At 63.1% G+C, this 57,671-nt stretch carries 45 protein-coding genes and 1 pseudogene (1 of these 46 running past the window's edge); 22 read left to right on the top strand and 24 right to left on the bottom strand.

What is annotated here, in order from left to right:
• The 4 genes from BCO18175_RS08025 to BCO18175_RS08010 form a co-directional block, all read right to left on the bottom strand.
• On the bottom strand, positions 1–659 hold the beginning of the coding sequence (locus BCO18175_RS08025; protein WP_174980160.1) for a histidine kinase. 1,180 nt of this gene lie to the left of the window's left edge; only the first 659 of its 1,839 coding nucleotides appear in the window; it begins with the start codon at positions 657–659; its stop codon lies beyond the left edge, outside the window.
• An 80-nt stretch (positions 660–739) separates the two neighbouring features.
• Positions 740–2,158 (bottom strand): HD domain-containing phosphohydrolase, encoded by a 1,419-nt coding sequence (locus tag BCO18175_RS08020; RefSeq protein ID WP_174980159.1) that lies wholly within the window; start codon positions 2,156–2,158, stop codon positions 740–742.
• Between the two features lie 137 nt (positions 2,159–2,295).
• Positions 2,296–2,745 (bottom strand): GNAT family N-acetyltransferase, encoded by a 450-nt coding sequence (locus tag BCO18175_RS08015; RefSeq protein WP_174980158.1) that lies wholly within the window; start codon positions 2,743–2,745, stop codon positions 2,296–2,298.
• A 97-nt stretch (positions 2,746–2,842) separates the two neighbouring features.
• Positions 2,843–3,280 (bottom strand): tetratricopeptide repeat protein, encoded by a 438-nt coding sequence (locus BCO18175_RS08010; protein WP_174980157.1) that lies wholly within the window; start codon positions 3,278–3,280, stop codon positions 2,843–2,845.
• A 305-nt stretch (positions 3,281–3,585) separates the two neighbouring features.
• Between BCO18175_RS08010 and BCO18175_RS08005 the strand changes: the two genes are divergently transcribed.
• Positions 3,586–4,209, top strand: coding sequence for an ABC transporter ATP-binding protein (locus BCO18175_RS08005; RefSeq protein WP_174980545.1), 624 nt, complete (start codon positions 3,586–3,588; stop codon positions 4,207–4,209).
• Between the two features lie 459 nt (positions 4,210–4,668).
• Here the strand turns inward: BCO18175_RS08005 and pntB are convergent, their stop codons facing one another.
• The 5 genes from pntB to BCO18175_RS07980 all read right to left on the bottom strand — a co-directional run bounded on the left by pntB (position 4,669) and on the right by BCO18175_RS07980 (position 9,672).
• Positions 4,669–6,081, bottom strand: coding sequence for a Re/Si-specific NAD(P)(+) transhydrogenase subunit beta (gene pntB / locus BCO18175_RS08000; protein ID WP_174980156.1), 1,413 nt, complete (start codon positions 6,079–6,081; stop codon positions 4,669–4,671).
• Between the two features lie 13 nt (positions 6,082–6,094).
• Entirely contained in the window at positions 6,095–7,687 is a 1,593-nt protein-coding gene (locus BCO18175_RS07995) for a Re/Si-specific NAD(P)(+) transhydrogenase subunit alpha (protein WP_174980155.1), read from the bottom strand.
• 520 nt (positions 7,688–8,207) lie between these two features.
• Positions 8,208–8,627, bottom strand: a complete 420-nt coding sequence (locus BCO18175_RS07990) for a phosphotransferase-like protein (RefSeq protein ID WP_174980154.1) — start codon at positions 8,625–8,627, stop codon at positions 8,208–8,210.
• 264 nt (positions 8,628–8,891) lie between these two features.
• Positions 8,892–9,170 carry a hypothetical protein gene (locus BCO18175_RS07985; RefSeq protein ID WP_174980153.1) on the bottom strand — a complete coding sequence of 93 codons (279 nt, stop codon included), beginning with the start codon at positions 9,168–9,170 and terminating at the stop codon, positions 8,892–8,894.
• A 142-nt stretch (positions 9,171–9,312) separates the two neighbouring features.
• Positions 9,313–9,672, bottom strand: a complete 360-nt coding sequence (locus BCO18175_RS07980) for a hypothetical protein (protein WP_174980152.1) — start codon at positions 9,670–9,672, stop codon at positions 9,313–9,315.
• Between the two features lie 631 nt (positions 9,673–10,303).
• On the opposite strand from BCO18175_RS07980, the gene BCO18175_RS07975 reads away from it, so the two are divergent.
• The 4 genes from BCO18175_RS07975 to BCO18175_RS07960 all read left to right on the top strand — a co-directional run bounded on the left by BCO18175_RS07975 (position 10,304) and on the right by BCO18175_RS07960 (position 27,050).
• Complete coding sequence (locus BCO18175_RS07975) at positions 10,304–10,651, top strand: hypothetical protein (RefSeq protein WP_174980151.1); 348 nt, start codon at positions 10,304–10,306, stop codon at positions 10,649–10,651.
• Between the two features lie 719 nt (positions 10,652–11,370).
• Positions 11,371–14,973, top strand: coding sequence for a hypothetical protein (locus tag BCO18175_RS07970; RefSeq protein ID WP_174980150.1), 3,603 nt, complete (start codon positions 11,371–11,373; stop codon positions 14,971–14,973).
• On the top strand, positions 14,970–16,406 hold the full coding sequence (locus BCO18175_RS07965; protein ID WP_174980149.1) for a hypothetical protein: 1,437 nt from the start codon (positions 14,970–14,972) through the stop codon (positions 16,404–16,406). Before BCO18175_RS07970 ends, BCO18175_RS07965 begins: the two co-directional genes overlap by 4 nt.
• Positions 16,407–16,466: 60 nt before the next feature.
• Positions 16,467–27,050 carry a LysM peptidoglycan-binding domain-containing protein gene (locus BCO18175_RS07960; RefSeq protein WP_174980148.1) on the top strand — a complete coding sequence of 3,528 codons (10,584 nt, stop codon included), beginning with the start codon at positions 16,467–16,469 and terminating at the stop codon, positions 27,048–27,050.
• Positions 27,051–27,233: 183 nt separating this feature from the next.
• On the opposite strand, the gene BCO18175_RS07955 is transcribed toward BCO18175_RS07960, so the two are convergent.
• Positions 27,234–28,139 carry a LysR substrate-binding domain-containing protein gene (locus BCO18175_RS07955; protein WP_174980147.1) on the bottom strand — a complete coding sequence of 302 codons (906 nt, stop codon included), beginning with the start codon at positions 28,137–28,139 and terminating at the stop codon, positions 27,234–27,236.
• A 166-nt stretch (positions 28,140–28,305) separates the two neighbouring features.
• On the opposite strand from BCO18175_RS07955, the gene BCO18175_RS07950 reads away from it, so the two are divergent.
• Genes BCO18175_RS07950 through BCO18175_RS07940 form a run of 3 tightly spaced genes read left to right on the top strand, consistent with a single transcriptional unit; the run spans position 28,306 to position 30,045 of the window.
• Entirely contained in the window at positions 28,306–28,848 is a 543-nt protein-coding gene (locus BCO18175_RS07950) for a sugar ABC transporter (protein WP_174980146.1), read from the top strand.
• Between the two features lie 6 nt (positions 28,849–28,854).
• The gene (locus BCO18175_RS07945; protein ID WP_174980145.1) at positions 28,855–29,181 is read left to right on the top strand and encodes a hypothetical protein; all 327 of its coding nucleotides are present in this window, start codon (positions 28,855–28,857) and stop codon (positions 29,179–29,181) included.
• A gap of 18 nt (positions 29,182–29,199) precedes the next feature.
• Positions 29,200–30,045 carry an MBL fold metallo-hydrolase gene (locus tag BCO18175_RS07940; protein WP_174980144.1) on the top strand — a complete coding sequence of 282 codons (846 nt, stop codon included), beginning with the start codon at positions 29,200–29,202 and terminating at the stop codon, positions 30,043–30,045.
• 241 nt (positions 30,046–30,286) lie between these two features.
• On the opposite strand, the gene BCO18175_RS07935 is transcribed toward BCO18175_RS07940, so the two are convergent.
• From BCO18175_RS07935 to BCO18175_RS07925, 3 genes are read right to left on the bottom strand one after another with little or no spacing between them, the layout of a single operon-like run.
• Entirely contained in the window at positions 30,287–31,750 is a 1,464-nt protein-coding gene (locus BCO18175_RS07935; RefSeq protein WP_254607990.1) for a DUF2252 domain-containing protein, read from the bottom strand.
• A gap of 56 nt (positions 31,751–31,806) precedes the next feature.
• Positions 31,807–33,501, bottom strand: a complete 1,695-nt coding sequence (locus BCO18175_RS07930) for a SulP family inorganic anion transporter (RefSeq protein WP_368040712.1) — start codon at positions 33,499–33,501, stop codon at positions 31,807–31,809.
• A 35-nt stretch (positions 33,502–33,536) separates the two neighbouring features.
• Positions 33,537–34,337, bottom strand: coding sequence for an NAD(P)-binding protein (locus tag BCO18175_RS07925; RefSeq protein WP_174980142.1), 801 nt, complete (start codon positions 34,335–34,337; stop codon positions 33,537–33,539).
• A 246-nt stretch (positions 34,338–34,583) separates the two neighbouring features.
• On the opposite strand from BCO18175_RS07925, the pseudogene BCO18175_RS40485 reads away from it, so the two are divergent.
• The 4 genes and pseudogenes from BCO18175_RS40485 to BCO18175_RS07905 form a co-directional block, all read left to right on the top strand.
• A pseudogene (locus BCO18175_RS40485) lies at positions 34,584–34,786 on the top strand (IS3 family transposase); the annotation flags it as partial.
• A gap of 218 nt (positions 34,787–35,004) precedes the next feature.
• The gene (locus BCO18175_RS07915) at positions 35,005–35,751 is read left to right on the top strand and encodes an SDR family oxidoreductase (RefSeq protein WP_174980140.1); all 747 of its coding nucleotides are present in this window, start codon (positions 35,005–35,007) and stop codon (positions 35,749–35,751) included.
• 153 nt (positions 35,752–35,904) lie between these two features.
• The gene (locus BCO18175_RS07910; RefSeq protein WP_174980139.1) at positions 35,905–36,759 is read left to right on the top strand and encodes a DJ-1/PfpI family protein; all 855 of its coding nucleotides are present in this window, start codon (positions 35,905–35,907) and stop codon (positions 36,757–36,759) included.
• A gap of 125 nt (positions 36,760–36,884) precedes the next feature.
• On the top strand, positions 36,885–37,367 hold the full coding sequence (locus tag BCO18175_RS07905) for a YybH family protein (protein WP_174980138.1): 483 nt from the start codon (positions 36,885–36,887) through the stop codon (positions 37,365–37,367).
• Between the two features lie 94 nt (positions 37,368–37,461).
• On the opposite strand, the gene BCO18175_RS07900 is transcribed toward BCO18175_RS07905, so the two are convergent.
• Both BCO18175_RS07900 and BCO18175_RS07895 read right to left on the bottom strand, forming a co-directional pair.
• Positions 37,462–38,409, bottom strand: a complete 948-nt coding sequence (locus tag BCO18175_RS07900) for a GlxA family transcriptional regulator (RefSeq protein WP_174980137.1) — start codon at positions 38,407–38,409, stop codon at positions 37,462–37,464.
• A 164-nt stretch (positions 38,410–38,573) separates the two neighbouring features.
• Entirely contained in the window at positions 38,574–39,557 is a 984-nt protein-coding gene (locus BCO18175_RS07895) for an AraC family transcriptional regulator (protein ID WP_174980136.1), read from the bottom strand.
• A 207-nt stretch (positions 39,558–39,764) separates the two neighbouring features.
• Between BCO18175_RS07895 and BCO18175_RS07890 the strand changes: the two genes are divergently transcribed.
• The gene (locus tag BCO18175_RS07890; RefSeq protein WP_174980135.1) at positions 39,765–40,601 is read left to right on the top strand and encodes an alpha/beta hydrolase; all 837 of its coding nucleotides are present in this window, start codon (positions 39,765–39,767) and stop codon (positions 40,599–40,601) included.
• A 158-nt stretch (positions 40,602–40,759) separates the two neighbouring features.
• On the opposite strand, the gene BCO18175_RS07885 is transcribed toward BCO18175_RS07890, so the two are convergent.
• The 3 genes from BCO18175_RS07885 to BCO18175_RS07875 all read right to left on the bottom strand — a co-directional run bounded on the left by BCO18175_RS07885 (position 40,760) and on the right by BCO18175_RS07875 (position 44,449).
• Positions 40,760–41,647 (bottom strand): hypothetical protein, encoded by an 888-nt coding sequence (locus BCO18175_RS07885; protein ID WP_174980134.1) that lies wholly within the window; start codon positions 41,645–41,647, stop codon positions 40,760–40,762.
• A 71-nt stretch (positions 41,648–41,718) separates the two neighbouring features.
• Positions 41,719–42,837 carry a porin gene (locus tag BCO18175_RS07880; protein ID WP_174980133.1) on the bottom strand — a complete coding sequence of 373 codons (1,119 nt, stop codon included), beginning with the start codon at positions 42,835–42,837 and terminating at the stop codon, positions 41,719–41,721.
• Positions 42,838–42,907: 70 nt separating this feature from the next.
• Positions 42,908–44,449 carry a PTS transporter subunit EIIC gene (locus BCO18175_RS07875; RefSeq protein ID WP_174980132.1) on the bottom strand — a complete coding sequence of 514 codons (1,542 nt, stop codon included), beginning with the start codon at positions 44,447–44,449 and terminating at the stop codon, positions 42,908–42,910.
• Between the two features lie 202 nt (positions 44,450–44,651).
• On the opposite strand from BCO18175_RS07875, the gene murQ reads away from it, so the two are divergent.
• Complete coding sequence (gene murQ, locus BCO18175_RS07870; RefSeq protein ID WP_254607989.1) at positions 44,652–45,671, top strand: N-acetylmuramic acid 6-phosphate etherase; 1,020 nt, start codon at positions 44,652–44,654, stop codon at positions 45,669–45,671.
• A gap of 89 nt (positions 45,672–45,760) precedes the next feature.
• Positions 45,761–46,528, top strand: coding sequence for a GntR family transcriptional regulator (locus tag BCO18175_RS07865; protein WP_254607988.1), 768 nt, complete (start codon positions 45,761–45,763; stop codon positions 46,526–46,528).
• Between the two features lie 49 nt (positions 46,529–46,577).
• On the opposite strand, the gene BCO18175_RS07860 is transcribed toward BCO18175_RS07865, so the two are convergent.
• The 3 genes from BCO18175_RS07860 to BCO18175_RS07850 form a co-directional block, all read right to left on the bottom strand.
• On the bottom strand, positions 46,578–47,126 hold the full coding sequence (locus tag BCO18175_RS07860) for a glutathione peroxidase (RefSeq protein WP_174980130.1): 549 nt from the start codon (positions 47,124–47,126) through the stop codon (positions 46,578–46,580).
• 315 nt (positions 47,127–47,441) lie between these two features.
• Positions 47,442–47,642 (bottom strand): hypothetical protein, encoded by a 201-nt coding sequence (locus tag BCO18175_RS07855; protein ID WP_174980129.1) that lies wholly within the window; start codon positions 47,640–47,642, stop codon positions 47,442–47,444.
• Positions 47,643–48,048: 406 nt separating this feature from the next.
• A complete protein-coding gene (locus tag BCO18175_RS07850) occupies positions 48,049–48,513 on the bottom strand; it encodes a GNAT family N-acetyltransferase (protein WP_174980128.1) in 465 nt (154 codons plus the stop codon).
• Between the two features lie 150 nt (positions 48,514–48,663).
• Here BCO18175_RS07850 and BCO18175_RS07845 point away from each other — a divergent pair, with 150 nt between their 5' ends.
• From BCO18175_RS07845 to BCO18175_RS07830, 4 genes are all read left to right on the top strand, one after another.
• A complete protein-coding gene (locus tag BCO18175_RS07845) occupies positions 48,664–49,326 on the top strand; it encodes a GntR family transcriptional regulator (RefSeq protein WP_174980127.1) in 663 nt (220 codons plus the stop codon).
• Complete coding sequence (locus BCO18175_RS07840) at positions 49,310–50,548, top strand: dicarboxylate/amino acid:cation symporter (protein ID WP_174980126.1); 1,239 nt, start codon at positions 49,310–49,312, stop codon at positions 50,546–50,548. The genes BCO18175_RS07845 and BCO18175_RS07840 overlap by 17 nt, the downstream gene beginning before the upstream one ends.
• Before the next feature lie 174 nt (positions 50,549–50,722).
• Positions 50,723–51,127 (top strand): hypothetical protein, encoded by a 405-nt coding sequence (locus BCO18175_RS07835; RefSeq protein WP_174980125.1) that lies wholly within the window; start codon positions 50,723–50,725, stop codon positions 51,125–51,127.
• 69 nt (positions 51,128–51,196) lie between these two features.
• Positions 51,197–51,421, top strand: coding sequence for a hypothetical protein (locus tag BCO18175_RS07830; protein ID WP_174980124.1), 225 nt, complete (start codon positions 51,197–51,199; stop codon positions 51,419–51,421).
• 87 nt (positions 51,422–51,508) lie between these two features.
• Here the strand turns inward: BCO18175_RS07830 and BCO18175_RS07825 are convergent, their stop codons facing one another.
• Positions 51,509–51,823 (bottom strand): hypothetical protein, encoded by a 315-nt coding sequence (locus BCO18175_RS07825; protein ID WP_174980123.1) that lies wholly within the window; start codon positions 51,821–51,823, stop codon positions 51,509–51,511.
• 202 nt (positions 51,824–52,025) lie between these two features.
• Here BCO18175_RS07825 and BCO18175_RS07820 point away from each other — a divergent pair, with 202 nt between their 5' ends.
• Both BCO18175_RS07820 and pstS read left to right on the top strand, forming a co-directional pair.
• The gene (locus BCO18175_RS07820) at positions 52,026–52,241 is read left to right on the top strand and encodes a hypothetical protein (RefSeq protein WP_174980122.1); all 216 of its coding nucleotides are present in this window, start codon (positions 52,026–52,028) and stop codon (positions 52,239–52,241) included.
• 413 nt (positions 52,242–52,654) lie between these two features.
• On the top strand, positions 52,655–53,680 hold the full coding sequence (pstS, locus tag BCO18175_RS07815) for a phosphate ABC transporter substrate-binding protein PstS (protein WP_174980121.1): 1,026 nt from the start codon (positions 52,655–52,657) through the stop codon (positions 53,678–53,680).
• Between the two features lie 597 nt (positions 53,681–54,277).
• On the opposite strand, the gene BCO18175_RS07810 is transcribed toward pstS, so the two are convergent.
• Entirely contained in the window at positions 54,278–54,877 is a 600-nt protein-coding gene (locus BCO18175_RS07810; protein ID WP_174980120.1) for a DJ-1/PfpI family protein, read from the bottom strand.
• 297 nt (positions 54,878–55,174) lie between these two features.
• On the opposite strand from BCO18175_RS07810, the gene BCO18175_RS07805 reads away from it, so the two are divergent.
• Complete coding sequence (locus BCO18175_RS07805) at positions 55,175–55,948, top strand: alpha/beta fold hydrolase (protein ID WP_254607987.1); 774 nt, start codon at positions 55,175–55,177, stop codon at positions 55,946–55,948.
• Positions 55,949–56,204: 256 nt separating this feature from the next.
• On the opposite strand, the gene BCO18175_RS07800 is transcribed toward BCO18175_RS07805, so the two are convergent.
• Positions 56,205–57,008 (bottom strand): hypothetical protein, encoded by an 804-nt coding sequence (locus BCO18175_RS07800; RefSeq protein ID WP_174980118.1) that lies wholly within the window; start codon positions 57,006–57,008, stop codon positions 56,205–56,207.
• Positions 57,009–57,671: the final 663 nt, after the last annotated feature.

Below are 57,671 nucleotides of genomic sequence, written 5' to 3'. Positions count from 1 at the left end.
ACGGTCGTCGCGAGCCACGGCGTGTCGACCCCGTTCGCTGCGCCGCACCGCGCGTCCGGCGCGAAATGCGCGGCCGCCATCGCCGTGTAATGCATGCCGGTAATCGCAATGCCCATCACGAAAGCCGCACCGACCCGCTGGGCGGTCGCATGGCGCGCCTGCCGCACACGCAGCGCTTGCGCGATCCACAATGCGGCCGTCGACGCGATCACCGCGATGCCGATCGACGCGGCGAACAGCGCGGCATCGTAGCGAATGCCCGGCTCCATGCGCATCGCGGCCATCCCCGCGTAATGCATGCCGGCGATCCCGCCGCCCATCAGCGCGCCGCCCGCAAGTAGCCGCCGCCAGCCCAGCCGCGCGCGCGTGACGACAGTCAGTGCGAAGTACGACACGAGCACGGCAATCGCCAGCGACGCGCCCGTATCCGGCAATGCGTAGCCGAGCGGAATCGGCAGCGAGAACGCGAGCATGCCGACGAAATGCATCGACCAGATGCCGGTACCCATCGCCGCCGCGCCGCCGCCCAGCCACGCACGCTTGAGCTTCGGGTTGTCGAGCAGCGAAATGAAGGCGGCCAGGTCGAGCGTCGTATAGGAGGCCAGCGTCGCGATCGCGAGCGACAGCAGCACGAGCGGGAGATTGTAGGTGCCGTACATGATCGAGCGCCCGAATCGAGGTGAGTGCGTTACCGCGGCGCGCGGTCGCGCACCGCGGCCATCAGGCCGCGCGTCCGGGCTCAGGCAGACGCCGCGCCCGCGTTCGACGCGTTCGACGCCGGCTTCGCCGCCTGGCCAGCCAGGACGAGGATGTCGAACGACGTCCCCTCGCGCGTCTCGAAGCGGCGCACGAGCTCGATCTGGTGCGCCGACATCACGCTGCCCTTGGTCATCAGCAGCACGCCGCGATGCGTGCGCAGATCGTCGGCGAGCTGCATCCCTTCGCGCAACTGCGCGGACTTGATCTCCGCGACGGACGCCGCGATGCCGAGGCTTGCCGGATCCCGCATCAGCTCGACCAGACTTTCGACGATCCGCGGGTCGTAACGCACGCCGGCCTGCGAGCGCAACGCGTCGATCGCCTGCTCGACCGAATGCGGCGCACCGATGTCACCGTTGCGCAGCCCTTCGAAATCGCGCGCGATCGCCACGATCCGCGAGCCGAGCGGGATCGAGTCGCCCGCCAGCCCGTCCGGCGTCCCGCGTCCGTTGAAGCGTTCGTACTGGTGCAGCACGATCGACGCGACCTTGTGCAGTTGCGCGACCGGCGTCAGCACCATCTGCGCACGCAGCGGATGCTGCAGGTAGAGGCTGTGCTCTTCGGCCGTCATCTTCACGAGCGGCTTGCGCAGCAATTCGTCCGGCAGCGACAACTTGCCGATGCCGTGCAGCAGCCCCGCGAAATAGACGTCCTGCGCATGCAGCTCGCTCATCTCGGCGGCCAGCGCGAGCCGCCGCGCAATCTCGCCGACCCGCATCGCATGCCCGCTGGCGGACCCGCAGCGCATCTCGATCATGCTCGCGCAGACCTGGACCATCGCGGTGAAACTGCTTTTCAGGTCGCGTTGCGCGGCTTCGAGGAACATCACGGTCTGGCCGAGCTCTTCCGTGCGCGCGCGAACCTGCGTTTCGAGTTCCGTGTTGAAGCGGCGCAGCGCTTCGTTCTGCGCTTCCGTCAGCGCGGCCAGCCGGGCCGCTTCGCGCCGCAGGTGTCGCTGCTCCAGTGCGTGTTCGATGGTCAGCAGCAGGTCGTGATCGTCCCACGGCTTGTTCAGGTAGCGATACACGCCGCCGTCGTTGACGGCCTGCACGACCGACGCGATCTCCGCATAGCCGGTCAGCAGGATGCGCATCGTGTCCGGATAGAGCGCCCGTGCACGGGCCAGGAACTCCGCGCCGCTCAAGCCCGGCATCCGCATGTCGGACACGATCAGGTCGACTTCGGTCGACGCCAGTATCTCGAGGGCGGCCTCGCCGCTTTCCGCGGTCAGGATCTCGTAGCCGGCGGGCCGGAACGCGCGCCTGAGCGCCGACAGCACGCTCGGCTCGTCGTCCACCAGCAGGATCGACGGCACGCCACCCGCATCGTCGGATGTCGCTGGTGCTCCGGTCGTTTCAGGCGATACCGCATTCGGTCCGTTTGTTGCAGATGTCGTCATGATTGGCCTCGGATCATGTATTTATATTCTCTCTGCATCATCGGCATACGCCGCGCATTCCATATCCGGGAAAACGCTAATGCGCTCGTCCGGCTCACACCGCGTATGCGTCGCCGCGGCGCGTGGCCGCAAGCGATCTACACCGTCGTCGAACCCGGTTCGCGCACGTAGTAGATGTCCCACTCCGCTTCGTCGGCACGCACGAAGCCGTGCCGCGCATAGAAGCGGTTCGAATCGCTGCCGCGCAGTGCACCGACGCGTACGGCTACGCGCTTCTCATCCGCCTCGACAAGGATCCTGCGCAGCACGGTCGCGCCGATGCCCTTCCCCTGATGCCCGGGCACGATGTACAGATGGTCGAGCAGCCAATGGTCTTCCTGCGGCCGGACCACGAAAAAGCCCGCGCTCACGCCATCGGCTTCGATGAAGCGGCATAGCGCCGGGTCGAACGACGCGAGAAAGCGTTCGCGCGCACGCTGGGGATCGAAGCGGCCGATGCGTTCGAGGCTGTCGCGCATCGCGACGATGCGGATCGCGACCAGCGCTTCCACGTCGGATCGCGTGGCGACGGGAAAGGTCAGGTTCATGGGCAAGCAGCACTCACGCAGAAAGCACCCGGCATCGCGGCGCGGCCGTCGAAGCCGCCTCGCGACGCCGGCCAACGGGCGGCACGGGCGGCATGCATCAGGGCGTCTCGATGCCTTCCGCCCGCGTCGCCAGGAATCGCAGGTACTTGCCGTCCTCGTCCTCGAACAGCTCCGGCCCGCCGCCCATGTACGCACGCATCAGCTCGTCGGCCGCGCGGTCGAGATTGCCCAGTTCGAACTGGCACTGACCGAGCCTCAGGTGCAGGAACGGGTTGCCGATCGCGTTGGGGAAATGCATCGACTGGGCGAGATTGTCGCGTCCGGCCGCGTAGTCCTCTTTCAGGAAATTCGCGTCGCCGATCGCGGCCATCAGCCAGGTGCCGGCCTCCCAGTTGGTCTTGGGCTCGGGAAGCAGGTCGAATCCTGCCCAGAATTTCTCCAGCGCGCCTTCGTAATCCCCGTCTTCCATCAATGCATCACCCGCGTCGCTCAGCGCGCCGATCCGCTCGTACAGCGCGTTGTCCAGTTCTGCCATGTCGAATCCCTGTTCCGGAGTTGAAATCGGCCCGGTGCGGCCGTGGTTGTGATGCAATCGCGGTGATTGCGTACGGTTTTGCCGTCCTGGTCGGTCATCCGTCCGGCATTCATCCAGCATACTCGAGCCGTATGACGCGCGCGTCTCGACTTTCATCGCAGTTTCGTCTGCACGGGCGCACCGCTCCTCGCATTACACTATCTGCCGCAACGCTACGCGTCCCGACAATCCGTGTTGCCGGGTATCGTGCCGACCGTAATCCGGATCGCGCTCACCTGGCAAATTTTCGTTTGATCACCCGATCCATGCTCCGCTTCGACAATCTCGGCAAGCGCTACGACAAGCGCATCATCTTCAAAGGACTCAACTACGCATCCGGCGCCGGATGCGTGGCGCTGTGCGACGAAACCGGCAGTGGCAAATCGACGTTGCTCGCCATTCTCGCCGGCACGATCGACGCGGACGAAGGCGAGGTGTGGCTCGGCGGCCATTCGCTGCGCACGGCGCCGCACGATGCGAAATCCGCGCTGGCGTACGTGCCCGACGATTGCCTGGCGTATCCGCTCCAGACCGGTCGCGAGTTTCTCGATCTCGTGGCGGCCGCCAGGAAAACTGCTGTCGACACCCGCACGCTCGAACTGGCGGATCGATTCGGGCTTGCACCGCATCTGGAGAAGCGCTTCGAGCAGATGTCGTTCGGCACGCGCAAGAAGCTGTTCCTGACGGCGACGACGCTCGGCGCGCCCGCCGTCGTGATCGCCGACGAACCGGACAGCGGGCTCGATGCTGCGTCGCGTGCGGTTCTGATCGATCTGTTCAGGACGTTGGCAGCAGACCGTGTCGTCTTTTTTGCGAGTCACGATCCGGCGCTGGCAAGTGCCTGCGACGCAAGGGTCACCAATTTTGCGGAGCTTGGATTCGCGGGATAGGCGGCATCGTCGCCGGCGCGGTCACGCGGAAAGGGCCGGCGTGGCTGCCGTGCGGAGAGAGGAAACGCACCGCTGCCATTCGAGCGGCGGGTGCTGTAACGGCGGCCGGCAAGGCCCCCGTGTCTATTGCGTGTTCGTGCGGACAAGCACGACCGCGCCATTGGGCAGGAAAGCGGCCGAGCAAAGCCATTCGGCAACCGACGGCGCTTCCGCGAACGTCACGCCGATGGCGTGGCAGCCTTCCGCTCCAACAACATCATTCGCGTTGATCGTTGATCTGCGCACCGACAACCGATCGCTGTCTTTTTGCCGGAAGGAAGTGCGAAACGGATCCTCCCGCTCCGCACTTCCGTGATCTCCTCGATGCGCAGGTCCGGCGTGCCGGGCCTCGATCAACCGGCTGCCCACACCGCAGCCGGTTATCGTTCGCCCCGCGCACGTACCCGAACCTGCGCCCCGTCAGGCCTTCAACGCGCCGAACACCTCGTCCAGCATCTTCTTCGCGTCGCCGAACAGCATCCGGTTGTTGTCCTTGTAGAACAGCGGATTGTCGACGCCCGCATAGCCGGACGCCATGCTGCGCTTCATCACGATCGACGTCTTCGCCTTCCACACCTCGAGCACCGGCATGCCGGCGATCGGGCTGCCCGGATCTTCCTGCGCCGCCGGGTTCACGATGTCGTTCGCGCCGATCACCATCGACACGTCGGCTTCGGGGAAATCGCCGTTGATCTCGTCCATCTCCATCACGATGTCGTAAGGCACCTTCGCCTCGGCGAGCAGCACGTTCATGTGCCCCGGCATGCGCCCGGCCACCGGATGGATCGCGAAACGCACGTCGACGCCCTTCTCGCGCAGCACCTTCGTGAGCTCATGCACGGTGTGCTGGGCTTGCGCCACGGCCATCCCGTACCCGGGCACGATGATCACGCTCTTCGCATCGCGCAGCAGCTCGGCCGTCTCGAGCGCGCTCACGGCCACCACTTCGCCGGCCGGCTGCGCACTGCCGCCCGCCGTCGCGGGCGCACCGCTGCCGGTACCGAAGCCGCCGGCAATCACGCTGATGAAGTTGCGGTTCATCGCGCGGCACATGATGTACGACAGGATCGCACCCGACGAGCCCACCAGTGCGCCGATCACGATCAGCAGGTCGTTGCCGAGCATGAAGCCGGTGGCGGCCGCCGCCCAGCCCGAGTAGCTGTTGAGCATCGACACCACGACGGGCATGTCCGCGCCGCCGATCGCCATCACCATGTGCACGCCGAACAGCAGCGACACCACCGTCATCACGATGAGCGGCGTCATGCCGTCCTGGATCGACTCCGCATGCAGGAACGCGCGGCCGTACACGATTACCACCACGAGCCCGGCCAGGTTCAGCCAGTGCCGTGCCGGCAGCAGCAGCGGCTTGCCGCCGATCTTGCCGGAGAGCTTGCCGAACGCGATCACCGAACCCGCGAAGGTCACCGCGCCGATCAGGATGCCGACGTAGATTTCCACTTCGTGGATCGCATGCTCGGCACCCGTGAACTGCACCGACGTATCGATATAGCTCGCGAAGCCCACCAGGCACGCCGCCAGGCCGACCAGGCTGTGCATCAGCGCAACCAGCTCGGGCATCTGCGTCATCTGCACTTTCTTCGCGGCGTAGAGACCGACCGCGCCGCCGACGACCAGTGCAGCCACGATATAAGGAATGCCCTCGGCCGATACGCGCGGGCCCAGCACGGTGGCGAGCACGGCGATCAGCATGCCGATCATGCCGAGCAGGTTGCCGCGGCGCGCGGTTTCGGGATTGGCCAGCCCGCCGAGGCTGAGGATGAACAGAATGGCCGCGCCGATATAGGAGACGGTAGTCAGATTGGAAGTCATTGTGGTCGTCTCCTTACTTGCGGAACATCGCCAGCATGCGGCGCGTCACCGCGAAACCGCCGAACATGTTGACGGCCGTGAGCGTCAGCGCGCCCACCGCCAGGCCCAGGATCAGCCCGGACGGACGGCCCTCCGCCGCAGCGTCGCCCAACGGCGGCGCGACCTGCACCAGCGCGCCGATCGCGATGATCGACGAGATCGCGTTGGTCACGCTCATCAGCGGCGTATGCAGCGAAGGCGTGACGTTCCAGATCACCATGTAGCCGACGAAGCAGGCCAGCACGAACACCGTGAAGTGCGACAGGAACGTGGCCGGCGCGAACTGGCCGACCAGCAGGAACGCCAGTGCGCCGACGGCGAACGTGATGGCGAGCGACTTCGCCGACATCGGCGCGCCGCTGCCGTGGCCATGGCCCTTCGACGCCGCTGCCGCGACCGGCGGCGTGGCGGGTTTCGCTGCGGCGACCGGCTGCTGGATCGGCGGCGGCGGCCACGTGACGTTGCCTTCCTTGATGACCGTGAGGCCGCGGATCGCGTCGTCGTCGAAGTCGACGTTGATCGTGCCGTCCTTGGTCTTGCACAGCTCCTCGGTCACGCGCAGCAGGTTGGTCGCATACAGCGTCGACGACTGTCGTGCCAGGCGCGACGCGAGATCCGTGTAGCCGACGATGGTCACGCCATGACGCACCACGGCCTGGCCCGGCACCGTCAGTTCGCAGTTGCCGCCTTGCTCGCCGGCCATGTCGACGATCACGCTGCCCGGCTTCATCGACTGCACCATCTCGGCCGTGATCAGCTTCGGCGCCGGTTTGCCGGGAATCAGCGCGGTGGTGATGATGATGTCCGCCTCCTTGGCCTGCTGCGCGTACATCGCGCGCTGTGCCTGCTGGAAGCCTTCACTCATCACCTTCGCGTAGCCGCCGCCGCCCGAGCCTTCTTCCTCGTAGTCGACCTTGACGAATTCGCCACCGAGCGACTTCACCTGGTCGGCCACTTCCGCACGCGTGTCGTTGGCGCGCACGATCGCGCCGAGGCCCGCGGCCGTGCCGATCGCCGCGAGGCCGGCGACGCCCGCGCCGGCGATGAACACCTTGGCCGGCGGCACCTTGCCCGCGGCCGTGATCTGCCCGTTGAAGTAGCGGCCGAATGCGTGAGCCGCCTCGATGACGGCGCGGTAGCCGCTCACGCCGGCCATCGACGTGAGTGCGTCCATCTTCTGCGCGCGCGACAGCGTGCGCGGCAGCGAATCGATGGCCAGCACCGTGGCCCGCTTCGCGGCCAGCTGCTGCATCAGTTCAGGGTTCTGGGCCGGCCAGACGAAGCCGATCAGCGTGCCGCCCTCGCGCATCAGCGCGACTTCCTCGCTGCTCGGCGGACGCACCTTGAGGACGATATCGCTGCGGCCCCATAGATCGGCGGCCGTCGCCACGACGTCGGCGCCGGCCGTGCGGTAGTCGTCATCGCTGAAGTTCGCGCCGGTGCCGGCACCGCTTTGCACGGCCACCGAGAACCCGAGCTTGATCAGCTTTTCGACGACGTCGGGAACGGTTGCTACGCGCCGCTCCTCGTGGGCCGTCTCCAGAGGGACCCCAATCAGTAATGTCATATCCTGAACTGTCAGTAGTGGCCGTCGCGAGGAATTACGGCCTGCGTTTCAAGTCACCCAACTCAATCCGTGTACGACTTTGCTCCGCGCGCAGCTTGGCACTACCGCGCAGATTTCACAAACGATCGATCCTCTAATGGATCGCCTTGTCAGAGCAAACCGGTTCGTGCTCTTGCCTGATTATCCTGACGAATATCCGGCGTATGTACCGATCGGATAAGACCTGCCAAGCATATCCCGTGCCAGAGTCTTTCCAAAATTTATATTTTGAATCGGCGCGCATTCAATCCATGAATCCCCTGTCTGGACACAACGGCCCGCCAACCTCCCGCTCACGCGCCGGAGCCGCCCTGGCGGCCCCGTCAACACGTGAAACCGTTTGAAACGTGAATAATCGGCGATCGGCACAGAAGCATCGGAATCGGTTTCATCGGGAATCTCCCCGCCTGTCGGCACGATGCGATTTGTGGCGTGCCAACGACATAATCCGTGTGGCCGACGCGCTTCAGTGCCGGCGAGTTTAAAGGAGAACGCTGACTGACTGTCCGGACCCGATCCGGTGACGATCATTCACGCTGCGCGTCGACGTGGGCACGTATGCGGCGCGCGCGCGTTCCTCCGGCGTGCAGGTAGATGTGTCGATGCGCAGCGAGTACGGCCGCGAACAAGCCGGATGCCCGAACCGGGATCGGGCCATGCCTTCGCATCGATCCGGCCTCGCACGTTCGCGCTGTTCGAGGATATCCAGCGGGCACGTAACTCCGATGACAAAGGTTTGACGAGGCGACAGCGCGGCAATGTGCTCGTCGAGCACGGCCGGATCCCGAAGCACGAGATCCGGCACGACCTCGAAATGGCTGGCCGCCATCCGCGAGAGCGTCGACTGCAGGTTGAGCGGGTGAAGTCTCAGCGCCTGATTCAACGCTTCGTCGGATCGCATGTCACGCCGACGCGACATTTCGGCAAACTGCAGGGTCGCAAACTAGGTGACCCCTGATCGAAGCTCGCTGGCGAACTCGTGTTGGCTCGATACCCGGCAACAGACATGGTTGCGCCGCTTGCGCGCGGTGTAGAGCGATGACGTCGTCGTTCCGATCTGCGGCGGATCGGTCGACTGCGCAGCGACGACGGTGACTGGCGCTTTGCCAGCAAGGCGAAACTACGGACTACGACGCGGCGCCGGCAGCGTCAAAGCCAATCGGCCTCACACCCTGCTCAGGCGTACCACCCAGAGCAGGGTATTGTCGTTCTGATACCTAATCAAAGAAACGGCATACCTCCCGCACTCGACCATGACCTCTATCGTATTGTCCATGCCGACAGCATCTTCCCACGCGAACGCCGCGTCGAACACAACCATGTTCGATGACTTGATCTCGAACTCGAAGGGCTGATCCTCGACGCTCGCCTTGCGTCCGTTCACAACTTCACGCACGCACTGCTCGATCTCCTCGTCGCTCCCGCCAAACTCGATCTTCACCAACAAGTACAAACCAGCGGAAATTTCATAAAACCCGATCTCCTGTTACGCTCCACACACCACCAAAACATCACTGACGAGCACGTTTCTCAACACATTCACATACTCGTCCGGCCCCCCGAGGCTACGGCATGCCAGGTCGTAATCACTGCCGTCGGCGGCCGCGGGCGTCGCACTCGATCCTTCGTTGCCTCGCCACCGCTCGGCAACCGGCATTCCCGTGAAAATGAAATTTCCGCCGCTGGAATAAATCCATTTCATCATGCAAACCTGTGAAGAGTCTTGCATCTAAAAGCCCTGCGTACAGCGTGCGCAGGGCCGCAATCTTTTTCGTCACGATCACGATAGTCACATGCATCGGTTGCTCGCGGTAGCACTTGATGTTCTTCGAAAATTCGAAATGCATGGGCACTACAGGCGTCTGCTCATCGCTATCCGAGGTGATCTCAAAACCCGGCAAGGCAATTGAAATATAAGAAGCCGTAACTCCGTTCAAATATTGCAAAAATGGCCACCTGTTCTGCAAACCTTAAAGTTGCGTGACGTTCTGGCTCGAAGGCAGTCGTGCGCCGGCGCGCAGATAGTTGATACCCGCGCGACTGCACTATCTGGTGCGCTTGAAAGCCAGTATTACATTGGCGTAATCCATGAACACGGGTAGCGATTTTGAAAGAATTCAGCCGACGCCCGCTTTCCCGACGGCCCATACGCCCTGCCCTGATTTCCCGCTGCACGAGGAGCAGCATCATTCCCGCCGCCATCGCGCTGCACAAGAAATTTTCCGCCAGTGTCTACCTCGACTCGCTTTTTAGAATGCCAAGCACGCGAAATATTGGCAATTTTTCACCGATTTCGCCACTGTCCCGGCCAACCATCGGGAAAGTCCGGAATACGTTTTCGCGTTGTGGCGCCGAGCGGCGCCGCATTCGATCATCAGGTGGGTCGTTCATCCCCGCAATCATTTATGTAGAGTATCGCGAACTTCATTCAACAAAATGAAATTGCAAGCTTCGGCTCTAAAACCATGACCAAAACTTCCTGCAAAAAATAAATCCATTTATATGGAAAATGGCTTGACACTTTAGTGCCCCGCCCACATAGTCAGCGGGCGGTTTTAACCCTAATTGGAGGAACCCGTGCCTACTCTTAGCTATAACCTCACGCCTGCCGTACAAATTCAAACCGTAGTCACGTCGCAGGGGGCATCGACGAATAACGTGGCCACCGTCAGCATCATCAACGCTGGTACGGTCATGTGGACCCAGGTGCTCATTCAAAGCTCAAACACCGGCGTCACGCCCGAAATCAAAATCGGCAGCGGCAGCGCCCTGGTCGTGATTTACGCCGGCAGCTCGTTTGCATTGACCGTACCCACCTCGTTGCAATCGGGAAACATCTTCGCCAATCTCACCTACGATAGCGGCGACAACAAGGGCATCCAACTTCAAAACCAGTTGTACAGCTGGACGCTGACGGATAAGTAATCAATCGGTGATGATGCGTCGTCTTCTCACGATAGCGACCTTCATCACCGTTCACACGCTGGCCGCGGCACAAACCGTGTCCGGCCAGCGCGATATTTCGTCGCTTACCGTAACTTATTCGACCAGCAACACCCCGCAAGTACAGGCAGATATTTCGCTCAGCCTGGGCGGCGCAAGCGTCGATCGTTTCGTTCTCACGTATTCAAAGCCGCTGCATCACTTTTCAGTCGCTTTCGACAGCATCAAGGCGGAAGGCTCAATCGGTCTCGTCATCGCAGCTTCGCCCGATCCTTCCCGTATCGACGGATTCTTTTCCATACAGACGCAGAAGAATCCACCGTTTCAGTTTCAAGGCAGTGTCGTCTCCTGGAACGTACCTGATACAGCCGTACTCGCGCAGATGGATTACAACCTTACGAGTTCCGTCATGGCCAGAACGCGTATCCAGAACGGCAGTCGTTATGGCGCCGAGGTTGCCTTCATCGACGCGGGGCAACCTATCTTCACCGCTTTCCTGTTACCGCCTTCTCCGGTTGCCGTTGTGCCGGCCGACCTGATCGTGGGCTCGGACAAGATCAACAGCGGCGCGCAGTTCACGCTGACGCCGCCTTCCGAGCTGGCGAACGGACAAGTGTTCTTGTCCTGCACCTTCTCGTCAGCAACGGTACCGCCTACGAACTTCGCAGCCGATATCGCCAGTTGGCCTCTGGGGAACCAAGATGAGCGTAGCGTTCGAGCAAGCAGGAAAGTCGCGCCTGTATCAAGTCCCGCCCGGCGCTTCCGTCGGTTGGTGCGCCTACATCCTCTCCCCGCAAGACGACAATCCGAACGCGCCGATCTTGCTCCAAGCCGCGCTGACCGACTATAGCGGCTCCTTTGTATTCGCACCGGTAGCCCCGTCGTTCACCAGCACGGAAACCGCCGACGACTTCGTATCGGCCGTTCAGGATTGGCTCGCGCCTTCCGGCGTGCTGGGGCGGTATTGCGTCTGGCTACCCAGTGCCGCCCCGCTGACTTTCGGGGCGCCCTCCTTCAGCGACAGCAACGCAAAGTATTTCGCATTCTCCTTTTCACGGCAGATCTCGGGGTTGACGCTTCAGTCCGACTTCAATTCGAACGTCGGAACGAATCTCTTTCTCTCGATGCCAAGCGGGATCTTTCTCGACACGCAGCAAGACAGCCTCCATTTCCGCGGCCTCAGCCCCTTTATCGCCATCAACTGTCCCGCCACGCTCAGCTTCACCGTTGCCTCGAACGAAAACGCCGCGAACGAGGCCTACCTTCCGTTCTCGGGGAACTGCGCGGGTTGCCTCGTCCTGGCCGGCAAGATGACCATCACCCCCGGGGCCAGCAACCTTCTGATCGGCATGCAGTTCGCCTATGGGAATCCGAGTGCGCCCGATACCGTGCAGCAGTTTCCCCTGCTGGACTTGAATGCGGCCCGAACGATGCCCTACCTCGCGTCGTTCGACCCCATCGATCCGATCTGCACTGGCCCCGTATCGCAATCGCGGCCGGACGCGGGCATCTATCGCACGATCGTGACACTGCCCGCTGCGGATGCCGAGGCATCGTTGCCGAGCTACTACCGCACGGCGACCAATCAGCCGGTGTGCTTGCTCCCCGTCGCGAGCGGCAGCGTGCCCTTGGGGCCCGCCGCGTACGACGCGGGCTTCGTCTTCCAACCCGCCACGCCGACGGTCATCGATCCGGCGACAGGCCTGCCGGTCAGCACCACGCCTTACGTCGCGCCGGCCGGCGACTATCGGCTCGGCGTCGCGGGGACCACGACCGAAATTTCGATGCTGTGCGGGCTTGCGGGCACCGAAACCTTGAACATGCAGCCTGCCGGCGGTACGGCGTCAGCGGATCGACTGCGGTTTGTCGCGTGTTCGCCTGCCTACACGCCGGTTTTTCCATTGCCGGCAGCCGACCTGTCCAACCCCTCCACGGGTGTGGCGACGCCCCCTCTGCCGGAGCCCGCCGCCGGCGCGACGGCGTACCTCACGAGCTGGACCGAAGTCGTCGCCAACGCGCAAGCGGCGCCGACCTACAGCGCTGAGCCGCAGGGCAATCCGCTGTTTGGCCAGGCGGGCCCTTATGGCAACGGCAGCACGGTCGTCGGCGCATTGCATCCCACCATGGCGCTCGGCCCGGTCAGTTTCCCGCTGGCTCCCTGGGCCGGGGTGCCGCTGTCCGCAACCTCGGGAATCCCGCCGGACCAATGGAGCAGCTACGAGGCCAAGGTGCTCTCGGCAACACGGCGCAATGCGATTCTCGCGTCCGCTCGGCCCCTGATCGCTTCTGCCAAGGCGGCTCGCGCGGCGCGCGCAACGACGGCCGCCCCGCCGGCGGTCATCCCCAACGGCACCACCCCGCAAGGATTGCTCGCGCAGATCGAGACTTCAGGCGGCCACACCGACTATGCGGCGGTGATTCTTGCCCAGTCGCAGCCGGATCCGGCCCAGACGCCCACCCAGATGGCGTTTCTGAACATGAGCCCGGAGCTTCAGGGCCTCTTCCAGACCAACCAGCTGTTTGCCGTGATCGTCAACAACCAATACGTGGGCACCTCCGCCGACGGCAGGTTCGCCAACACGGTGAACGTCGCCGGCTGGACCATGCAGATCAATGTCGGCGGAACCGCCAGCTCATCGAACGTCAGCAACGTGCTCATCCTGAAGTTCTGCGTCGGTGCGCTCACGGACCTCGTGGCCACGCCGAGCGCATGGGTCGATCCATCCGACTTCTCCAACCCGGATCCCAGCTCCGGCGTGGCCCTGCTGTCGCAAGCCTTGCAGGACTACTTCGCAAGCGCGATCGCCAAAGCGGACGCGGGCAACGCGCTCTACGCGAACTTCAAGGCCATCGTGACCAATCCGCAATGGCAAGGCGTGCTCGCGCTCGCTGCCGACATGACGCCCGAGGGTCTGCCGCCGCAACTCGCCGGCCTTGCCGCGGGCATCGATTTCAGTCAATTTCGCGCCCACCACTTCGGCGTGACGACAAGCCCCGTTCACTACGACGGCAAGAACTTCTCCATCCCCGGACAAAGCAGCTTCTTCGGCCTCGTCGACTATCAACTGCCCGCCTATGTGCAGAACATCGCCGCCGGCGGATCGCCTACCCAGCCGCTGCCCCTGCCCGTTGGCGGCGATTACAACTTCACCGTCCTGCAGTTGCAGAGCCTGTTCTTCAACAGCACCCTCGTCGATTTCCAGAGCCACGTACAGGTCACGATCAATAAAGCCCTCGGCTCCACCGTGACCGCCTCGTACGCGGGCGCCACGCAGCTTGCCGCCAACGGCGTCGTGCTGACCGGGTACTACCAGAGCCAGGGCGACACCGGCACCTACCTCTTCGAAAGCGACGCCACGACGGTGCTGGTGCCGGACAGCAACGTCCTCGATGCGCTCGTGATCGACAAGGTGATCTACAACACGCTCACCAGCAACGATGGTGCGACGCCACCCAATATCCTGAGCCGCATCCTGATCTGGGGCAGCCTCGACTTCGCGGTGCTCAACGACGGCAAAGGCAACAACTTCGACGTCATGTCCTATGGCATGCCGGCAGGCACGGATCCCGCGAAGGCCACGGGCGGCCTTGCCTTCTCGAACCTCCACATCGATATGTCCTCGCCGGTCGCGAGTCCCAACATGACGACCTACCGGATCGTCGAAACGGACATGGTCTTCGATCAGGCAGGCAGTCTGCTGCGAGCCGGCAGCGCGGCGGCAGGCCTCGCGCTGCAACCGCAGCGCGCCCTTGCGGCAACCGCCGGCACGACGCCCGCCGCCAGGGGCTACCTGCCGGTACGCTTCACGACGGGCGCGCCGCCGCAATTGCCGGTGTCCCAGGCGTGGTACGGCATTTCCTTTCTGGTCAACATGGGCGGCCCGGGCGCGCTCGCCTCGGCCGCGGGGTTCACCTCTCAACTGCTGTTCGCGTGGAGCCCGCAATCGGCCCGCAGCGCGACCAGCTATGCGGCCTTCGCGGGCCTGCAGCTTCCGGGAGCGTCCCCCGGCGCCAGCGCATTCAGCCTGCAAGGCGTGGTCAAGCTGACCGTCGGCAACATCTCGCTCTCGTATGCGCCGATCAACAACGGCGCGACGCCGCCCACCTACGCGTTCACGCTGTGTCTCGGCGATATCGCCGTCAGCTTTCTGGGCCTTGCCAAGCTGCCCTCGAACGCGAGCATCGACATGTTCCTCTTCGGCGACCCCAACGGCACCGGAAGCCTGGGCTGGTACGCGGCCTACGTCGAGAACAGCGCATCCGCGCAAGCCAAGCTGCTTACGTCCCTGGAGACGGCGAAATGAGCACGATCCTCTACTGGAATATTCAGGACTTCGCGATCAACAAGATTCAGGACCAGGGGAAAAAGCGTAATCGATACGGCAAGCGCCGCAAGCTCGATACCCACTCGGCGCTTCGATTCGACTACATCCACGCCCATGTCGCCGACCTGCAACCGCAGATCTTCGTCGTCGTGGAGGTCGAGGCGCCCCAGAGCGCCGCGCGCGGAGAACTCATCCACCCCTACAGCGGTGGCGGCACCGGACTGCTGACGTTGCGAAACAGTCTGGCGACCATCGGACAGTACGATCTGGTGCCGCCCATCAAGACGGGCAACCACGAAAGCGTCGGCATCTTCTTTCGTCGCGACCAGCTGGTGTTCACCGGTCCCAATTTCTGGGCCGGCGGCAATGGGCCGTCACCGAACGCCACGACCTTCGCAGGCAGCGGGGACTATCCGCTGCATTGGCAGACCCTGGCCGCCACCGCGATTCCTGCCGGCGCATGGAATCACGGCGGCGGCGCAACCCAGAACCGATGCGCGGCGCGCGTCGAGTTTGCCCTCGCGGCACCACCCGGAGGCAACATCAACTTCGGCACGTTGAGAGCGCCGATGCAGGCGACGTTCTGGGATATCGCCAACAACCGGAACGTCAATCTCTTCATCGTGCACGCACCGCCGGCGCCGGCCGCGGCCGCGACCTTTCTTAACGATCTGGCCACGATTCCCGCCATCACGGGCGCCGCGGCCGCCAATGAGGTACGCCTCGTCCTCGGCGACTTCAACCTCAACCTGCTGACGCCGGCCGGCGCCTACACGAACTGCTACGGCACGCTCTGCGCGCCGCCGCTGGCCCATCCGTTCACCGTCGGGCTGCTCCCCAACCCGATCGGCCCCGCTCCTGTGCCGGGCATGGTGGGTCAGTACCGGGCCTACTTCGCAACGCATATCCTGCCGATCAAATCGACGAAGGACACGGAATACGGCAACGTCATCCGTCCGGGAGCGAGCTTCTGGAGCACGTCGACCAGGAACAGCAACTATCCCGGCTTTGACTACACCTCCGTCTCGTACGACGCGGCGGGCAACATCGTGTCACCCTCCGATTCGCTCGACAACATCCTGTACAAGACCGGCGCGGCGGCGGCCGTCGTGAACCCGCCGCAGATGACGGTCATCAACGGTATCGTCGGTTCCGCCTATCATGCCGTGGGCGCCAACCCCGGCGCAGGCAATCTCGGGCACCAGGCATTCACGACGCAGCTCGAAACCGTCTGGAATCTGGTGTATCCCCCGCCGCCGCCCGTGCCCCCCGCGCAAGTCCCTCCCAACGTCGCCGTACGGGCCACCACCGACAACATCATGGGCATCCGGAACGGGTTCATTCGCAACCTGACCAACTACCCCACGGTGCGCGGCACCAGCGATCACCTCCCCCTCTTTTTCAGCTTCTAGAAGAGGCGCGGCGCCCCTGTCTCGAACGTCACGCAGCCCTAACTACGCGGGAGTTTCATCGTGTCTCTTCAGTCGCTGCAGACCGCCTTCGCCAACGCCTCGTGGCCCGTCAACCTCAACGCCGCCTTTCTCTCCTCGGCCGGCGCGACGCCGCCCGCGGGCTTCGATGCGCTGCTCAAGAGCGCGTTCTGCCTGGGGGACGCCACGGGCCTGTCGGTCGGGCAAGGCACGGTCGGCGCGGTGGCCGGCGGCACGTTCAGCATCACGGGCGCGACGTTGACGAACGGACTCTTCGGCGCGGCGGCCGCCGACACCTCCGTCACGCTCGTTTTCACGCTGCCGGCCGACACCTCGATCCTGCTGGTCCAGATCGTCACGGATTTGCGCGGGGGCTGGACCTTCGCCACCAGTTCCTTCCAGATGGTGGGCAAGCCGTTTTCGATGCTCGCCATCACGCAGCCCTGCATGCTGTTTTCCTCCGCAGCGGGCAGCGTGAATTGGCCCGCGCCATCGAGCAGCGCAATCCCCCTCGCCGCCGGCATGAACTTCGCAGGAACGGCGCAGCTCAACGACTATGCGCAATCGATCCTGAGCTTCACGAGCCCGGTGCTGACCCTGCCTTCGCCCCTCGTCATCAGCGGCCCGTTCGACGCCTCGGCCGTCGCCGCCTCGGGCGCCTATCCCGTCATGGATCTCAAGGCATGGCTGCCGCCGACGAGCTTTTCGCTGCTCGGCTTCAGCGCCGTCGCGCCGCGCTTCGAGTTTTCCATCGGCCCCCTTCCGGCAGACGCGGACCCTGAGGACGACGAGGGCGCAGTGCAGGACATCGCCTACGTATTTGCCGCCACCGTGACCACGGCCACCACGCCGCCGCTCGTGGTGGACTTCTCGGTCATGATCTTCGCGGACAACGCCGCCGGCGACAGCAACTACTCGCTGTTCCTCACGCCGTCGAAGGCGCTGCCCAACGCCCTGACGCCCGCGAACATCGCCGCCATCGCCGGTGTCGATACGCAATTCATCGGCGCGGTACCCGCACCGATCCAGAAGTTCTTTACGAGCATCGCGCTCCTCGGCGTCAACGTCACGGCCGTGCGGGCCTCCAGCGCCGCCATGCCGTCGATCACGTCGACGGGCGTCTCCGTCGGGACGGTGGAGAACTTCAGTCTGGTCCTGATCGACGATCCCACCGGCAAGTTCAACGTCACCCTCACCTCGCTCGAGCTGGACTGGTACGTTCTCGATCCAACCGCCAAATCCAGGCAGCAATCGCTGCTGTTCACGAGCACGTTCACGCTGATGCCGGCCGTGTTCAAGGACGACGACGGCAAGGACGGCGGACAGTTCGTCGTGACGATCGACCAGAATTACGCGATCACCGCAGCCTTCAACGGCCAGGTCAGCCTGGCGGACCTGCTGCCGGCGATCACCGGCGGCCTCGTCGGCATGCCTTCGGGCATCAGCGTGACGTTCAGCGACGTCCTGCTCTCCATCGATACCAGCGCCGGGGCGTATGCCTTCTCCTTCGTCGTCAACCTCGACGTCGACGTCATCACCTACAACGGCAATCCGCTGCTGCGCGTGCAGGACATGGTGCTGGCGATCGGCGCGCAAACCCCGCAGAAGGCGGGCGCGAAGACGACCTACAGCGCCACGATGACAGGGGGGCTGATCGTCGGCCCCGTGGGGCTGAACGTCGCGATCGAATACGACGGGGCGGCGGAGCGCCCGCAATGGCTGCTCAGCAGTTCGCTCGCGTCGCCGCTCAATCTCGGCGAACTGCTCGTCGACCTCTTCGACGTGCTGGACGGCGATCTCGGCAGCTTCCTCCCGGAATTCCTGCCAAGCCATCTTGTCGTCGATACGTTCTCGGTCGACGCCGCCATTCCCGCCGGCAACGGCGCGTCCTCGTACTCGATCTCGGGCGCCCTGGACTGGCGCACCGATGCGCTGCCGGGGCTGCCGATCGCGTGCAAGGCAAGCCTCGCGCTCGCCTATGACGGCAGCCTGGCGACCAACCGGTTCTCCGGCTCCGTGCTCGGCACCATCAGCCTCGCGTCGATCCCCTCGCTCACGATCGGCTACGCCTTCAACCAGCCGGGCAGCCAGGGCGGAACGACGCTGACCGTCCAATGGGCGGGCGTGACGGGCGCCTATGACAGCACGCACCAGACCATCAAGCTGTCGTTCAACGGCTGGAGTCTCGGCACGCTGGTGACCGAACTCGTGGCGTTGACCGGCGACGCGTATTTCACGCTGTCGGGCCCCTGGACCTTCCTCAACGCGATTTCGCTGGACGGCCTGTCCATCACGTTCTACCTCGCCGCGGACGCGAAAAACCAGATCACCGCCTCCTACACGCTGCCGAGCCCGATCACCACGGGCTTTCTCAACATCGAGGGCTTCGACTTCAACCGCGATCCGAAGACGAACAAGATCCTCTTTTCGATCCGCGGCTCGTCGCCGCTCGCGAGCAGCAGCGACCAATGGAAAAATCTCTTCGCCAGCCCCGACAATGACGGGTCGAAGCCGGCGCAGGGACAGGACGTCACCCGGATGCCGGGCGTGCCCGGCCAGGGCAACGAACTCTTCGACCTGCAGCTGCTGGCCCTCGGCCAACGCGTGTCGATCAACGATGCCAACCTCAACACGACACAGCAGGTCATCGATTCGCTCAAGCTCATCCCGAGCACGCTCGCCGGCGGGGGCAATCCGGTCAATCCCGGCAGCGGCGCGGCGAATCAGCCGTATTACAACGCGCAGAGCAACTGGCTGATTGCCGCTCATATGCTCCTGCTCGGCGTCAAGAACCCGAACGGCAAGGGGTACACCTACACCATCGACGTCATGGTGGTCTTCAACGACCCCAATCTCTACGGCCTGCGCCTCGCGTTCGCCGGCAGCAAGGCCGGTCCGCTTGCCGACCTGTCGTTCGACATCATGTACAAGAAGGTCACCGACAGCATCGGCGTCTATCAGATCGAGTTCACGCTGCCCACCGCGCTGCGGCAGTGGAACTTCGGCGCGGTCAACATCACGCTGCCGTCGATCGGCGTGGAGGTGTACACAAACGGCGATTTCCTCTTCGACGTCGGCTTCCCGTACAACATGGATTTCTCGAGGTCGTTCGTGATCCAGATGATCGTGCCGCCCGGCATACCGGTCATGGGCGGCGGCGGTTTCTACTACGGTCAACTGAGTAATGGGACGGCGACCAGCCTGCCGAAGACGATCTACGGCACCTTCGATCCCGTGATCGAGTTCGGCCTCGGCCTGCAGGCCGGCATCGGCTACTCGATCGACAAGGGCATCCTCTCGGCGGGCTTCTCGATCACGTTCTTCGGGATTGTTCAGGGTGTCATCGCGCCCTACCATCCTTATCAGCTGCCGGGCAAGCCCGGCAGCGACACCAGCGTCCAGGCCACCAACTACTTCTGGCTCGAAGGCCAGTTCGGCATCTGCGGCAAGCTCTACGGCACCGTCAACTTCGCGATCATCTCGGCCAGCGTCTCGCTCACCATCACCATCGCCGCACAGATCGTCTACGAGGCCTACCACGACATCCCGCTTTCGGTCTCCGCGTCCGTCTCGGTATCGGTTTCGGTGCGCATCAATCTCGGCCTCTTCTCGTTCTCGATCAGCTTCTCGTTCGCCACGACGATCTCGGAGGATTTCACGATCAGGAACCCGAGCAGCGAACCCGCACCCTGGCTTACGCCGCCGGGCGCCGCACTGGCGCTCGACATGCCGCACGGCCGGGCGCTTCCCGCAAGCAGCCGATACCGCGCGAAAGTCGGACGGATGCGCCGCATGGAAGCGCGGCGCCGTGTCGTACCGCTGACGTTTGCCTCGCATCCGTCGTTCGCGGTCCGCGCGAAAGCCAATGCGGCCGACCTGGCCGGCGCAGCCCCCGCGACCCTGACGATCCTGATGGCGCCTCAATTCACCGTGCTCGCTCCGGATGTCGCCAATCTCACGCTCGGGGGCCAGCAAGGCGCGTTCGTCGCGCTATTCTCGATGGACGCGCCTTCGGCGAACAGCAACGGCAACGCCTCCGGTTCGTCGTTCGCGAGCCTCTGCAGCGCACTGCTGCCGTGGGTGATCACCTCCCATCCGGGCGTCGCCGCCGACGCGTTCGACACGACCCCCGTGACCATCGAGGATCTGAAGGTCACGCTCAATTCGCTCGCGTGCCCCACCACGCAGCCTGCCATTCCCATGGCAAGCATCATCGATTTCCTGAAGGCGACCTTTACGGTCGACGTCGTCACGGACCCTTTGCTGCTCAGCCAATCGTTGCAGGACCGCTTCACCGCCGGCGCCGTGATCTTCCCCGCGCTCCCGGGGCTCGAACTCACCGTGCCGTCCCCCACGGCCGCGGGCAAGACCGTCTCGATCGCGCTTGGCAACTGGGCGCAGGTCACGCCGGACTATCGCAGCGCAGTAAATGCGGCGTTCAACAAGCTCGCCGCGACGCTCGTCAACCCGGCGAACCCTCCCGCTTCACCGCCGCCTTCCGACTGCCCGCCGGCTACCTCGAGCACGACGCCGGAGTCGCTCACGCAGGTCGTCTTCGAGGATTCCTTCGCATTGATCGCGCGCCAGCTCCTGCAAGCCGCGATCGACGCCTACGCGTCCTACCCGTACGTCCTGCAGCAAAACGATTCGATCCAGTCGATCATGGATTTTGCTCATATCGACGGCAAGCACAATCCCGACTTCACGCCCGCCGATCTCGTCAACGCCAACAGCGCGCTGTCGCTCACGGCCGGCAAGGTTCTCCAGCTTGCGGGCCTTGGGTACACGGTGCAAAGCGGCGACACGCTCGACGCGATCGCGCTCCGTTACACCGCGCCGTCGAACTCGACGGCGTCCTACGCGACGCCTCCCGCCGCCTTGATCGAGCTCGATGCCAACGCGCGCGCGACGGCGCTGCTGCAGCCGGGCGTCACGATCACGGTCGGGACGGCATCGACGACGACGGGGCCCGGCAGCAGCTTCGCGTCGGTCGCCGACGCGCTCGGGATCCCGTTGGCTATGCTCGCCGCCGACAAGGATCTGTGGGCGATGAACAAGCTCTTGCTGCCGGGCGCGACGCTTGCGATCCCGCCGATCGCCTACACCACGGCAAAGAGCCCGCTCGACACGCTCGAATCGATCCTCGACTCGTTCGGGCTCACGACCGAGGCTTTCGTCGGCGTGGCGCAAAACCTGGCTGTTTCCGGCCTCTTCGAATTCGATTCGAGCAAGGCGACGCTCGTTCAGTTGTCCAACCTGGACGAACTCACGGGCGAGCAACTCGCTCAGGCAGTCGCCGCGGGTGAAACCATCGGAAACACGGCCGGCATGGTCTCGCGTTTCATGCTGCAGGGGCTGCGCCTGCCCAACACGCCGGGGCTCACGTTGCCGCAGGCCTTCCTGTATCCGGCGCAGCAGCCCGATTACAGTCTCTATCAGCTGACCGGCCAGCAATTCCCGGTGACTTCGTTTACCGACGTGCCGATCTCGCTGGCGAAGGAGCAAACGCTCGACTGGCTGCAAATCAACGGAAGCGCCGGCAACGATTCGGGAAAAATGGATCTCTCGCCGGCAGCGGCCAATCTGCGGATCGTGCTCGATTGGGCGATCGCCCACGGCTACAATCCGAACGGCCCGGACGTGGCGCCGCCGCTGACCGTCGCCGCCGAATCGCCGCTTCGGCTCGTGCCCCAGCAGTTCGCGGCGTCCGCCTATCTGCCATGGACCACCTCGGGCACGGCCGAGATGTTGCAGATCGCATCGGCGCCGGGGTCCAGGCCGAGTCCGACCGCGCAGGTGAAGCCCATCGTGTGGGCGCTTCCGTCCTCGCTGTTGAGCGCCGTCGAGATTCAGCAACGCGCGTTGACGGCGGATGCGGACCTGAGCACGGCGCTCCGCTATCTGCCCGTGCTGGCGCCGATGACGCTCACCACGGACCCGACCACGCATATCGCGGTCCCGGCGCCCGTGGACGATTTCACGCTGGCCACGCGCATCGACTTCAAGATCCGTCAACTGCAGCAATCGGCCGGCGCCCAGACCCAGACGGCGACGACGAACACGCTGCTGCCGGCCGGTCCCGGCAATACGCCCCCGGTCACGCAACTCGCCCCCAATGCCTATGAGCTGCTCGGCCCCAACCCCAGCGACGCTCAGCTGCTGGAGCGCATCCTGCTCTTGCTGAAGGCAGCCGGGCCTTCGGCCATCAGCGGCCTGATCGTCGGGTACGGCGATCCCTCCGGCGCACAGGCGGGCCTCGTCGGCCACCTGACGAGCGATGTCTATACGTTCGTGACGCGCACCAATCTGTCGACGCAGGGCAATCCGCCGCCCCAGGCTCGCATGACATCCGCAGGCCTGGCGTCCGCCGACGGCGCCCTGCAGCCGCTCGTCAACAACTTCGCCAACGACTTCAGCGAATTCATCCAGCTGCTGTGGGAGTTGAGCACCGTGCAGTCCGGCGGCTACAGCTTCTATTGGAACGGGCTGGCGAAGGGCACCGCCCTGCCGTCCGGCATCTTCGACGCAAGCGGTTATGCGACGCTCACGATTCTCGTCACCTATGCGCGCGACGCGAGCCTGCCCTCGAGCGCCCGGATGACCGACTGCTGCAACGCCGTCTTGACGACCGGCAACATCGATCCGGCCCGCAGCACGTTCGTCATGGTCTCGCAGTCGGATCCGCAAACGGCCAGCATGCGCAGCGCCGATACGCTGGCGGGCTTCGCGACGCGCTATTCGATGACGCCCGGCACGGTCGCGCGCGACAACGCGCCGGCACCGCTGACCCAAGGCAGCACCTTCGCGCTCAGCGCCGCCGTGCACGAAGTCACCCCGGCGGACGTCGCGAGCGGCGACGTCTGGGGCACGGTCGCGCGCTACTACTCGCACAACGCCACGCCGGCAACGATCATCACCGCCGCAGCCCTGCAAGGCTACAACCCTCGTGTCACGGCGCCCGCGCTCTACACGCTGCTGTTCATTCCCACGATCGAATACGTCGTGCAGCAGGGCGACACCTTCTCCGGCATCGCCGCATACTTCGGCCTTGACGTGGAGCAGGTCGGCAGCATGGCGCAGCGCGCGGCGGGGCTGATTGCGAGCACGCAACCGCTCAACGTCGATTCGCAAAGCTTCTCGGTATCGCAGTCGATCGGCGTCGGCAACATCGGCCTGCAGCTCACGCGCGCGAATCTTCCGGCGCCCGTCGATCCGGCCAGCGCCGACTATGGGCAGCAGTACCTGTTCTCGCTCTACTCCCTGCTCGACGCCGGCTACTACGCGAACCCGTTCTTTTCGAACAGCGTCGCCGGCCTTCCGTTCGGGCCGACGAACAACGGCATTGCGCCGCAGAACCCGCGGCAGCGCTCCGCACGGCACGCCGATCGCACGCTGCAGACGTCGTTGCGGCATGGGTCACGCGTCGCCGCCATCCGCGACCCTCATGCGCGCCGGGCCATGCTGCAGGCCGAAGCGGCCAGCACCGTCCTCGGCTATGAACAGGCCCTTACGTTCGGCGCCAACGCGCTCGCGAACGCCGCGCCCGCCAATCCGCCGGCGAATCTTCCACCGGCGAGCGCCAATCCGTATCTGGGCGTCGGAACGTTCGCGCAGCTCAGCCTGCGCTGGCTCGACGTGTTCGGCAACCAGACCTCCACGCCTTTCAACCATCCGCCGAAGGACTACACCGGCCCGCTGAACAACGCCCCGATACCGATCCTCTACACGGATCGGCTCATCGCGCTGAGCCAGTGGCCGAATGTCAGCGCGTCCTACGTCTATGCGGGCTCCGCGGGCGCCCCGCAGCTGCAGATCACACTCCAGCTCAACACCGCGGCCTACCAGCCTTCGGCGGGCCAGCCGGCGCAGGCAGCCGTGACCGATGCGACGCTCTTCAACAACGTCTACTTCCAGCTCAATCAGGACTATTCCCGCCTCGGCATCCCGGGCCTCACCGGCTCCGCCGTGGCCCTCGCGATCCGCAACAGCCTGACGGGCGCAGCGGCACAGCCCCTCGGCGCGAGTGCGTCCGCGCAATTGATCGACTTCGTCAACCGTTGCGCGCAGACCGTCAATGCCGCCGCCGCAAGCCAGCCTGTCGCACCGCCGGCGACGCTCTCCGTCATGCTGACGCTCGACATCGATGTCGCCAGTGTTGTCGATCAGAACGTCACGCGCCTCCAGCTCTGGCTGGTTCAGAGCCGCCGGACGGATCTCGTCGATCCGAGCCTGCTCGATACGACCGGGGGCGCATCGGTCGAAACGGAGATTTCGCCCCGGCTCGATTACGTGCTCTCCGCGCCGGTGCCCGCGGGCGAAACACGCGACACGGCTTCCAATGCATCGGTGGACGCGCTTCTGACCTTCGCCCATGGCTTCGAAACCGCCTTCGTCACGCACGACTGGCAACTGCGCGCGGGTACCGGGCCAGCGGACCCCGACGAGGCGCTCTCGAACCAGACCTACACGATATGGTCGGTTCGCTTCAATCTGAACAACTCGTCGAAAGGCATCGCGTTCACGTTGGGTACGGCTGCTTCGTTCTTCGCGCCGAAGCCGCTCGCCAACAGCCTCTATTCGGGCAGCGTCGTGCTGCCCGTCTACGCGACAGGAAAGCCGTTGCAGTTTGGAAGCGGCCCCTCCACGCTCTTTACGAACGTCGACCTGAACAGCTGGTTTGAGCAAGCACTGGGGCTCGTCGACAACTTCCTGTCGCCCGCGTATGTCGTTCAGACCTTCATGCTCGACAAGCTGCAAGGCAACGATCCGGCATCCGCGGGCTACCTCTTCGACATACTCCAGGACAAATCCGCGCTCGCCACGACGATCGCCGGCACCCTCCGGTCGATCCTCGCGCAGCCGGACGCTTCGCCGGCCACGCTGGCGGCCGCCACGGAAACGTTGAAACAGTCGCTGCTACAGCAGCTCGGCAACGCCTACGCCGTCACCGCGACCGTCGTGCTGCCCGTGACGAACGCCACGACCCACGAGCCGTCCCAGCCGGGCACCGCGAGTCCGCCCGCCCTGTATGGGCTCCCCGTGAATCCGGCACCCTCGGCACCGAACGCCAGGACGCCGAACTACACGTTTTCGCAGGCGCTCCTGCCGCTCAATGCCGCCAAAGGCGGTAACGCCGAAGAGAACGGCACAGCCGAGTCGGCTCTCGCGTTTTTGTTCACGTGCTCGAACCCCACGTTGCAAACCAGCGTGTCCATTCCGCTCACGTATCAGATCACGCATCTGCAGAACGACATCACCGCCGTGGCCGGCATCGACGGATACCGTCAAAGCAGCTGGATCGGGTTCGTCACGGGTCCGATCTCGTATCCGGTCAACGACGGCAACAATCTCGACATTCCGGTCGCCTTGCTCGCGCTGCCCACGCCGCCGACGGCGCAGGCGCAAACGGCGGACGCGAGCAAGCTGCCGCCGGCGCCTGCCCCGCGCGACCTTGCACACTGGGACTACACATTTACCTACGTTCCAAGCGGCGTCGCGCAGGACTCGCTGCTGGGAACGGTCGCGTTCAACACGCGCGCCGCGCAATCGAACAGCGCGAATGCGCCGTCAAATGCGCTGTTCGTCGCGCTCGCCGGACTGCTTTCCTGCGCACCCGCGATCTTTGCCGACTTCAACACGTATCTGCCGCAGATCACGCCGGATATCAGCACCACCAGCCCCGCCTACCTCAACGCGGCAGCCGCGCTCGCCGCATGGAAGACGCTGATCGGGAACCTGAACGCCGCTTACTCCGATTGGGCGAACGGCAAGCTCTCCGCGCGCGCCTTGCTCGATGCCGCGCCCTCCGGCCCGCCGCCCGTCACGCTCAGCTTCTCGGTCGAGCTGGAAAAGGACGAAAGCGATGGCTCGGCGCGCGTCGTCGTCGAACCGGTGAGCGGTGACACCAGCCTCGTCCCGCTCATCGAGTACTTGTCCACGCCGTATAGCCCGCAGCCCGCCGATCCGCCAGCGGCGTTCCCCGCGACCTATCGCTACTACGATTCGGCGTCGAAGCAGTATCTCGGCTACGAGGCCGCGCTCGGACTGCCGATGACCGTGGCCTTCTCGAAGCTCGATGCGATTCGCTACCAGACGGGCGACACGTCGATCGAATTCCGGCGCAATCTCGATCTCGTTCCCGGCCGGACGGTCAGCAACGACTTCCTGTTCTCGACGCCCCCCGTAGCCTTCGCGACCCCCGCCGTTCCGCTCGTGCCGGCACCCGGCACACGCTACAACCTCGCCTCGCTCAAGCCGCCAGTCTCGCCACCGGCACAGCTATCGACGTATCTCGAGGTGTTCTTCGCGCAATTGCTGGAAACGGATGACGCAACGTGGGTGATCGCACAGGTCAGCGCGAGTGCCCAGTACCCGATCAGCGCGGTGGTCGATGCCCCTCGCATTACGCTACCCGTCGCCCTGATGCCATCCGGCGAACCGTCGTCGTCGAACGTCGCCTCGCTCGCGAATGCCGTCAGCGCATGGCTCACCGACCATCGCAGCGCGCTAAAGGGCATTGGTGCCACGATCAACGTCGCCGTGACACTGCACGGCACCGCACCGGGAGTGAGCCTTCCGATCGTCAAGATAGACGAGGTGTACGTCGATATCGATGGCCTTGCTTGAGCGTTGGCCATTCCGCTTCCGGAACCGAGGGGGCAATCCATGAGGTCGGCAGCGAGACGCCGATCGCCCCTTCATTTCGGCCGGTGTGCGTGACGGGATCACACGTGGCGCGAGCCCCGCCCGCGCCCGTCGCATCAGCCCGGCGAGGCGGCCTTCGCGGCGGCAGCAGCTTGGCGATGAGCGTCAGGCGCTGCCGTGCGGCGCGCATCCCCGCGCTTCATTCAGCATCCATGTCGCGAAGGCCTGCAACGGCCCCTCGGCCAGTTCGATCGGTTCGGGCAGGACGAGACAGAAGTTTTTCGTCACCGCCTTGCCTGCCGGCCACGGTGCGACCAGCCGGCCCTGCTCGAGCTCGGCGTCGATGTAAAGGCGCGGCACCAGCGCGACACCCAGGCCCGCCAGCGCCGCTTCGATCAGCATCGAATGAAGGTCGTAACGCGCGCCAACCGCCGAATTGGTCAGCACGATGCCGGACTCCTGCGCATAGGCCTGCCACGCGTCGGGGTTTTGCCGCCGGTGCAGACGTGGCAGCGCATCCAGCGACGGGTTCGCTCCGGCGTCCGCGAGCAGCGCCGGACTGCAGACGGGCACCAGCACCTCCTCCAGCAGCGGATGCAGATGCATCCCCGCCCATGCCGGATGCGCGAAATGTATGGCCGCGTCGAAACCGCTCCCGGCCAGCAGGAACGGCTCCATCCGCTCGGCGATATGCACCGTGATGTTCGGATGCCGGTCTTGAAAGTGTTTCAGCCGCGGGATCAGCCAGCGAGTGGCAAAGGTTGGAATGGCGGCGATATCGATGCTCGCGCCTTCGATGGGCTGCCCCATCAGGTACAGGCTGTCGCGTTCCAGCCGATCCAGGATTTCGCGAACCTGCACCGCATAGCGCGCACCGTTCGGCGCCAGCCGTACCCGGTTGCCGATCCGCTCGAACAGGGCGACGCCCAGGAACGCCTCCAGCCGGCCGATCTGACGGCTGACGGCGCCCTCGGTCCGTGCGAGTTCCTCGGCGGCGCGGGCAAAGCTGCCGTGGCGGGCCGCGGCTTCGAACGCCTGGAGCGCGGAATTGCTTGGGATCTTGCGGGACATGGGCGTCTTGTCGGTCAGGATGTACTTGCCGTCAGCTTGATCAAATATCACTGAAGGCTGACTTTATTTCGTTTTATGGGCAGGAAATGCGAGCTTAGCATTACGTTACCGCACTGATCATCAAACGTTCGCAGATGGAGGTGCACCCCGCTCAAAGGACAATCCAATGATCTACACCGTGGAATGCAGCTTCGCCGACCTGGACAGCGAAGCCGAATGGAACGACTTCTACAGCCTTGAAAAACTGCCCGCCCTGATCTCGGTGACGGGGTTTCACACGTCGCAGCGGTTCAAGGCGCTCAGCGGCGGTTGCCCTGTCTATCTGGCGATCCACACGATCGACGGGCTCGACGTGCTGACCGGCGACGAATATCGCCGGAAAGGCGGCGGCAATTTCGCGAAGTGGAAGCCGCACATCACCGACTGGCATCGCAATCTCTATAGCGATATCGGTCTTGCCCCGGCGGTGAAGGACGGTGAACGCCTCGCGCTGTGTGCCGGCGGCCCTGATCCACTGATCCGGTTGGGCCTCGAACCGCTGCCCATGCAGGCCGTTGCGCTGGAGAAGTTTCCGGAGCGACGCTGGCTCGCCGTCGTGCCGCGCAATAGCGCGCTGCGTGTCGAGGCGCTCCCGGAAGGCATGCATCTTTACGCGCCGATGACGGAGCAACTGACAAGCGCACGCTCGCTTTCGGCTGCGCAGGAGTAGACCGCGATGCCGAACGTCACTTTCTCGATCGATGCGAAACGGATGCCGGCTGATGAAGCTCTTGCCGACCTGTCGCGCGACTGCGTCGAGCTCTGTACGCATGTGCTTGAAGCAGCGCTCAAGAACGTCCACGTCATTTTTCTGGAAGTTCGGCATGGGCATGGACATCCCGTCTTCGCGGACATCCGCTATCGCGTCGGGACCTCTCGCACGCCGGCCGTCATGAACCGGTTCATGGAAGCGCTGGATCAGGCGATCGTTCGCCGTACCGGTCTCACCGCGCGCATTCGGTGTTTTGGCTACACCGAGTCGAATATTCACGCCCGCAACTAGCCGATTCGGAGAAGCATGATGTCCACGCTTACCTTTCCCGGTCAGCAAGTCGGGGATTTCACGATTACCGCCATCAGCGATGGTTACCTCACCGCCAGCCTCGATTTTCTGTCGAATATCGATTCGGCCGACGCGTCAAGAATGCAGCGTGATGCCGGGCAGACGGAGCCCGCCGCCGTGCATATCAATTGCTACGTCGTGCGCGGCGCAGGCCGCACCGTTCTCATTGATGGTGGAGCGGGAGGGTTCAAGCAATGGGGCGGCCAACTCAAGACGAACCTGGTGCTCGCCGGCATCGAACCCGCTGCAGTCGACACGATCCTGCTTACCCACGCGCATCCCGATCATGTCGGTGGGCTGGTGAATGATGCAGGACAGGTCGCGTTTCCGAATGCGGAACTGGTTGTACATCAACGAGAGGTTAAATTCTGGCAGGACGACGGCAACCTGAGCCGCGCCAGTGAGCGGGCACGTGGCAACTTTGCGAAGGCGCGTCAGGTGTTCGATGCCTACGGCGACAGGCTTCGTCTGTTCGACGACGGACAGGTGCTCCCCGGTATCAGTGCGCTACCTTTGCCGGGACACACCGAGGGGCACACCGGGTATGTTCTTGAATCTCGCGACCAGGGCCTTCTTGTGTGGGGGGACGTGGTTCATTTCCCGCATATCCAGATTCAGCGCCCGGACGTGTCGATTGCGTTCGATCATGACGCGTCGCTGGCCGTTGCTACTCGGTCACGGCTTCTCGATCAGGTCAGTTCGGAAGGATTACTGATCGCTGGAATGCATCTGGGGGAACTCGGGTTCGCGCGGATCAAGCGGACTGATGGGCGGTACGGGTTGCTCTACGAGAATGAAGGATGAAGCCGCAACCGACGATATCTCATATCGCTGCCGCACGCTGCATGGGAACGCCCATGAACACCGCGATGCGGCAACGACCGACCTCGCCCCTTCGCGATTTACCGGACACGCCCGCTGCACTGGCGCGATGGCCGACGGCGACAGGAGGATCACGGCAGATACCACCCGCACCTCTGGATGTGCAGGAAGACGCGTGCTCGATCACCGGCTTCAATGCCGGTCGGTGAACAGCGCTCGAGACTCATTCACGAATGACCTGGATACGTCCGGCTTTGACCGCGGCGTTCAATACCGCCCAGTCCGCCTCATTCTGATCCGCGTAAGCGAGCGCGAATTGCACGATCGCTTCGTCGAATGCGTCCGACCTGCCGACATATCCGCTGAGCAATGCGGGATCGCTTGCTTTCGCCATCGAATGAGCCAGCGCATGCGCGCAAGAAACCGCATATTCGCCGAGATCCTCAACATCGAAGGTGGTGAAGTCGAATGCGCCCTTCATGTCACGCAACTGTCGAACATAAAAGTTGTTGCCGGTGTGGAACATCTTCGACCACCCGAGAAAGATGTGGCTGGCCGACTGCAACAGACGCTGCCCGTTCACGACACGCTGGCCATGATTGGGATAGCGGCTCGGCGGCAGATAACCTTCAAGCACGGAAGCCCGCGCTTCCTTGAGTTGCAGGAACAGCGGGCACGCTCCGTCGGCCATGAAAAGCGCCTCGTAACAACGCGTCCCCACCGACCCGATGCCCACGACGCGAATGGCGACGTCCACCAGTTCATAGCGATCGAACAGTGCACGCCTGTCATCAGGAAGCGTCAGCCGGTAGTCGGCGAAGAAGCGCCGTACCAGCGCGTCGTACTGTTTGCGATCGTGCGGGCTCTCCAGCGGGACGTGGTACACGAGCGGCGGCGCGTCCTTGATGCGCAGCTTGCCGTTGACCATTTCAGTTGCATGCGTCAATACGGAGCGTGACGACTGTTGCCTCGCCTTGTCGATCACGGCCCGTTCTTTCCGCCTTTCCTCCACCGAATCGGCAATGGCCAGCATGCTCGCCGCCTTGAACTGGCAGTACCAGACGTCCAGCGTGTCCATGCTGCTGAAATCGGCGATCCGTTGCCGGAAGGTCTCGCATAGCCGACGAACCACGCCGCGCTGGTCCCGCACGGTGAATCCGCGTTCACGCGCAGCGATCACAAATGACGTGGCAAGCCGGCGCACATCCCAGTCGAATGGCCCGGGCAGCGTTTCGTCGAAATCGTTGGGGCCGAAGAGAATCCGACGCTCCGGGCTTGCGAAGAGTCCGAAATTGGCGAGATGCGCATCGCCCCCGAGTTGCACGATCACGTCCGAATGCGGCAGCTTCGACAGATCGTGCGCCATCAACGGCGCGGCGCCGCGATAGAACGCGAACGGGCCCGCGACCATCCGCCCATAGCGGATCGGTATCAGTTCCGCCACCCGGCCCACATTGGAAGCATCGAGCAAGCCGATGGGATCGCGATCTGCAATCTTGCAGTCCGCCAGCTTCTTGCGCGGCACTTGTCTGCGCGCAACCTTCCCCCGCTCGATGCGCGCAGCCAATGAGCCGCGCCCTGCAAATAGCGTGGACGGATCTTCTTGTTCCGCCAGCATCGTTGGATTCGCGCGATCCGTGGCGGTTTCGGCGCGCATTGGAGCCTTTGGAGCAGTCGAATCAGGCACGCATCACTCCTTTTTCGCTACAAGGTCGAACCGGATTGCCGTCATTCAGCTTTGCTTCATTCCGGCCTGGTGCCAGACGAAGGTACGGACGCAGATGGCGAACTATCGCGCAGTGCGTCAATGGCGGCGTCGACTGTCGCAAAGATCTCGCGATGCGCGCCGCCCGAACGCAGTACCTTATACCGTTCGATTTCATGCCGTACGCCCGTTGGAAGCGCAACCGCGGCGACACCCACGCCCCGCTTGTCGAGCTCCGCACCCAACTCGACCAGTTTCTTGCCTGCCGTGTAGTCGATGTTGTTGATCTCGGAGGCATCGATCACCACCCAGCGCAACGGTACGCTAGCTTCGTTGACGAGTTTCAGCACATCCTCCGTGAAGCGCCCCGTGTTCGCATAGAACAGGTCTGCCTCGAACCTGTAGACAACGATGCCGGGCGCCGCGAGCAGATTGGGTTCGACACGATGCGGGTACCAGTGGCCGGTGGCGCTGCGCGTCAACACGCGCGTGCGAAGGCGGTAGCTATGCCGCGCATGCGCGATCAGCGACAACACGATAGCGGCGAGAATGCCGTGCATCACATCGACGAACACGACCACGCACGCCGTCAGCAATGCGACGACGAACTCGTCCCGCTGCATGCGAAACAGTTCCATCATGCCCTTCACGTCGATCAGCTTCGCGCCGATCATGAAGACGATCGCCGACAATACGGCTGCGGGCAGAAGACTCAGCGGCTTCGTGAGAAACAGCAGCACCACCAGTACGATGACGGACGTCGTCAGATGGGCGACCTGGGTTCGCCCGCCCGCATCGTCGACCATCTCGGTCTTGGTCGGACTGCCGTTCACGACGAAGGTGCCGGTGAAAGCCGCCGCTGCATTCGCGGCAGCTAGCCCGATGATGTCGGCATTGTCATCGCCCTGCTCGTTGTATCGGTTCGCGTAAGCGCGCGCCGTCGCAGCACTCTGAGCGATGATGACGATGAAGCACGAGCCAGCCGTCGCCAGCACCTGGTTGATCTCGCCCATATGCAACAGCGGCAGAAACAGCGACGGGAGCCCGCCAGGCACTTCACCTGTTACCGCGATGCCATGTCCGGCGAAATTGAACACGCCGCTTGCGACGATGGAACCGATTACCGCGATGAGCGCGCCCGGCGCTCGCGGCGCGATACGCTTGCAACCGATGATCACGACGAGGACGGCAATCGAAAGCGCGGTGGTCAGGTGGTTCGCCGCGCCGATACGTTGCGCCACGGATGCGATCTGCATCAACGGACCGTGTCCCTGCTTCTCGAGCCCGATCAGCCCGGCAAGCTCGCCCGCCGCGACCTGGACGCCCACGCCCGTCAGGAAACCGATCAACGCGCTGCGGGAAAGAAAGTCGGCCAGAAAACCCAGACGAAAGATGCGCGCAATCACCAGCATCACGGCAACCGTCAAGGCAACGGTGCTCGTCAGGCCGATATATTCGCTGCTGCCCAATGCGGCGACAGCGGTTAGCGTTCCCGCGAGAATAGCGGCTGTCGCGGAGTCCGCCGCGACGACCAGTTGACGCGACGCACCAAAAAACGCGAACGCCACGAGCGGCAGCAGTATCGTATAAAGGCCCGTGACCGTGGGCGTGCCTGCAATCTTCGTGTACCCCATCACCTCGGGAATGCCGAGTGCCGCCAGCGTGATCCCGGCGATGACGTCATGCGGCAACTGGGCGGGATTGACGGGCAACAGCCCCTGCAGGAAGGGCAAGTGATGTAGATGAGAGGGAGTCGGGGCCGCGGGCTTCATTTCGCTGCCTCAACTACTTTCGAGATCGTGCCGATCAGTGCATTGGCAATGATCTCATCTGCTATCACCACGTTGGATGCGCCAGCGCTCCTGAGCAGCTCTTTCCTCAAGGGGTTTTCGCCGGGCACTGCAATCGCGAGCGAATCGTTCAGCGTATGGGCCAGCAGGGTGATCGCAAGATTGTTGTTGCTGTCGGGCGTCGTCACGACCATTGCCTTGGCGCTGTCCAGCCGTGCATGCTTGAGTACGTCGTCGAACGCACCCGGCGAACCGAGCACGACCATGTGGCCGCAATCCGCCGCCCGGTCGGCCTGATCCTGATCGCCCACGAGGACGAGCACGGTCTCTCCTGCGCCGCTCAGGCGATTCGCGACCCATTCCCCGAGCGAATGGAATCCGACTACCACGACGTGATTGGCGAGTTTTTCGAGCTTGCCTTCCATGAGCCTGTTCTCCCGAAAAACCATCACATCGTCGCCCGACAGCATGCCCGTGAGCCTGGAAACCGCGAATCCGCCGATCACGAGCGTGGCAACCATGGCCAGCAGCATGAAGATCTTTTGAGGCTGATTGAACTCGCTGAAGGAACCGATTGTGGTGACGAGATTGACCCCGTCCCACAAGGCCGTAAACATTTTCTTCGGAAGCGCATCCTTCGACTGATCGAGCACGGTCAACCCGACGGCCGCGCTGGCCAGCAGCAGGCCGAGAAGGCCGATCGTGTGGCGCGCGCGGCGGCGCCATTCTCGAATACGGATGACCCCAAGCCGAGGCTCATCGACACGGAAGATCCACATGGTTACCTCGGACAATTGATCTGATCGAGACAACAGCGAACCCAGTGCGAATTCGATACGCTCCCCCTTTTATCGCCCCGAGTCAATAGTCAGGATCCCGACTGATAACCGGTGACGGAGACGTGTTCAGGCGTATCTCCGAACGTCACACGAATCGGATGCGGTCGGGTGTTGCTTGCAGGGATCGCCACGCACCGGACTAGTAGCCAGCCGCTTAATACACGGAAGACGCATCCGGTGCCGTTATGGGTCAAGCGCGACGAAGTCGACCGTGGGGAACGTAATCGCGCAAGCACGGCCGAGCCTGAACGTATCAAGGCGCCGGAGCGGAAAGTCGAAGCACTGCGCCAGACCAGCGAGACGCTCAAGCCGGCGAGTGCATGGTTCGCCCAGGTTGAACTCGATCGCCGTTTCAAGTCCCGAAGATCTTCATTGATCTGCATCACGATCACCTCACTGTACGGACGTGCCATGGCACCACCAAAGGCGCGAGGTGCGCTGGTCACAAGTTCGAACCGAGTGACGCTTTTTGAGGGTTATACGACCTTTGAGCCATTCGCTTCGCGTTCCATACTTCGCGTGGAAGATCGAGCTGGGACAGGCGCTCAAACGTGATTGCGTTTCGAGCCTTCGGCTCGATCAATCACGCGCAAAAATGGAGCAGAAGATGAGACTTAAGAACAAGTCGGCGTTAATCACGGGCGGTACCAGTGGCATCGGCCTTGCAACCGCGAAGCTGTTCATTGCAGAAGGCGCCCGCGTAGCGGTTACGGGCCGCGACGATGCGGTGTTCGAGCGGGTGAAGGCCGAACTCGGCGAGCATGCGCTCGTTCTCAAGGGCGACGTCCGTTCGATCCAGGACATGCGCGCGATTGCCGCTGACGTAAAGGAGAAATTCGGCGGCCTGGACATCGTGTTCGCGAACGCGGGCTGGGCCTTTCCGTCCGCAGTCGACGACATCGACGACGCACTCTACAGCGATATCATGGACATCAACGTCAAGGGCGTGGTGTTCACGCTTCAGGCGGTGTTGCCGGACCTGCGCGAGGGCGCCTCGGTCATTCTCAATACGTCGTTTGTCGCGCAGACCGGCAAGCACGGCATCTCGTTGACGGCGGCCGCGAAGGCCGCCGTGCGGTCGCTTGCCCGCAGTTGGTCCTACGAGTTTCTCGACCGGAAAATCCGCTTCAACGCGATCGCGCCCGGCGCGATCGACACACCTCTGCTCTCCAGATGGGGCATGCCCGACGAATGGGTGCGCGACCGCAAGGCCGAGTTCGCCGAAACCATTCCGGTGGGCCGCCTGGGCAAGGCCGAGGACATCGCCAACGCGGCGCTCTATCTCGCCAGCGACGAATCCTCGTATGTCGTCGGCACCGAACTGGTCGTCGATGGCGGTGCCTCGCAGCTTTGAGCCTGCGGCGCCCGATTCCCTAGCCCTGCACGTCGTCGCCGCTCATCCGCACATCTGATCTCACGTCCGCCACGCCTTTCTTCGCGGCGGTTATTCCATCCGACCCAGCCTGGTTGCACTCGCAACGGGGTCGCAATGCAAGGAGAAGTGATCTTGACCGACAGTAACGAAAACAATGCTTCCGGGCAGCCACTCACCAGAGCAGGTCGCTCGCGCCGCGATGTGCTCAAGTTTGGCGGCGTCGCGACCCTCGGCGCCGTCCTCGGTGGCGGAGCCCTGCTTGAGCACGCAACCCCTGCTCTTGCGCAGGCAGGCAGCGAAGCAGCACTTGCCCCGAATGACCCGCTCAATATCCTGATCGTCAATTACGACGGCGGGACGCTTCTCGACTTCGCCGGCCCCAGCGAGATTTTCCATCGGCTACCGAATACGAACGTTCGCTACGCGAGCCTCGATGGCGGCAACGTGACGCTCGAATTCGGCGTCGTGTACGGCAAGACCGAACGACTGGCCGATATCGAGAAGACCGACGTGCTCCTGGTCCCCGGCGGGTCAGATTTGTCGGCGCCGATGCGACCCGCCTATCAAGCGCAGATCCGGCGTCTGGCGGAAAGCGCCAAACACGTGACGTCGGTTTGCAACGGATCGCTCGTGCTCGCTGCAACGGGCATTCTCAATGGCAAGCGAAGCGCCTGCCATTGGGCCTTCGTCAACAAGCTGGCCGAATATGGCGCGATTCCCGTGCCCGATCGCTTCGTCGAAGACGACAACGGCCGGTTCATGAGCGGCGGCGGCGTGACGGCGGGCATCGACTTCGCCCTTCGCGTGGCAGCGAAACTGCGCGGTCGACAGGCCGCCGAATTCACGCAACTCACTATCGAATACGATCCCGCGCCACCGTTCCACTCCGGTCATCCCCGAGACGCGCGGCCGGAAGTCGTTGCGATGGTCGACAAGAAACTGCCCGGCGCATCCAGGGGGCTCGCACGCGTACCGGGCGTTCGCTGAGGCGCTTGCAGGCAATGTGAGCAAGGCCGTCTTCGGGCCTCGATGATCACCGCATCCGACATTGCCTGCTCCACTTCTAAATTTTCGCAGTCCTCTCAATTCAAGCCACGACTGGAAATCAATCGATGCAACAGATTCGTATGTGTACTGCCGCCCTTGCCGCCTATGCCACCTTTTTCGCGCTTGCGGCGCCGGCGACTGCCGGTGGATTGCAACGTCCGCCCGAAGCGGCCATCGAGGCCGAAAACGCACGATGGGCGGATGCCTTTGCGCGCGGAGACTATGAGGCGATCGGCCGCCTCTACACCAACGACGGCACGCTCTTGCCGCCTGGAGGCAAGAAGGTAACGGGGAACAGCGCGATCGTCGAGTACTTCACCAAAGGGTATGCCGGATCAAAGCCGGCCACCGTATCGTTCAGCAACTACGAGTTCTACGGTAATGACCGGGTCGTGACTGAAGTTTCGGATGCGGATATCCGTGACCACGATGGAAAGCTCAAGTACCGCGGCAAGCAGATTCTCGTCTTTCTGAAAGAGGGCGGCGCCTGGAAGTTGCACCGAGACATGTGGAACGATTACGGTCCGCTGAAAGCGGATGACCATTGATGGTCTGGAGCAGTGAAAATGACGTACCGAACGCGTCAATAGGCTGCTAGACGGACGTTGACCAGACAGCGCGCGTATCGAACGGCGCTCGCGATCAGCGCGTGCCGTTCGATCGACTCTCGCGTCGAATCGCTTGCGGCGGGTGCCCATGGAGTTTGATGAAGGCCCGCCGCATCCGCTCCGGATCGGTGAACCCTACGGCCAGCGCAATCTGTTCGATCGGTTCGCTACCGCCCTGCAGGCGCAGCCTCGCCGCTTCGACTCGCAAGCGTTCGACCGCCTTGGCCGGTGTTTCTCCCGTTTCCCGGCGAAATGCGCGTCCGAACTGTCGCGGGCTCAATCTTGCGGCGTCGGCGAGCCGCTCGACAGGCAACGGTTCGGCCAGATGCTCCCTCGCAAAATTCAGCGCGATGCGGATACGATCCGATTCCGGCTCCATCTGCGACATCGCGGAGAACTGCGACTGACCGCCTGGCCGACGATACGGAACAACCAGAAGCCTGGAGACGGCACGCGCAACCTCCGCGCCCATGTCCTGTTCAATCAAGCCGAGCGCCAGGTCGATTCCGGAGGCGATACCCGCCGACGTCCAGATGCGGCCCTCCTCGATATAAATACTGTCGCCCTCGACCCTGGTGAGAGGAAAGCGCGACTGCAACTGAGCGGCGTATCGCCAGTGCGTCGTGGCTCTCAAGCCGTCCAGCAAGCCGGTTTCCGCCAGCAGGAATGCGCCCGTGCACACGCTCGCCACCCGCGCAGCCCTCGCGCCCAGTTTCCTGGCGGCGGCGATATTCTCGGGTGTCTGCATCGGATCGACATCACCGCCCACGAAAACGACGGTGTCGAACGTGCGCCTGCCGCTCGGCTTCGTCTCGATCGAGAGGCCCGTATTGCCGCGAACCGGGCCGCCGGACTGCGAGATGACATGGAGATCGTATGGCGTATGGCCCGCCGCCGTGGCCACCTGATTGAAGGCCGACAGTGGCCCGCCCAGATCAAGCACATCGTAGCCACGGCAAACGAAGAATCCGATTCGATGCATGACGAAGTCGCCAACTGAAAATCCCGGAAAGTCGCATTTTACGGGGAACCCTCAGATAGCGCCATTCGGCGTGAAATGAGGGAAAAACGTCGTTTACGTCGTGATTGATTGTCCGTATGCCTAGCCGACGACATCTGTCAGGCCTGGATCGGAGCCGGCCCACCCTACTCCGTATTCACCTTCCGCCACTGCATCGGCGACATCTCGTACCGCCCGCGAAACGCCCGACTGAATGCCGCTTCCGACGTGTACCCAACCCGACCGGCAATATCCGAAATCGGCGCGCGGCTGTAGCGCAACAACTCCGCCGCACGATCCAGACGCCAGGTCGTGAGATAGCTCAACGGCGCCTGCCCCACGACGCGCTGGAACCGGTCCGCGAAAGCCGACCGCGACAGATTCGACAACTCGGCGAGATCACTCACGCTCCACGCACGTCCGGGATCCGCGTGAATCGCGGACATCGCCGGGTTGATCCGGCTATCGATCGCACCGGACAACCAGCCGTGCCCCGCCGAGCCCTCCGTCGCCCACGTGCGCAGCAACTGGACGAAGATGACATCCAGCAGCCGGGAGATCATCGCGGCGGCGCCCGCGCGCGGGCTCAGTGCCTCGTCGAGGATGAAATGACAGCTCAGCTCCAGCCACTCGAACGGCCGCTCCCGTAACCCTTTCAGCACCAGCACCGACGGCAGCACGGACAGCAAACGTTGCGACAGCACGCCGTCGAATCCGAAGTCGCCGCACAGCCAGGTGGTGTCTCCGCTCCCGATCGTCAGGCGCTCGCGGTCGTAGTACTGTGGCGCGAGATCCGTGACGAGCCTCGCGGAGCGGCCCGGCCGGTCGGAGATGACATGGCCGTGACCGTGCATCAGCATGACCAGGTCTCCCTGCGACGCGTGATACCGCTCGTCGAGCCCCTCCACTTCGATCGCCACGCTGCCGCTGCGGATGATGTGCAAACGATACTTGCCGGGAGGAAAGCGCAAGCCGAAAGGCGCCGATGCCGCGCACGTGAAGACCGTGTTGCCGCGGATGCGGATCAGCTCCAGCACGTCGGAAAAGGCATCCCGCTTGAAGGCGAACGGATCTGACTCATCGTCCAGCGCAGTCGGCGTTTGAGCAAAGAATTCCGGCTTTTTGGCCATGTCGCGTACTCGGATGATCTTTATGATGGACACATCATTCACGCTGAACGTCGCCGGTGTCAAAGACTATTCTCAAGATACGTGGCGCACGGCAACCGCGTAGTACCCCTTGTTTCGATGCTGGCAAAGCACGGGGCAGACCCAACCGGAAATACCAAGGTCTCACGGGCGTGATTTTCGTCATCTAGCGATCACAGGAGCAGGGATATGAATCCGGAAACGCGTACCGACACGGTTGTACTTGTTCACGGCCTGTGGATGACACCGTTGTCCTGGGAACATTGGGTCACTCGCTACGAGCAGCGCGGCATGCGCGTCATCACGCCGGGGTATCCGGGCGTCCAGCCGGGCACGGCCGGCGTCGAGGCACTCCGCCGCGATCCTTCGCCGCTGGTGAATCTCGGCGTGCGCGAGATCTTCGATCACCTGGCCCGGACCATCGCGGCGCTCGACACGAAGCCGATCATCATGGGGCATTCGTTCGGCGGCGCATTCGTCCAGCTTCTTCTCGACGCGGGTTACGGCTCGGCCGGTGTCTCGATCGACGGCGCCGCGGTGAAGGGCGTGTGGGCGCTGCCGTTCAGCGAGGTCAAGGCGACCTTCCCGGTCCTGCGCAATCCGGCCAACCTGCATCGCGCGGTGCCCATCACCGAGCAAGAGTTTCACTACGCGTTCACGAACAACCTGAGCCTCGAGGAATCGAAGCGGGTTTACGACCGCTACGCGGTTCCCGTGTCCGGGCGCATCCTGTTCCAAGGCGGGTTCGCGAACGTCACCCCGAATGCCACGACAAGCTACAACTTCGCGAACGACGATCGCGCACCGCTGCTCTTTATCGCCGGCGGCAACGACAACATTCTGCCGCCGGCCGTACAGCGCGAGAATTTCGAAAGGAATGCGAAGGGCTCGCGGGCCATGTCGGCATACAAGCTGTTCGACGGCCGCAGCCACTACACCTGTGGCGAGAAAGGCTGGGAGGATGTTGCCGACTTCGCGCTCGACTGGGCGCTGGCGCCTGCGGCGGGGGATCTCGGCAAGCGCTGAGGTGCCCGCCAATTGCCCATCACCGGCTACGGCCATGAATCCGCCCACTCGCGTTCAACCACGCGACTGGGCGGCCATTGCTGTTTGCATAGCCTGGATACGGCGGCATCGTGGTCGAAACGAGGCGTTTTCAACAACCGGTCAGCCCCCTCCTTCAATCAGTTGCTCGTGCCGAGACCGTCCAGAAACGTCTGCGTCACGCCGACCCATTCACCGGCTCCGCCGTTGCTGCCGTTGTATTCGACCGCGGGGTTCTGCCCGCCCCAGATCACGAACCCGCTCGCCGTCGTGCCCCTGATGTCGTTCAGCAGGTATTGCCACTGGCTGCCCGGCACGAGCACGGTGTTCCTGTCGTAGTACTGCGGCCACAGATACGGGAACACCGGATGCGTTCCCGTGCTGCTCAGCGCATCAGCCTGTGCGGCCGATGCGATGTTGCGATTGAGCTGCGTCGCCCAATCCACGCCCGTCCAAGAGTCCGTGCCGTTCGCGCGAATGTACGCGCTCGGGAAATGCGCGGTACGCCCGCCATCGAGATCCATCAGTTCGGCCACGCCCCGATACGCGGCATTCGGATCGGTGCTGCTGATGTGGGCCGTGTTGACGAGCCCGTACCAGCCGAGCACGCGATTGGGCCGCACTTCGCGCGCCCATGCCTGCAGCTGCTTGAGTATGGCCAGGTGATTCGCGACCGTCGCGCTGCTGCCGGTCAGGTACAGTTCCTCGCAATCGAGCACGAGATAGCCCGGCGCGTCGGCGGGCGTCGGATCATACGTGTTGATCAGGTTGATCCACGCGCTGCGGGTCGGCAGCACGGCGCGACCGCTCGCGTCGACCGTGATCGGCTTGCAGTACCGCGCCGGGATGAAATTGATTTTGACGGCGCCGTGACCGATCGACACGTTGGTATAAGCCGTGTTGTCCAGCACGGAGAACGGCCCGGCGGCCCGCGCCGCGGGTGCGGCAATGCACGCGCCCAGGGCCAGCAGCGCGACGGGCAGGCCGATCCTCGCGGCGGCCCGGCGAACGAATCCGTTTTTCTTCATGGTCATCACCTCGATCGTTGGATACAGGAAATCCGGCCCGGCGTACGTACCGGGCCGCTCGCCGCCGCTCGTCAGAACAGCGTCTCCACGCCGGCATACAGGCCGCTCTGGCCTTGCCCCGGCGGCGGATTGGTGCCCCAGCCGGCGCCGCCCGGCCCGCGCCCCGGGTTCTGCGGATTCACGCCGAAATTCCCCTGCGCGCTGTTGAACACGTGGGCCGCCATGCTGTAGAGGAAGGTGCGTTTCGACAGGTTGTACATGCAACCAACACCGAGCATCGTCGTGCGCGCCGCGCCGTCATGATCGTCGGTCCATCGCCCCGGCCCGACGCGCATCGTGTAGACGGCACCATGCACGTGCAGCGCGGGATTGACGTCGTACGAAAGCCCTGCCCACCAGAGGTCGGCGCTGTCCGACAGGCCCGCCGGCGTATCCGGCGCCGAATAATGCGTGTAGGCCGCCTGGACCTGGAACGGGCCGTAGCGGTTGCGGATGCCGACGAACGCTTCACGCGAATAGCGGAACAGGTTGTCTTCCTTGCCCTGCGCGTTGCGGATCTCGTCCCACAGCACGCGCACCTGGAAATCGCCGTTCGTGTAGGCGGCCGCGAAGCCGTCCGCCCGCCCGGCCTTGCCGGCGTTGTTCGGGTCGCCGGAATTGAAATTGACCGAACTGTTGCCGAGGTTCAGCTCCGCCTCGAACGAAAATCCGTGCAGTTCGGGAGACAGGTAGCGGATCCCGTTCGACAGCCGCGACCCGTTGCGATACGCGACGAACGACTGCGCGCCGAAGTTCTCTTCGAGCAGCGGGTCGAATTCCCAGACGTAGTTGTTGACCATCGGCCCCTGGCCGAAGCGGATCGTGCCGAGCCGATCGTTCTTCAGCGCCACCCACGCGGCGCGCTGGAATATCAGCCCGGCCACGAGCGAGCCGGTCGGCGTGAACGCCGATTCGAGCAGGAACATCGCGTGATTGCCGTGCCCGAGATCCTCCGCCCCCTTGAAACCCAGGATGTTGACGCCCCAGTCGCTGCCCTCCGCCCATCTCGCGCCCGCGCCGCCGTTCGCCGTCTGCACGTTCGACGTGTACTGCACGTCCCCGCCCAGACGGCCCCATACGAGCACGCTCGACTGCGCATGCGCGAACGCGGCCCACGACAGCGCCACGCCCAACAGAATCCCGCGTTTCATGATTTAGTTATCCGAATTTATAAGAACGGCACGCCCGGGCGCACCCCTTCGCCCGCCGGGCGATACCCCGTTACAGCGCGGCCGCGACGGCGGGCTGGCGCTCCGTGCCGTCCACGCCGCTCGCGCCGTCGGCGCGCCGCTGCGCATCGCTCAGGCCGAAGAACCAGGTCAGCACGAAGCCGCTCGCATACGCGACCGCCACCGCCACGCAGTAGGTCGCGACGCTCGCCACGAGCCCCATCGGCCCCGTGACGAGCGGGATCAGCATCAGGTTGGCCGGGCCGATCGTCGTCGCCCCCACGTCGTGCCCGTGCGCGGCGCAATAACCGAGCACGAGCGCGCCCATCCCGCCGCCCAGCGACGCCGTGATCAGCGGGCGGCCGAGCGGCAGCGTGACGCCGTACAGCAGCGGCTCGCTCACGCCGAGCATGCAGGTCGGCAACGTATTCCGGATCGTCTGCTTCAGGCGCGGGTCCCGCGTACGGAAATACAGCGCGAACGCGGCGCCTGCCTGTCCGCATCCGGACATCGCGAGAATCGGGAACAGCGCGGTGTAGCCGTACTGCGCGATCAGTTGCGCGTGGATCGGAATCAGCGCCTGATGCAGGCCGAACATCAGCAGGCCCACGAACGACGCGGCCAGCACGAACGCGGCCGGCATGCCTCCCGCGCGCAGCAGGGTCGCGGTCAGGCTGCCGACCGCCTGCGTCAGCAACTCCGCGACCGGCATGATGACGAACAGCGTTGCGATACCCGCGAGCCCCAGCGCGACGGTTGGCGCGAGCAGCGTCTGGGCGGCCGACGCGATGCGCGCGCGCACGCTGCGCTCGATGCCGGCCGTCAGCGCGCCGGCCAGCAGTGCGCCCATCAATCCGCCCTGCCCGGGCTTCAGCGCGATCTCGCCGATGATCGGCAGCGCGAACGCGGGCAGCTTCGCGATCGCGGGCAGGATCAGGATGCCCGCGGTCGCCCCGCCGAGGCATGGCGTGCCGCCAAATTCAGCGGCCGCGTTCATGCCGACCTGGATCACGAGGAACGCGAAAAATGCCGTACCGACGATCGATGCGACCGTCGCGGCGAACGTCAGCGTGCCGGCGCCTCCGGCAGGCGCCTGCGCAGCCCAGACCTTCAACAGCCCGGCGATCGCGTTGAGCAGGCCCGCGCCGATCAGCGCCGGAATGAGCGGCGTGAAGATGCTCGCAATGCGCCGCAGGAACCGGTGCGCGGCCGTGTTCCTGCGGGCGGGGCGACCGGCCGGCTTGCGTGTGCCGGTGGCCCGTGTGGCCGCAGCGGTCACAGCGGCCGTACGGCCGGCGTCGGCGGGTACGGCCTCGCCTTGCGCCGGCTGCTCGGCCAGCGCGGCGGCAAAGGCGGCCGACGCCTGCGCGACCGCCCCCGGGCCGATCACGATCTGCAGGGGCTCGCCGGGCACGACGCCCAGCACCGCCGGCAGTGCCTTCAGCGCCGCAACGTCGGCCCGGTCGGGATCGACGAGCACCAGGCGCAGGCGCGTCATGCAATGAAAATGACGGCGGACGTTCGACGCCCCGCCGATCGCCCCGAGTATTGCGCGAGCCAGCGCGTCGAATCGCGCGCTCTCATCCGAAGTCATGCCTTGCTCCTACAGATCGGTCCGTTGAATCACGCCTGCCCGCCGCTCAGGGCGGCTCGCACAGGCTCCATGCGAAAGGTATGGGTTCGCAATAATTGGACCGTACCAAATATCAATCAACTCGCAAAACCGTTCTTCTGATATCGATATTCCCGGCTCGGAGAAATCTCATGAAATCCTCGTGTACACGGGGAATTTACGGTTGAATCGCAGCACTTCGCCCGACGCTCGAAGCGATCACGGCCGCCATACCTGTTTTAAAATATGTCCGTACCAATTATCATGCGAAGAACTTCTTCCGGGAGAGCGCACGGCCATGCATCTGGAGCACCTTGTCACCGAGCAGCCCAACGGGCAAAGCGCGAATCTCGACGCGCTCGGCATCGGCGAAGCCCTGGCGCTGATGAACCGCGAGGACGCCGGCGTCGCCGCGCGCGTTGCGCACGCGCTGCCCGCGATCGCTTCCGGCGTGGCGGTGATTGCCGACGCGCTGCGCGCTGGCGGCCGGCTGATCTACATCGGCGCCGGCAACAGCGGCCGCATCGGTTATCTCGACGCGCTCGAATGCCAGCCCACGTTCGGCACGCAGCCGGGCGAGATCATCGGCATCGTCGCGGGCGGGTTCGCGGGCATCACGGAATCGGTCGAGGATTCGGACACGCTCGGCCGCCAGGATCTCGACGCGGCCGGGCTCGCGCGCGGCGACGTGGTCGTCGGGCTTACCGCGAGCGGACGCACGCCGTACGTGCTCGGCGCGCTTCGTCATGCGCGAGACACCGGGTGCCGGACCATCGCCGTCGCGTGCAACGTGGGCAGCGAGGCGGCCGCACTCGCGGACGTGGCGATCGAGGTCGACTGCGGCCCCGAGGTGCTGACGGGCTCCACGCGGCTGAAGGCCGGCACCGCGCAGAAAATGATCTGCAACATGCTGTCGACGATTTCGATGGTGGCGCTCGGCAAGACGTACGGCAACCTGATGGTCGACGTCCAGGTTCACAATCACAAGCTTCGCCAGCGGGCGATCGGGATCGTGTCGCAGGCGGCCGGCGTGCCCACCGACGTGGCGGCGCGCGCGCTCGAACAGGCCGGCGACCGGCCCCGCATCGCAATCCTCATGCTCCGCGCCGGCGTCGACCGAGCCGGCGCAGAGCGGCTGGCCGATGCCGCGGGCGGCTCGATCCGCAAGGCGCTCGCGACGCTTGCGCCATCCGCGCGCGCATGACGCCCACACGAATCACGACAACCCGTATGAAACCTTCAAATCCGATGCCCCGCGGCCGGCCTCGTGTCCGCCCGGCCGGCCTTACCGACTTGTTCGACGCCACCCGGGCGGCGGAACTTCGCGCGCCGGGCGGCGACGGCGAATCGTCGATCTCGATGCGCCTCGCCCGGCTGCTGCGCGAGGCGATCGTCGAAGGCCGGCTGAAGACCGGAGAAAGCCTGCCGCCGGAACGCGAACTCGCCGAACACTTCCAGGTATCGCGGGACACCGTGCGGCGCGCGATCGACAGGCTCACGCGGCAAGGCCTGATCGAATCCCGGCGAGGCGCGGGCACGTTCGTCGCCGCCAGGGTCGAACAGCAGCTCGCGCGAATCACCAGCTTCTCGGACGACATGCTGCGGCGCGGGCTCACGCCCGGGTCGCAGTGGATCAGGAGAACACTCGACCGCCCGACGCCCGACGAGCTGCTCGCGCTCGGCCTCGCGCCCGATGCGCAGGTGCTGCGCCTCGAACGCGTCAGAACGGCGGACGCGGTGCCGATGGCCATCGAGCGCGCGACGCTGCCGGCCGCGCTGCTCGACTACAACGTCGATTTCGGCGAGTCGCTCTATCGCGCACTGCAGGACGCCAACGTACAGCCCGGCCGTGCGATCCAGCGCCTGCGCGCCGAGCTGGCGTCGGCCCGCGATGCCGAGTTGCTGGGTATCGGCACGGGCGATCCCGTGCTTTCCATCGAGCGTCGCTCGTTTTCGAGCGAAGGCTCTCCGCTCGAACTGACGCGCTCGCTGTATCGCGGCGATCGATACGACTATGTCGCGGTGCTCGAGCATCCGACAGGCAGTGCCGCAACGGCGTGAAGCGGATTCGACGCACCCACGCCAGACCGATCGGCCGACGTGCACCGGCTTACGCGGCCTTGGCAAGCTCCGCATCGATGGCGGCGACCAGCTTCGGGTCGTCCGCGGCCGTGTCGGGCGAAAAGCGCGCCACCACTTCGCCCGTGCGGCTCACGAGAAACTTCTCGAAGTTCCACAGCACCTCGGGCGCCGGATTCGGCTGAATGCCGTAGCCTTCGAGGCGTGCGCGGAACGGGCCGTCGCCGGCCGCCTGCGGCTGCGCCTGGGTGAGCGAGCGATAGAGCGGATGCTTGTCGTCGCCGATCACGGAGATTTTCGAAAACAACGGAAACTTCACGCCAAAGGTGCCGGTACAGAAAGCCTGGATTTCCGCATCGGTGCCCGGCTCCTGGCCCTTGAAGTTGTTGGCGGGGAACGCCAGCACCTCGAGGCCCTCGGCGCGCTTGCCTTCGTAGAGCGCCTCCAGACCTTCGTACTGCGGCGTCAGCCCGCATTTGGACGCCACGTTCACCACCAGAAGCACTTTGCCTTCGTAGGACCGCAGGGATGTCTGCGCACCATCGATCGCGTTGACAGGAATATCGTAAATCGTGCTCATGTCTGCATCCTTCAATTGATTGAATTGATTGGCGAACCGCCGGAGTCGGGGGATATCGCGTTCATTGGAGCACCTCGCGCGTCGCGCCGGCAAAGACGCGTTATCGACGCTCGTGGTCTGCGCGTAGCAGAGCCCTATCCTACTGCGATCGGTCAACTTCTTGCTTGCAGGCGCCGGCAGCAGGGTCGGACAGGCGGCCTCGAAAGACGCTGGACGTCGATACGCCGGCTGAGCGCATTCATCAATTCGTTGCGAGGTGGTACAGGAAGGAAAAAACAAGGACCAAAAAGACCGCCAACCCTACCCCCCCTGGAATCAGAATCGTCGAACCATCGTGGCGGACACAATGTCCTCTGCAGACATGTTGAAGAAGAATTTGAACGTCCATCGCCAGGCCCTTGACCTGCGATAGAAGGCCAATAGCCGTTCAGGACGAAATGCCATGATTGCGGACATCGCGATGCCATCCGCGGTCCAGACAACGCCGAAAATGATGCGGCAGGTCGATTCGTTCACGTAGTGACCTCAGATCGACATATCAAGTAAACGGACAGAACGTCCGAAGCTGACGTCTTGACTCAAATAGCAGATGTCCTGGTGTCTGGAGTACGACAAGCTGCTATCCCGGGGACGATATTCGGAATTCCACGCAAGGGCAGGACTGTCATCATTGGACAAGTTCCAGAGGAGTGGTACCCAGGCATGATGTGCATCGCCGTTTAAATTGCGTGACGTCGCTCGCGGAGGCATACGTTGGCGCCGTATGGCACTCGAGTGCAATGATCGAGGAGATCGTTGATTTTCTCAGGTTGACCGCGAAAATCCATGGACATCAGACGCAAACGGAAACGGCTTAACGTGGAAGCCTGAACCAGACCACACAGACAGCGTCAGGTCGCCTCCCGTCATTAGCAAACGCAAATCAGCACTCGATCTGCCTCTGCATTAGATAGAATTTCATGTCGTTGCGGCCATGCATTGAAATCGGTTTCAGATCGCGATTAAAGCCGAGCATTTCGTAGAACGGGTATGCTGATTCGCGTGCCGTGCACCAGAGCAGAATTCCGCGCTGTTCGCGGACATAGCGAATGGATAGATTGACCAGAAGGCGTCCGAATCCCAGACCACGTACGGATGGATGGACGGCCATGCCGCGAAGGCGCCAGGCTTCAGCGTTCAAAACACCGGATTGTCCTTCTTTACACACTGACGCCACGGCCACAATACCGGCGTTGTCACGAACGGCAAAGTGCCTTGTCGTTGGAGCGAGGTCTCCGGGTAGAGCGCTTCCCTCTTCATCTCCGGCCATCAAGATTGCGGCCCTGAGGGGATAAGTTTCTTCCGCACGAACGACGCAGATGGTAAAGCGCACATCTTGTGAAATCATCTAATTGTCAACTCTCTTCGTGACGCGGATTTTCTTCCGGTTTTCTTGCGGCAAAGCCACTCGCAAAAATAGCAGTTGCCGGGCGTTACCAGTAAGGGTAATTTCCTATCCGTCTTTTCTTTTCCAATCATACGCTAACTGCGATCACAGATGACGTCGAAAGTCTCGACAGATGCAGAGCTTGCCTACGACGAGATCCGATTGAGGATCTTTGACGGCCGCCTTGCGCCTGGGCAGAAAGTATCCCATCGAGGCCTGTCGGACGAACTTGGCTTCGGTCAAATGCCCGTGCGCAGCGCATTGCATTTGCTTGAGTCCGAAGGGCTGGTCGTCGTAATCGAAAAGAGTGGGACCTATGTCGCATCGCCGACGACGAGCGATCTCCGCGAAATTTTTGAAATGCGGCTGGCCCTCGAGAGTACAGCCGCGTTTCTTGCAGCCAGGTCGGGAGTAACGGCAGGCCTTCGCGAGGCGGCAGAGAAAATGCGGGAGCTGATTGACCAGGACGTCGCGGACATCATGCTCGAGCAACGTGTCGGTTGGGTATTTCATCAAGCGTTGTTTGCCGCCGCAAGGAACGCGCGAATCTCATCGGCGTATGGTCTATTGCGGGCCCAAACCCTGGCCCTGAACGAACTCCCGCGTAGCGACGCCGAAACCGTTCGGCGCGGCACGATCGAGCATCTGCGAATCTTTCACGCAATCGAAGCAAACGACGGCGAGCTTGCGCGTCAGCATATGTGGAATCACATTGTTGACGGTACTCCCGCACGGATAAAACTACTAAAGGCGCGGCATGAACACGAAAAATAAGGGGCTTTCCCTCCCGATGCAAATGCTTGGCGGGCTTGTCCTGGGCGTCGCTTGCGGCGTGTTTGCTCCTGGCTTTGCAGCGAAGCTGGGCTTTCTAAGCGCGATGTTCGGCCACGCGATCAAGATGGTCGTCATGCCGTTGATCTTCCTGTCGGTCACGGTCGGGGTCTTTCGTGCGGGCCGACTTCGCGAGCGGCTTGGAAAAGTCACACTGTCCAGTATCGTCTTCTTCGTTTTCATGACGGGCCTGGCTGCATCGCTCGGCCTGCTGCTCAACTTTGCATTTCGACCGGGTCTCGGTGCGAGCATCGTTCACTCTGGATCGATGCCCACGGCACTCGCGTCCAGCATCGACTGGACGAAATTTCTCGTTGACTTGATCCCGGCAAACATCGTCGCTGCGCTCGCTGCAGGGAATTCGCTCCCAGTACTCGTTTTCGGCGTCATTTTCGGTGCAGCATTGGCGGCTGCCCCGGAGCGTGCCGAGCCTGCGATTGCCGTTTTCGAGGCGCTGCTGTCGGGACTGTTCAAGATGACCCAGTGGGTGATCGCATGGTCGCCGCTCGCGATCTTCGCCGCGATCGCGCAGCTGTTGTCAGCCAAGGGCTTTGCCGGCGCGCACTCGCTGATCGAGCTTCTGGGCGTGGCCTATCTCGGCATGGCGATCCTGGCGGTTGTACTCACCATCGTCATTCGCGTCGCCGGTCAGTCGCCTCTCGCCGTGCTCAGGAAGGTGAAGGAACCCCTGATCCTTGGTTTCACGACGCGTTCGTCTGAAATCACATACCCGTTGCACCTGAAGAAGCTGGTTGAATTGGGCGTTCCCTACGGCGTGGCGTCCACGATTTTGCCTCTCGCATATATTTTCAATCGCGACGGTGCGGTCCTCTATACGGCCCTTGCGGTCGGCTATCTGGCCGACGCCTATCACCTTGCCTGGTCCTGGCCGCTGGCGATTACGATTTTGATCTTGACGATCATCACCATCGACGGAGCAGCAAACGTGCCCTCCGGGGCGATCGTAGCCATCACCATCGTTCTGACGTCGATCGGGTTGCCGGCCGATGCGGTGCTGCTGCTTTTGGGCGTCGACGCCTTTTTCGACATGGGGAGAACCGCCCTCAACGTCTACGGGAGTACGGCGGGAGCTGCTGTTGCGGTGAGACTTTCCGGTTCGGACAGTATCGCCGCGGAAACCGTGACTCGTCAGGCAAGCGTGTAGGTGCTTCGGATGCTATGGGCGCAGCGCGTTTCAGCGGTGCGCCCGCCCATTGCAGGGCGCTGGGGCACATCCACTCGAGCATCCAGGTACGGCGAGGCGAACAGGATTGGATGAACGTTCGCTCTCATTGATCTTCAGTTAGTAGAACGACGGATCTTTTGCAGGAGAAACAGTATGGTTGGTTCTGAATCTGCAGATTATTTTATGCTCCGCTTAGGCACGCCGCATCCGGCGTGGGCGTTGACTGATGACAGCAACATGATCGCCATTGTCGATTGTGACGGGGTGATGAGTGCCATGTTCGAGCTGGATCGCAACCAAATCGCGCGAATTAGAGGATTGGGCCAATCGGTGGAGAGAATCAGGTGTATTTGCGACCGCGCTGGCCGGGCGCTGCACTTTTATCTCCATGGCAGACAGGTGTCTCGAGGCGTGTGGGCCGGGGTCGCGTCGGCCGATCCTGACTATCTGCCGACTGACGCGATGATCGCAACATGGGACGTACCGAAAAAGCCCGACGATGCCTTCAAGTTTCCACGCGTGAGTGCACGTCTGGTCGCATCCGCTAGCCTAGCCTAAACTGCGATCACAGATCGTTGCGCGAGCTCGAGCCGGAACAACCCCGATTTTCGGGACCGATTGTTCGACATGCCCGGCTGGCTGCACGCGCACGCCGTTCAGTGCCTTTGGTTCTGGCACACCTCACCCTCGGATCGCCAGGACCACTTTGCTGGCCAGTTCACCGGCCAGCGTTTTTCATTCTTGGGTGCGCGGTCATTGAGCGACGCCCTTTCATCGCAAGACTCGATCACGAGACTACGCGCAAGCCCGCACATCACACCAACCATGCAGCAGTACCTGCGCCGCACCTGACAAGACGCAACGTGTGAAGTTACGCCAAGCCCTACGCTCGCCCGTTCCGAGACCGAGCACTCCGCCCTCTCAACCGCCCTACGGCGCTCACCGCATCACCGCCCAAGTCCTCTGCTCGCCTCGCGCGTTCCCCGTTCGACCAAAATCCGAAACATTCAGCGAGACCGTATCGGCCTTCGCCTTTGAGCGCGTCTTGCGCGCAACCGCCAGGATCGGAGCCAAATGCTCGTAAAAGCATTCGAGCTGTCGCGCGTCAGATGCCAGTCGCTCAAGGTCGCATGCCTTCTCGAGAATAAACCGGGCAATATGAAATCGCTGAAGTCCACGGCCGATCCGAATCTGAAACACGACGCCATCGCTGCTATGCGGCACCCCCGCCCACACAAGCGAACTGCGATCCATAAAGCCTCCAAGAAATCCTAATCGTCACATCAATATGCCAGCCATCCCGCACGTTGCATATTTGTATTTCAAAATTGTGGCGATTCACACATTGCCATTTTCTAGAAACCCGGATATTGCGCCGCAGCAAAAGTGTCCGTAGACTGAATTCGCACGTTCGACGTAGTTGCCTCGCAGTCGCCCCATGACGGGAGAGCACGCCATGACGACTTCTTCACCCGCACTAAGCCAGGCGCCCCCGGCCCTCCATGTGTTCCAGCAAGATGGCGGCTGGCACTGGGGCATCACGGTGCCTCGCTCCGCCGGGTCCGGCTTCAAACTGATCGCATTCAGTACCGACATCTTTTCCACTGAAGACACCGCCCAACGCGACGGCGACCGAGCGTTGGCCGCCATCGCCGCAAGTGACGTACATTGAACTTGGCGGATCGAGCAGCTGCACTGTCCTTGAGTTTTCACAGCCGGCTGCAATACTCCTATCACCGTTCGATGTGAGACCGCTTGCCGCGCACGATGACGGAATCCGCCACTTGTCTGACCTACCCGATCGTCGGTGACGATCCAAGCCGGTCGCTCGCTTCTTGCGGCCCCGGTTGGGGATACGTTGCAATCAAGTTCTCGGCGGACGTCATGCGAGAAATGCGCGGCGCAGAGACTGCTCCACCCACGCAATTGCTCACCGTGTTTGAAAGCAACCGAGAGAAGATCACTGCCGCGGTCAACCGACAGACGTTGCCGAAAGACGGCCGGCGGATCCCACTCGACCAGTCAGACTTCTAAACCGAGGCCAGCTTGCAGGCCAGCATGCCGACAGCAGACAGGAGGCGTTTCATGAACATCCGGATCATGGTTCCCTGCACCCTGGTTCTTGTAGCCCTCAGCGCGCACGCTGCAGATATCACCGGCGCAGGCAGCACGTTCGCGGCACCGATTTACGCAAAGTGGGCCGATGCGTACAAGAAGGCCGGCGGTGGCAAGGTCAACTATCAAGGCATCGGCTCGTCGGGCGGCCTGAAGCAAATCAACGCGAAGACAGTCGATTTTGCCGGTTCGGACGCTCCGCTGAAGGATGACGAGCTCGCGAAGGAAGGCCTGTTCCAGTTCCCGACGGTGGTCGGTGGCGTGGTGCCGGTCGTCAATGTGCCGGGCGTGAAGGCCGGTGAACTGACGCTGTCGGGACCGGTGCTCGGCGACATCTATCTGGGCAAGATCAAGAAGTGGAACGACCCGGCAATCACCGCGCTGAACCCGAAGGTCAAGCTATCGGATACGGACATCGCCGTGGTGCGCCGGGCTGATGGTTCGGGCACGAGCTTCATCTGGACGAACTACCTGTCGAAGGTCAACGGCGAATGGAAGTCGAAGATCGGCGAAGGCACGACGGTCAACTGGCCGACGGGCACGGGCGGCAAGGGCAATGATGGCGTCGCAGCGTTCGTGCAGCGCCTGCCGGGCTCGATCGGCTACGTCGAATGGGCGTACGCGAAGAAGAACAACATGGTCTACACCGCGCTGAAGAACTCGACGGGCACAGTGGTCGAGCCGAAGACGGAAACGTTCAAGGCCGCTGCCGCAGGCGCGAACTGGTCGAAGTCGTTCTACCAGATCCTGACGGACGAGCCGGGCAAGGACGCATGGCCGGTCGTCGGCGCGACGTTCGTGCTGCTGCACGCAACGCAGGAGAAGCCGGCACAAGGTGCGGAAACGCTCAGGTTCTTCGACTGGGCATTCCACAACGGCAACCAGGCCGCGACGGAGCTGGACTACATCTCGCTTCCCGATTCGGTGGTGTCCGAAATCCGCAAGCAATGGAAAGCGAAAGTCAAGGATGCCTCCGGTAAGGCGGTTGCAAACTGAATGATCCGGATGGGACGCGCAATCGTCCGCATTCGCCTCGCAGCGAAGGAGAACGTCCCTTCGATGACCTTCCAGCGTGTCCGCTATGGCCGAAACTTGACACACGTCGCGATGGCGAGCGCGCTTGAATCGAGCATGGGACGGATGCATTGCCGATCACGTTGCAATCAGCGGACCATTTGAGCCATGAGCGACGAGGCGCCTCCTCGAGCCGACGAGTTCCCGAAAAGCTGACGCATATGCGTTGCGAAGCCTGCACGAACATGCACGCGACTTCCGATCCTGTCGCACATCGCGAACTGGTGGAATTGCACAAGCCAACGAAATTGCGGCCGCTGGGTCGACCTGCAATAGTCGTGCGACAGTATCGCTGTCGTCTTTGCAATACGAACTGGCTGGTGGAGTCTGATCCGTTGCAAACCGGGATCACCGAATGGCTCTGCCTGAACGGGTCGTCAAACATTCTCGCCCCCTCCTCCACACCGCAGCCAAACGACGTGGCAACCGGGCGCCCTGGAGAAGCCGGTATCGGGAACACGGCGTTACTGCTGAACCCGGCTCACTGCGATGGAGACAGTGCCATTCCTTTTTTTCGAGCTACGGCAGGTAAGGCTTGATGTTCGTCAGCGCACGAGCGACGTACTCTTCCTTCTCCCCGACCGGCGCAACGTAGTGCAGCGCACTCCGTGCGGCTTCCTCGCCTTCCAGGCGCGCAATGATCCATGCGGCCAGATACTGCGAGGCAAAGCAGCCACCCGCCGTTGCGACGTTACCTTGAGCGAAGAACGGCTGATTGAGGACTTCGACGCCCGCCTCGACGACCCAGGGTTTGGTAGTGAGGTCCGTGCACGCGGGGATGTTGTCGAGAAGGCCGAGCTTTGCCAGAACCAGCGTGCCCGAACATTGGGCACCAATCAGTTGCCGGGTCGGATCGAGATTCAGTTGCTCCATCAGCGTCGCGTCGTTGACGACATCCCGGGTTTGAATACCGCTCCCGACGATGACGGCATCCGCCGTGCATGCGTCCCCCAACGTTGACTGCGCCTGCACGGTCACACCATTCATCGACGTGACGAAATGCTCCGGACATGACAGCGTTACGCGCCAGTCAGGCTTCTTGATTCGATTGAGTACGCCCAGTGCGATGAGGGAGTCGAGTTCGTTGAAGCCCTGGAAGGTCAGAATTGCGATGTGCATGGGGAGCCCTGGCTGAGGTCTGTCGATGCATCTTGCCAGATCGCCGGGATGAATGGATTTGCGTTGCCGAAAACTTACTGTTGCGGCCGCTAGGGCCAGGTCAGAAGGTGCACTTCGCGTTCTCACGTCAGAGGTGCTTTCCGGATCGGCGGTTATCGATCCGTTGCGGTCTCTCGGTTTCTTGCAAAGCGGCCGTTCATCGGCGAAAACTCACAGGCAGCGCCGCGTGTACCATGCACATTCTCGGACATAGGACGGGTCGCGATGGAGAGCCTTATAACTACTTCAGGCCGTGCCATGCTGTCGACGCAAGTCATCGGCAGCGGAGAACCGATTGTATTTTTGCACGCTCGGGTCGCGGACCGCCGGATGTGGCGCCACCAGATGCGCGAAATTGGTGCTAGCCACCAAGCTATCGCCTATGATCGACGCGGATTTGGAGAAACAGTTGCCGAAGCAGAGGACCACTCTGCCGTCGGAGATTTGATCGCCGTTCTGGAATCGGTCGCAGGCGGGGTCCCTGCGATACTCGTTGCCTGTTCTCAAGGCGGAGGCATTGCACTCGACGCAGCTCTTCGGTATTCGTCGTATGTTCGCGGTCTCGTTCTTATCGCGCCGAATGTGACAGGCGCGCCGAAAATCACTCATGCAACGCGGGTTGAAGATTTGATCACACGTCTGGCGGCGGCTGAAGCGAAGCATGACATTAAAGAGGCCATCGCGATTCGCAGGACTCTCTGGCTTGATGGTCCACTTCAACCTGAGGGCCGCGTGACGGGTGAAGCTCGCAAGTTGTTTGATGAGATGAACGTTGTTGCGCTCGGTTTGCCGCCGACGGGCACGAACACTGACGCACCGATCGCTTACGGGCTGTTGGGCGAAATATCAGTGCCAACGTTGGTCGCGTGTGGGGATTTGAACCTGGCCGGCATTCAGGAGCGAAGTCGTTACGTCGCGACTAACGTAGCCTGCGGGACGTTCCACCAAATATCAGGGACCGCGCATTTGCCGTCCCTCGAATGGCCACAGGAAGTCACGAGCGTGATCGCGGGTTTCATCGATCAATTGTAGAGCCCTGCAATAGCCGAGGCAGCGAAAATGCTAGCGAAGACTTTCCGGTGGCGTATGAAGTGATTGTTGACGAGCTAGACGGTGTTATCGATTGACCGTTGATGGCCGCATGGCAACGTTACCGCATTGCAACGTACAGCAAAACAGGGAAACCCGGTGATCCGACGAAATTTGCAGGCAGTAACCGCCCGACGAGGCAACGGACTACCGCTCATAACTCAGCCACCGCCGACGATCTGCTTAAGATCAACTTCGGTCAGGGTTTCACATTCCCTTGCCTGGAGCCGATGGCCGCAGCAATGCGGCTTTGCACAGCGACGAGTTGGTCATCCGTGGTCGCCACCAGCCACAGATGTGCCTGCTCCTCGATTTGGCGGTTGTGATCCTTCAACGGGCCCATCGCGGCAGCGGCCTTCCAGGCGACCGGGGCGATTCGACTTTTCCTGCCTGACGGCGCGCCTACCAGCAGGCAGTAAGGTCCCAGCGGGAGCGATACAAACGGAAGTGCCGGACTGGCACGCACGCGCCAGTCGATGAAGGGCGTGTCGCCGATAAGCAGCGGCATGGGCAAGCCGTGGAGCACACTAAAATCGTACAGCGCCAGTTGCTCCCGCATGCCGGCGTAAATACGCCGGATGTCGTCGACAACCGCCGCGCGGATCTCGTCATCGAACATTGGTTCCTGCGCGTATCGGGCAAACGCCTTTCGAGCCTCCCATTGATATGCGCTGAACAGGCCAATCTCCACGCAGTCCTGCACTGCGCGCTGGACATCCGCTACAGAACCGGCTTCCTCCGGCGTACCCAACTGCGCGGCCCGCAAAAACCGGGCAAGTCCAGCCTCCTGGATCGCAGGCCCCTCCGCAGATGCATCGTCTTCAGCGCCCTTGCCAAGGGGCACATAGATATATTTCTCGGCCGCGAAATGCGACTTCTTGCCCTCGTCAAACCTGATTTCGCCATCAACGCAGTCGAGATAGCGAGTCCCGATTCGACCATGCTCCCAAACCCAATTTTTCAGGAGCGGACGTAGTGGATGCAGTCTGTCGTGATCGGTCATGGAAGCCTCCAGGTTGCCCAGTATAGTTCCAAGTTGTCGATTGTTTCGTGGAGGACATGGCGATCAATCGATCCACTACCGCCGTTGGAGCCCGCGCAGCCTCAACGGTTGTTTAACCGGATATCAGTGGCCCCGTGCCTACGCGTTGAGCGGCAAGTGCTCGGCCTTTGCAGGCGTTCACGTGTCGGCCGCGGTAGGTCGACTTGACGCCATCTTGCGGACGTTCGGCTGAGCATCTGCACCGAACGTCTGCTGTCAGGCTCAGCGAATAGGCATTTTCGACCCGAAGGCGACGTTTGCCATTTCCGGTAGTGGTCATTCGCGTGAGGAGCCTGAGCAACATGTTGGAGACAGACCGAGACACGGCTGACCATCGAAATTAAAGGCCATTGCGTGCAAAATAATCCGACATCGTCAGCAAATACGCTCTTAACTGTTCCGGATCGTCGGAGAAGTCTTGGATCAAACTGAAATTCCCATGCTTGCTTACTGCATAGGCCCATTTGATGCCTAAATGAGCATTGTCGTCTAAGGCTACTGTGGAGTTGGTAAAGAAGAACCAGCAGTGCTCCGCCTCCAAATAGTGTGTTGATTTCCACCGAGTCTTAACCCACCGATTTCATCTAAATCTGACCCACCCTGAGACAGCGTAGTACATCTATT

This window comes from Burkholderia lata (genome assembly GCF_902499335.1).
GTDB lineage: Bacteria > Pseudomonadota > Gammaproteobacteria > Burkholderiales > Burkholderiaceae > Burkholderia > Burkholderia lata_B.
Note: the sequence above shows the minus strand (reverse complement) of the source record. Positions and strands in the feature narration are given on the sequence as shown.

What these genes read in the sequence shown, in the direction of transcription:
- BCO18175_RS08020 (WP_174980159.1), bottom strand. Translation starts at nt 2,158, where the DNA reads ATGACGACATCTGCAACAAACGGACCGAATGCGGTATCGCCTGAAACG.
- BCO18175_RS08015 (WP_174980158.1), bottom strand. Translation starts at nt 2,745, where the DNA reads ATGAACCTGACCTTTCCCGTCGCCACGCGATCCGACGTGGAAGCGCTG.
- BCO18175_RS08010 (WP_174980157.1), bottom strand. Translation starts at nt 3,280, where the DNA reads ATGGCAGAACTGGACAACGCGCTGTACGAGCGGATCGGCGCGCTGAGC.
- BCO18175_RS08005 (WP_174980545.1), top strand. Translation starts at nt 3,586, where the DNA reads ATGCTCCGCTTCGACAATCTCGGCAAGCGCTACGACAAGCGCATCATC.
- pntB (WP_174980156.1), bottom strand. Translation starts at nt 6,081, where the DNA reads ATGACTTCCAATCTGACTACCGTCTCCTATATCGGCGCGGCCATTCTG.
- BCO18175_RS07995 (WP_174980155.1), bottom strand. Translation starts at nt 7,687, where the DNA reads ATGACATTACTGATTGGGGTCCCTCTGGAGACGGCCCACGAGGAGCGG.
- BCO18175_RS07990 (WP_174980154.1), bottom strand. Translation starts at nt 8,627, where the DNA reads ATGCGATCCGACGAAGCGTTGAATCAGGCGCTGAGACTTCACCCGCTC.
- BCO18175_RS07970 (WP_174980150.1), top strand. Translation starts at nt 11,371, where the DNA reads ATGAGCGTAGCGTTCGAGCAAGCAGGAAAGTCGCGCCTGTATCAAGTC.
- BCO18175_RS07965 (WP_174980149.1), top strand. Translation starts at nt 14,970, where the DNA reads ATGAGCACGATCCTCTACTGGAATATTCAGGACTTCGCGATCAACAAG.
- BCO18175_RS07955 (WP_174980147.1), bottom strand. Translation starts at nt 28,139, where the DNA reads ATGTCCCGCAAGATCCCAAGCAATTCCGCGCTCCAGGCGTTCGAAGCC.
- BCO18175_RS07950 (WP_174980146.1), top strand. Translation starts at nt 28,306, where the DNA reads ATGATCTACACCGTGGAATGCAGCTTCGCCGACCTGGACAGCGAAGCC.
- BCO18175_RS07945 (WP_174980145.1), top strand. Translation starts at nt 28,855, where the DNA reads ATGCCGAACGTCACTTTCTCGATCGATGCGAAACGGATGCCGGCTGAT.
- BCO18175_RS07940 (WP_174980144.1), top strand. Translation starts at nt 29,200, where the DNA reads ATGTCCACGCTTACCTTTCCCGGTCAGCAAGTCGGGGATTTCACGATT.
- BCO18175_RS07925 (WP_174980142.1), bottom strand. Translation starts at nt 34,337, where the DNA reads ATGTGGATCTTCCGTGTCGATGAGCCTCGGCTTGGGGTCATCCGTATT.
- BCO18175_RS07915 (WP_174980140.1), top strand. Translation starts at nt 35,005, where the DNA reads ATGAGACTTAAGAACAAGTCGGCGTTAATCACGGGCGGTACCAGTGGC.
- BCO18175_RS07905 (WP_174980138.1), top strand. Translation starts at nt 36,885, where the DNA reads ATGCAACAGATTCGTATGTGTACTGCCGCCCTTGCCGCCTATGCCACC.
- BCO18175_RS07900 (WP_174980137.1), bottom strand. Translation starts at nt 38,409, where the DNA reads ATGCATCGAATCGGATTCTTCGTTTGCCGTGGCTACGATGTGCTTGAT.
- BCO18175_RS07895 (WP_174980136.1), bottom strand. Translation starts at nt 39,557, where the DNA reads ATGGCCAAAAAGCCGGAATTCTTTGCTCAAACGCCGACTGCGCTGGAC.
- BCO18175_RS07890 (WP_174980135.1), top strand. Translation starts at nt 39,765, where the DNA reads ATGAATCCGGAAACGCGTACCGACACGGTTGTACTTGTTCACGGCCTG.
- BCO18175_RS07885 (WP_174980134.1), bottom strand. Translation starts at nt 41,647, where the DNA reads ATGAAGAAAAACGGATTCGTTCGCCGGGCCGCCGCGAGGATCGGCCTG.
- BCO18175_RS07880 (WP_174980133.1), bottom strand. Translation starts at nt 42,837, where the DNA reads ATGAAACGCGGGATTCTGTTGGGCGTGGCGCTGTCGTGGGCCGCGTTC.
- BCO18175_RS07875 (WP_174980132.1), bottom strand. Translation starts at nt 44,449, where the DNA reads ATGACTTCGGATGAGAGCGCGCGATTCGACGCGCTGGCTCGCGCAATA.
- BCO18175_RS07860 (WP_174980130.1), bottom strand. Translation starts at nt 47,126, where the DNA reads ATGAGCACGATTTACGATATTCCTGTCAACGCGATCGATGGTGCGCAG.
- BCO18175_RS07850 (WP_174980128.1), bottom strand. Translation starts at nt 48,513, where the DNA reads ATGATTTCACAAGATGTGCGCTTTACCATCTGCGTCGTTCGTGCGGAA.
- BCO18175_RS07845 (WP_174980127.1), top strand. Translation starts at nt 48,664, where the DNA reads ATGACGTCGAAAGTCTCGACAGATGCAGAGCTTGCCTACGACGAGATC.
- BCO18175_RS07840 (WP_174980126.1), top strand. Translation starts at nt 49,310, where the DNA reads ATGAACACGAAAAATAAGGGGCTTTCCCTCCCGATGCAAATGCTTGGC.
- BCO18175_RS07835 (WP_174980125.1), top strand. Translation starts at nt 50,723, where the DNA reads ATGGTTGGTTCTGAATCTGCAGATTATTTTATGCTCCGCTTAGGCACG.
- BCO18175_RS07830 (WP_174980124.1), top strand. Translation starts at nt 51,197, where the DNA reads ATGCCCGGCTGGCTGCACGCGCACGCCGTTCAGTGCCTTTGGTTCTGG.
- BCO18175_RS07825 (WP_174980123.1), bottom strand. Translation starts at nt 51,823, where the DNA reads ATGGATCGCAGTTCGCTTGTGTGGGCGGGGGTGCCGCATAGCAGCGAT.
- BCO18175_RS07820 (WP_174980122.1), top strand. Translation starts at nt 52,026, where the DNA reads ATGACGACTTCTTCACCCGCACTAAGCCAGGCGCCCCCGGCCCTCCAT.
- pstS (WP_174980121.1), top strand. Translation starts at nt 52,655, where the DNA reads ATGAACATCCGGATCATGGTTCCCTGCACCCTGGTTCTTGTAGCCCTC.
- BCO18175_RS07810 (WP_174980120.1), bottom strand. Translation starts at nt 54,877, where the DNA reads ATGCACATCGCAATTCTGACCTTCCAGGGCTTCAACGAACTCGACTCC.
- BCO18175_RS07805 (WP_254607987.1), top strand. Translation starts at nt 55,175, where the DNA reads ATGCTGTCGACGCAAGTCATCGGCAGCGGAGAACCGATTGTATTTTTG.
- BCO18175_RS07800 (WP_174980118.1), bottom strand. Translation starts at nt 57,008, where the DNA reads ATGACCGATCACGACAGACTGCATCCACTACGTCCGCTCCTGAAAAAT.